Source organism: Streptomyces sp. A2-16, from assembly GCF_018128905.1.
Classification (GTDB): Bacteria; Actinomycetota; Actinomycetes; order Streptomycetales; family Streptomycetaceae; genus Streptomyces.
Genome location: NZ_CP063808.1, coordinates 5,583,511 through 5,638,290, shown reverse-complemented (window position 1 = coordinate 5,638,290; position 54,780 = coordinate 5,583,511). Strand labels below are relative to the sequence as shown.

57 protein-coding genes and 1 pseudogene (1 of these 58 only partly in view) are annotated in these 54,780 nt (G+C 72.1%); 34 read left to right on the top strand and 24 right to left on the bottom strand.

Annotated elements, in window-relative coordinates; translation table 11 throughout:
• Positions 1-501 precede the first annotated feature (501 nt).
• Complete coding sequence (locus tag IOD14_RS25300) at positions 502-765, bottom strand: GlsB/YeaQ/YmgE family stress response membrane protein (protein ID WP_123987107.1); 264 nt, start codon at positions 763-765, stop codon at positions 502-504.
• A gap of 245 nt (positions 766-1,010) precedes the next feature.
• Between IOD14_RS25300 and IOD14_RS25295 the strand changes: the two genes are divergently transcribed.
• Positions 1,011-2,462: a hydrolase gene (locus tag IOD14_RS25295; protein ID WP_212671606.1), complete on the top strand. Its 1,452-nt coding sequence runs from the start codon at positions 1,011-1,013 to the stop codon at positions 2,460-2,462.
• Here IOD14_RS25295 and IOD14_RS25290 read toward each other — a convergent pair.
• Both IOD14_RS25290 and IOD14_RS25285 read right to left on the bottom strand, forming a co-directional pair.
• The gene (locus IOD14_RS25290; RefSeq protein ID WP_212671605.1) at positions 2,455-3,000 is read right to left on the bottom strand and encodes a hypothetical protein; all 546 of its coding nucleotides are present in this window, start codon (positions 2,998-3,000) and stop codon (positions 2,455-2,457) included. The genes IOD14_RS25295 and IOD14_RS25290 overlap by 8 nt on opposite strands.
• A 43-nt stretch (positions 3,001-3,043) precedes the next feature.
• Positions 3,044-3,595 carry a GNAT family N-acetyltransferase gene (locus IOD14_RS25285; protein WP_212671604.1) on the bottom strand — a complete coding sequence of 184 codons (552 nt, stop codon included), beginning with the start codon at positions 3,593-3,595 and terminating at the stop codon, positions 3,044-3,046.
• Between the two features lie 30 nt (positions 3,596-3,625).
• On the opposite strand from IOD14_RS25285, the gene IOD14_RS25280 reads away from it, so the two are divergent.
• A complete protein-coding gene (locus IOD14_RS25280; protein WP_212671603.1) occupies positions 3,626-4,351 on the top strand; it encodes a phosphotransferase in 726 nt (241 codons plus the stop codon).
• Positions 4,352-4,448: 97 nt separating this feature from the next.
• Here the strand turns inward: IOD14_RS25280 and IOD14_RS25275 are convergent, their stop codons facing one another.
• Entirely contained in the window at positions 4,449-4,889 is a 441-nt protein-coding gene (locus IOD14_RS25275) for an SPW repeat protein (RefSeq protein ID WP_123987102.1), read from the bottom strand.
• Between the two features lie 279 nt (positions 4,890-5,168).
• A complete protein-coding gene (locus tag IOD14_RS25270; RefSeq protein ID WP_212671602.1) occupies positions 5,169-5,798 on the bottom strand; it encodes a sigma-70 family RNA polymerase sigma factor in 630 nt (209 codons plus the stop codon).
• A gap of 153 nt (positions 5,799-5,951) precedes the next feature.
• On the opposite strand from IOD14_RS25270, the gene IOD14_RS25265 reads away from it, so the two are divergent.
• Positions 5,952-6,989: a MerR family transcriptional regulator gene (locus IOD14_RS25265; RefSeq protein WP_212671601.1), complete on the top strand. Its 1,038-nt coding sequence runs from the start codon at positions 5,952-5,954 to the stop codon at positions 6,987-6,989.
• Between the two features lie 241 nt (positions 6,990-7,230).
• Here IOD14_RS25265 and IOD14_RS25260 read toward each other — a convergent pair whose 3' ends face one another.
• On the bottom strand, positions 7,231-8,604 hold the full coding sequence (locus tag IOD14_RS25260) for a deoxyribodipyrimidine photo-lyase (RefSeq protein WP_212671600.1): 1,374 nt from the start codon (positions 8,602-8,604) through the stop codon (positions 7,231-7,233).
• A gap of 69 nt (positions 8,605-8,673) precedes the next feature.
• On the bottom strand, positions 8,674-10,200 hold the full coding sequence (locus IOD14_RS25255; RefSeq protein ID WP_212673392.1) for an SDR family oxidoreductase: 1,527 nt from the start codon (positions 10,198-10,200) through the stop codon (positions 8,674-8,676).
• 106 nt (positions 10,201-10,306) lie between these two features.
• On the opposite strand from IOD14_RS25255, the gene IOD14_RS25250 reads away from it, so the two are divergent.
• The 3 genes from IOD14_RS25250 to IOD14_RS25240 all read left to right on the top strand — a co-directional run bounded on the left by IOD14_RS25250 (position 10,307) and on the right by IOD14_RS25240 (position 13,211).
• Positions 10,307-10,810 carry a MarR family winged helix-turn-helix transcriptional regulator gene (locus IOD14_RS25250; RefSeq protein ID WP_212671599.1) on the top strand — a complete coding sequence of 168 codons (504 nt, stop codon included), beginning with the start codon at positions 10,307-10,309 and terminating at the stop codon, positions 10,808-10,810.
• Between the two features lie 91 nt (positions 10,811-10,901).
• A complete protein-coding gene (locus IOD14_RS25245) occupies positions 10,902-12,968 on the top strand; it encodes an MMPL family transporter (protein ID WP_212671598.1) in 2,067 nt (688 codons plus the stop codon).
• A 54-nt stretch (positions 12,969-13,022) separates the two neighbouring features.
• Positions 13,023-13,211, top strand: a complete 189-nt coding sequence (locus IOD14_RS25240) for a hypothetical protein (protein WP_030325729.1) — start codon at positions 13,023-13,025, stop codon at positions 13,209-13,211.
• A 9-nt stretch (positions 13,212-13,220) separates the two neighbouring features.
• Here IOD14_RS25240 and IOD14_RS25235 read toward each other — a convergent pair whose 3' ends face one another.
• The gene (locus IOD14_RS25235; RefSeq protein WP_174269043.1) at positions 13,221-14,141 is read right to left on the bottom strand and encodes a LysR family transcriptional regulator; all 921 of its coding nucleotides are present in this window, start codon (positions 14,139-14,141) and stop codon (positions 13,221-13,223) included.
• Positions 14,142-14,464: 323 nt separating this feature from the next.
• Between IOD14_RS25235 and sfnG the strand changes: the two genes are divergently transcribed.
• From sfnG to IOD14_RS25205, 6 genes are all read left to right on the top strand, one after another.
• On the top strand, positions 14,465-15,574 hold the full coding sequence (gene sfnG / locus IOD14_RS25230) for a dimethylsulfone monooxygenase SfnG (protein WP_123987094.1): 1,110 nt from the start codon (positions 14,465-14,467) through the stop codon (positions 15,572-15,574).
• 13 nt (positions 15,575-15,587) lie between these two features.
• Entirely contained in the window at positions 15,588-16,805 is a 1,218-nt protein-coding gene (locus IOD14_RS25225) for an acyl-CoA dehydrogenase family protein (protein WP_212671597.1), read from the top strand.
• A gap of 70 nt (positions 16,806-16,875) precedes the next feature.
• On the top strand, positions 16,876-17,430 hold the full coding sequence (ssuE, locus tag IOD14_RS25220) for an NADPH-dependent FMN reductase (protein WP_212671596.1): 555 nt from the start codon (positions 16,876-16,878) through the stop codon (positions 17,428-17,430).
• A gap of 4 nt (positions 17,431-17,434) precedes the next feature.
• Positions 17,435-18,619 carry an SfnB family sulfur acquisition oxidoreductase gene (locus IOD14_RS25215; RefSeq protein WP_212671595.1) on the top strand — a complete coding sequence of 395 codons (1,185 nt, stop codon included), beginning with the start codon at positions 17,435-17,437 and terminating at the stop codon, positions 18,617-18,619.
• Between the two features lie 33 nt (positions 18,620-18,652).
• On the top strand, positions 18,653-19,798 hold the full coding sequence (locus tag IOD14_RS25210) for an LLM class flavin-dependent oxidoreductase (protein WP_123987090.1): 1,146 nt from the start codon (positions 18,653-18,655) through the stop codon (positions 19,796-19,798).
• 58 nt (positions 19,799-19,856) lie between these two features.
• Complete coding sequence (locus IOD14_RS25205) at positions 19,857-20,681, top strand: alpha/beta hydrolase (RefSeq protein WP_212671594.1); 825 nt, start codon at positions 19,857-19,859, stop codon at positions 20,679-20,681.
• A gap of 35 nt (positions 20,682-20,716) precedes the next feature.
• On the opposite strand, the gene IOD14_RS25200 is transcribed toward IOD14_RS25205, so the two are convergent.
• On the bottom strand, positions 20,717-21,763 hold the full coding sequence (locus tag IOD14_RS25200; protein ID WP_123987089.1) for an acyl-CoA dehydrogenase family protein: 1,047 nt from the start codon (positions 21,761-21,763) through the stop codon (positions 20,717-20,719).
• Between the two features lie 94 nt (positions 21,764-21,857).
• Between IOD14_RS25200 and IOD14_RS25195 the strand changes: the two genes are divergently transcribed.
• The 3 genes from IOD14_RS25195 to IOD14_RS25185 all read left to right on the top strand — a co-directional run bounded on the left by IOD14_RS25195 (position 21,858) and on the right by IOD14_RS25185 (position 24,848).
• Positions 21,858-22,214: a YciI family protein gene (locus IOD14_RS25195; RefSeq protein WP_123987088.1), complete on the top strand. Its 357-nt coding sequence runs from the start codon at positions 21,858-21,860 to the stop codon at positions 22,212-22,214.
• A complete protein-coding gene (locus tag IOD14_RS25190) occupies positions 22,214-23,383 on the top strand; it encodes a sigma-70 family RNA polymerase sigma factor (RefSeq protein ID WP_123987087.1) in 1,170 nt (389 codons plus the stop codon). Before IOD14_RS25195 ends, IOD14_RS25190 begins: the two co-directional genes overlap by 1 nt.
• Before the next feature lie 142 nt (positions 23,384-23,525).
• Positions 23,526-24,848 carry an aldehyde dehydrogenase family protein gene (locus IOD14_RS25185; protein WP_212671593.1) on the top strand — a complete coding sequence of 441 codons (1,323 nt, stop codon included), beginning with the start codon at positions 23,526-23,528 and terminating at the stop codon, positions 24,846-24,848.
• Between the two features lie 108 nt (positions 24,849-24,956).
• Here the strand turns inward: IOD14_RS25185 and IOD14_RS25180 are convergent, their stop codons facing one another.
• Positions 24,957-25,535 (bottom strand): TetR/AcrR family transcriptional regulator, encoded by a 579-nt coding sequence (locus IOD14_RS25180; protein WP_212671592.1) that lies wholly within the window; start codon positions 25,533-25,535, stop codon positions 24,957-24,959.
• Between the two features lie 91 nt (positions 25,536-25,626).
• On the opposite strand from IOD14_RS25180, the gene IOD14_RS25175 reads away from it, so the two are divergent.
• The 5 genes and pseudogenes from IOD14_RS25175 to IOD14_RS25160 all read left to right on the top strand — a co-directional run bounded on the left by IOD14_RS25175 (position 25,627) and on the right by IOD14_RS25160 (position 28,187).
• Entirely contained in the window at positions 25,627-26,073 is a 447-nt protein-coding gene (locus IOD14_RS25175) for a DUF1772 domain-containing protein (protein WP_123987084.1), read from the top strand.
• Between the two features lie 7 nt (positions 26,074-26,080).
• Positions 26,081-26,316: pseudogene (locus IOD14_RS44925) on the top strand (DUF4267 domain-containing protein); the annotation flags it as partial.
• 276 nt (positions 26,317-26,592) lie between these two features.
• Positions 26,593-26,799, top strand: coding sequence for a hypothetical protein (locus IOD14_RS25170; protein ID WP_249126056.1), 207 nt, complete (start codon positions 26,593-26,595; stop codon positions 26,797-26,799).
• A gap of 34 nt (positions 26,800-26,833) precedes the next feature.
• Positions 26,834-27,718 carry an NAD(P)-dependent oxidoreductase gene (locus IOD14_RS25165; protein ID WP_123987083.1) on the top strand — a complete coding sequence of 295 codons (885 nt, stop codon included), beginning with the start codon at positions 26,834-26,836 and terminating at the stop codon, positions 27,716-27,718.
• Positions 27,719-27,764: 46 nt separating this feature from the next.
• Positions 27,765-28,187 (top strand): PPOX class F420-dependent oxidoreductase, encoded by a 423-nt coding sequence (locus IOD14_RS25160; RefSeq protein WP_123987082.1) that lies wholly within the window; start codon positions 27,765-27,767, stop codon positions 28,185-28,187.
• A 100-nt stretch (positions 28,188-28,287) separates the two neighbouring features.
• On the opposite strand, the gene IOD14_RS25155 is transcribed toward IOD14_RS25160, so the two are convergent.
• Positions 28,288-29,082: an IclR family transcriptional regulator gene (locus IOD14_RS25155; RefSeq protein ID WP_212671591.1), complete on the bottom strand. Its 795-nt coding sequence runs from the start codon at positions 29,080-29,082 to the stop codon at positions 28,288-28,290.
• A gap of 367 nt (positions 29,083-29,449) precedes the next feature.
• On the opposite strand from IOD14_RS25155, the gene shiA reads away from it, so the two are divergent.
• The 4 genes from shiA to IOD14_RS25135 all read left to right on the top strand — a co-directional run bounded on the left by shiA (position 29,450) and on the right by IOD14_RS25135 (position 34,663).
• Entirely contained in the window at positions 29,450-30,805 is a 1,356-nt protein-coding gene (gene shiA, locus IOD14_RS25150; RefSeq protein WP_212671590.1) for a shikimate transporter, read from the top strand.
• A 142-nt stretch (positions 30,806-30,947) separates the two neighbouring features.
• A complete protein-coding gene (locus tag IOD14_RS25145; protein WP_212671589.1) occupies positions 30,948-31,925 on the top strand; it encodes an alcohol dehydrogenase catalytic domain-containing protein in 978 nt (325 codons plus the stop codon).
• Positions 31,918-33,729 (top strand): sugar phosphate isomerase/epimerase and 4-hydroxyphenylpyruvate domain-containing protein, encoded by a 1,812-nt coding sequence (locus IOD14_RS25140; protein WP_212671588.1) that lies wholly within the window; start codon positions 31,918-31,920, stop codon positions 33,727-33,729. Before IOD14_RS25145 ends, IOD14_RS25140 begins: the two co-directional genes overlap by 8 nt.
• A 28-nt stretch (positions 33,730-33,757) precedes the next feature.
• Entirely contained in the window at positions 33,758-34,663 is a 906-nt protein-coding gene (locus tag IOD14_RS25135) for an aldo/keto reductase (protein ID WP_212671587.1), read from the top strand.
• A 4-nt stretch (positions 34,664-34,667) separates the two neighbouring features.
• On the opposite strand, the gene IOD14_RS25130 is transcribed toward IOD14_RS25135, so the two are convergent.
• The gene (locus IOD14_RS25130) at positions 34,668-35,123 is read right to left on the bottom strand and encodes a pyridoxamine 5'-phosphate oxidase family protein (protein ID WP_123987076.1); all 456 of its coding nucleotides are present in this window, start codon (positions 35,121-35,123) and stop codon (positions 34,668-34,670) included.
• Positions 35,124-35,391: 268 nt separating this feature from the next.
• On the opposite strand from IOD14_RS25130, the gene IOD14_RS25125 reads away from it, so the two are divergent.
• Positions 35,392-35,784 (top strand): VOC family protein, encoded by a 393-nt coding sequence (locus IOD14_RS25125; RefSeq protein ID WP_123987075.1) that lies wholly within the window; start codon positions 35,392-35,394, stop codon positions 35,782-35,784.
• Between the two features lie 36 nt (positions 35,785-35,820).
• Entirely contained in the window at positions 35,821-36,900 is a 1,080-nt protein-coding gene (locus IOD14_RS25120) for an adenosine deaminase (protein WP_212671586.1), read from the top strand.
• On the opposite strand, the gene IOD14_RS25115 is transcribed toward IOD14_RS25120, so the two are convergent.
• The 3 genes from IOD14_RS25115 to IOD14_RS25105 form a co-directional block, all read right to left on the bottom strand.
• Positions 36,882-37,397: a DinB family protein gene (locus IOD14_RS25115; RefSeq protein WP_212671585.1), complete on the bottom strand. Its 516-nt coding sequence runs from the start codon at positions 37,395-37,397 to the stop codon at positions 36,882-36,884. The two genes, IOD14_RS25120 and IOD14_RS25115, sit on opposite strands and share 19 nt — an antisense overlap.
• A gap of 27 nt (positions 37,398-37,424) precedes the next feature.
• Positions 37,425-38,924 (bottom strand): carotenoid oxygenase family protein, encoded by a 1,500-nt coding sequence (locus IOD14_RS25110; protein WP_212671584.1) that lies wholly within the window; start codon positions 38,922-38,924, stop codon positions 37,425-37,427.
• 76 nt (positions 38,925-39,000) lie between these two features.
• Positions 39,001-39,918, bottom strand: a complete 918-nt coding sequence (locus IOD14_RS25105) for a LysR substrate-binding domain-containing protein (protein ID WP_212671583.1) — start codon at positions 39,916-39,918, stop codon at positions 39,001-39,003.
• A gap of 124 nt (positions 39,919-40,042) precedes the next feature.
• Here IOD14_RS25105 and mgrA point away from each other — a divergent pair, with 124 nt between their 5' ends.
• The gene (gene mgrA, locus IOD14_RS25100; RefSeq protein WP_212671582.1) at positions 40,043-41,038 is read left to right on the top strand and encodes an L-glyceraldehyde 3-phosphate reductase; all 996 of its coding nucleotides are present in this window, start codon (positions 40,043-40,045) and stop codon (positions 41,036-41,038) included.
• A 541-nt stretch (positions 41,039-41,579) separates the two neighbouring features.
• Here mgrA and IOD14_RS25095 read toward each other — a convergent pair.
• Together IOD14_RS25095 and IOD14_RS25090 are read right to left on the bottom strand one after the other, a co-directional pair.
• Complete coding sequence (locus IOD14_RS25095; RefSeq protein ID WP_212671581.1) at positions 41,580-41,864, bottom strand: DUF1905 domain-containing protein; 285 nt, start codon at positions 41,862-41,864, stop codon at positions 41,580-41,582.
• A gap of 73 nt (positions 41,865-41,937) precedes the next feature.
• Positions 41,938-42,321, bottom strand: a complete 384-nt coding sequence (locus IOD14_RS25090; protein WP_123987068.1) for a nuclear transport factor 2 family protein — start codon at positions 42,319-42,321, stop codon at positions 41,938-41,940.
• A 327-nt stretch (positions 42,322-42,648) separates the two neighbouring features.
• On the opposite strand from IOD14_RS25090, the gene IOD14_RS25085 reads away from it, so the two are divergent.
• The 4 genes from IOD14_RS25085 to IOD14_RS25070 all read left to right on the top strand — a co-directional run bounded on the left by IOD14_RS25085 (position 42,649) and on the right by IOD14_RS25070 (position 47,023).
• Positions 42,649-43,059: a hypothetical protein gene (locus tag IOD14_RS25085; RefSeq protein WP_123987067.1), complete on the top strand. Its 411-nt coding sequence runs from the start codon at positions 42,649-42,651 to the stop codon at positions 43,057-43,059.
• Positions 43,060-43,147: 88 nt separating this feature from the next.
• A complete protein-coding gene (locus IOD14_RS25080) occupies positions 43,148-45,481 on the top strand; it encodes an FHA domain-containing protein (RefSeq protein WP_212671580.1) in 2,334 nt (777 codons plus the stop codon).
• An 8-nt stretch (positions 45,482-45,489) separates the two neighbouring features.
• Positions 45,490-46,056, top strand: a complete 567-nt coding sequence (locus IOD14_RS25075) for a hypothetical protein (protein WP_123987065.1) — start codon at positions 45,490-45,492, stop codon at positions 46,054-46,056.
• Entirely contained in the window at positions 46,046-47,023 is a 978-nt protein-coding gene (locus IOD14_RS25070; protein WP_212671579.1) for a serine/threonine-protein kinase, read from the top strand. Before IOD14_RS25075 ends, IOD14_RS25070 begins: the two co-directional genes overlap by 11 nt.
• Here IOD14_RS25070 and IOD14_RS25065 read toward each other — a convergent pair whose 3' ends face one another.
• Positions 47,024-47,437, bottom strand: coding sequence for a nuclear transport factor 2 family protein (locus tag IOD14_RS25065; RefSeq protein ID WP_123987063.1), 414 nt, complete (start codon positions 47,435-47,437; stop codon positions 47,024-47,026). It abuts the gene before it with no gap.
• Positions 47,438-47,481: 44 nt separating this feature from the next.
• Positions 47,482-48,759: a streptophobe family protein gene (locus IOD14_RS25060; protein ID WP_212671578.1), complete on the bottom strand. Its 1,278-nt coding sequence runs from the start codon at positions 48,757-48,759 to the stop codon at positions 47,482-47,484.
• A gap of 171 nt (positions 48,760-48,930) precedes the next feature.
• Between IOD14_RS25060 and IOD14_RS25055 the strand changes: the two genes are divergently transcribed.
• Positions 48,931-50,181, top strand: coding sequence for a DUF6777 domain-containing protein (locus IOD14_RS25055; protein ID WP_123987061.1), 1,251 nt, complete (start codon positions 48,931-48,933; stop codon positions 50,179-50,181).
• Between the two features lie 96 nt (positions 50,182-50,277).
• Positions 50,278-50,736 carry an ATP-binding protein gene (locus IOD14_RS25050; protein ID WP_123987060.1) on the top strand — a complete coding sequence of 153 codons (459 nt, stop codon included), beginning with the start codon at positions 50,278-50,280 and terminating at the stop codon, positions 50,734-50,736.
• Positions 50,737-50,878: 142 nt separating this feature from the next.
• Here IOD14_RS25050 and IOD14_RS25045 read toward each other — a convergent pair whose 3' ends face one another.
• Together IOD14_RS25045 and IOD14_RS25040 are read right to left on the bottom strand one after the other, a co-directional pair.
• Positions 50,879-51,775, bottom strand: a complete 897-nt coding sequence (locus IOD14_RS25045; RefSeq protein ID WP_123987059.1) for an RNA polymerase sigma factor SigF — start codon at positions 51,773-51,775, stop codon at positions 50,879-50,881.
• A 220-nt stretch (positions 51,776-51,995) separates the two neighbouring features.
• Positions 51,996-52,775, bottom strand: a complete 780-nt coding sequence (locus tag IOD14_RS25040; protein WP_123987058.1) for a class I SAM-dependent methyltransferase — start codon at positions 52,773-52,775, stop codon at positions 51,996-51,998.
• 89 nt (positions 52,776-52,864) lie between these two features.
• On the opposite strand from IOD14_RS25040, the gene IOD14_RS25035 reads away from it, so the two are divergent.
• A complete protein-coding gene (locus tag IOD14_RS25035; protein WP_123987057.1) occupies positions 52,865-53,290 on the top strand; it encodes a helix-turn-helix transcriptional regulator in 426 nt (141 codons plus the stop codon).
• Positions 53,291-53,305: 15 nt separating this feature from the next.
• Here IOD14_RS25035 and IOD14_RS25030 read toward each other — a convergent pair whose 3' ends face one another.
• The 3 genes from IOD14_RS25030 to IOD14_RS25020 form a co-directional block, all read right to left on the bottom strand.
• Positions 53,306-53,908: an ATP-dependent Clp protease proteolytic subunit gene (locus IOD14_RS25030; protein WP_123987056.1), complete on the bottom strand. Its 603-nt coding sequence runs from the start codon at positions 53,906-53,908 to the stop codon at positions 53,306-53,308.
• Position 53,909: 1 nt separating this feature from the next.
• Positions 53,910-54,533, bottom strand: a complete 624-nt coding sequence (locus IOD14_RS25025; protein WP_123987055.1) for an ATP-dependent Clp protease proteolytic subunit — start codon at positions 54,531-54,533, stop codon at positions 53,910-53,912.
• Positions 54,534-54,656: 123 nt separating this feature from the next.
• On the bottom strand, positions 54,657-54,780 hold the 3' portion of the coding sequence (locus IOD14_RS25020; RefSeq protein ID WP_212671577.1) for an epoxide hydrolase family protein. 1,088 nt of this gene lie beyond the right edge of the window; only the last 124 of its 1,212 coding nucleotides appear in the window; its start codon lies beyond the right edge, outside the window; its stop codon occupies positions 54,657-54,659.

Below are 54,780 nucleotides of genomic sequence, written 5' to 3'. Positions count from 1 at the left end.
AGGCGCGGCAGCGGGCGCTTGCAGCCTGCCTTCGCGCTCCGCCGTTCGCAACGGATTTGTCGTGGTGACGCGTGCGTGGTCCAGGGCACCTGTACGGGCGCCACAGTTACGAGGGTCGTGGCACTTGGGTGGTTCGCGACGCGTGCGTGGGCTGCCGCCGGTGCGCGGTTCGCGGCCTCTGTGTGGGCTTCGGCATCTGTGTGCCGCCGCACCTGCGTGGGCCGCCCGTGCGGGGATCGCTGCACCTGCGCGGGCCGCCGCCCCTACGCAAATCGCGGCACCCGCACGCGCCGCGGCACCCGCACGCGCCGCGGCACCCGCACGTGCCGCGCCGTACGTCCACGCACCGCCACCCCTGCACAGTCCGTCGCCCCTGCATGGTCCGCGGCACCTGCACGCCGGCCGTGCCCACGCAAACAGGAGCGCGGTGCGCTGCAGTCTCCGGCGCACCGCGTCCCGGCCCGAGTGCGAACGGTCCCGCCTCGGTCCGTGCAACCGCCGTCAGCGGCGTGCCTTCGCTCGGTCCAGTGCCGCCACGCCGACGGCGGCGAGGCCGATCTGGATGAGCCACTCGATCCAGTCGATGCCCTTGGTGTCGGCCACGTCGAAGGCCCCGGCGATCGCGGAGCCGATCAGCGCGGCCGCGATGCCGACGAGGATCGTCCACAGGATCCCCACGCGCTGACGGCCCGGAACCACGAGCCGGCCCAGCACACCGATGACGATGCCGATCACGATGGCACTGATGATGCCGTCGACTTCCATGTCCGCCCCTTTTCCGATGAGCCCGATGGACTCCGGATGCCCGGAGCGGGCGGCGTCAGTCCGGCTCCTTCCCAACCGTCGGTCAACACCCGGTCAATCCTCGTCCGGTGAGCCGGATCGGCGCTGTTCAGCCATCTGGCTGTCATGTACCGTCCAATATCACCGTGTATCTATGCGCGTAGCTTTCCGCTTTCGCCCACCCCCTTCCCCACCCCTTCCCCCCACTCCTCACGGAGGTATGACGGATGCTCGGGCTCACCGGACACCGCCGCAGGCTCGGCGCGGTCCTCGCCGGATTCACCCTGGTCACCGCGGGAGCGGCGCTCCAGGTCACCACCACCCCCGCCGCCGCTGCCACCCCGCACCGGATCCTCTTCGACGACGGCCACGCCGAGGAGGCGGGCAACGCGGACTGGATCATCTCCACCAGCAAGCCCGACCCGCTCTCCCAGGACTCCTCCCCCTCCTCGGAGACGGACTGGACCGGTGCGCTGTCCTCCTGGGGCGTCGCGCTCCAGAAGACCGGCGACTACAGCCTCAAGACCGCCACGAGCGCCCTCACCTACGGCGGCTCCTCGGCCACCGACCTGTCGAACTTCGACACCCTGGTCCTGCCCGAGCCCAACACGCTCTTCACCGCCGCCGAGAAGACGGCGATCATGACCTTCGTGAAGAACGGCGGCGGCCTCTTCATGATCTCCGACCACACCGGCGCCGACCGCAACAACGACGGCGAGGACGCGCTCGAGATCCTCAACGACCTGATGACCAACAACAGCGTCGACTCCACCGACCCGTTCGGCTTCTCCATCGACTCGCTGAGCATCAGCTCCGACTACCCCTCGGCCATCAGCGACAGCAGCGACCCCGTCCTGCACGGCTCCTTCGGCACCGTCACCAAGAGCCTCATCGCCAGCGGCACCACCGCCACCCTCAAGCCCGCCGACAACTCCTCCGTCAAGGGCCTGCTCTACCGCACCGGTTACTCGGGCAACACCGGCGCCTTCTTCGCGACCAGCACCTTCGGCAGCGGCCGGGTCGCCTTCTGGGGCGACAGCTCACCCATCGACGACGGCACCGGCCAGTCCGGCAACACCCTCTACGACGGCTGGAACGACACCGGCGCCACCAACGCCGCCCTGGCGCTCAACGCCACCGAGTGGCTCTCCGGCGCGAGCGGCAGCAGCAGCGGCGGGGGCGACGACGGAGGCGGCTCGGGCACCTGCACAGCCGCCCAGTTGCTCGGCAACAACGGCTTCGAATCGGGCAGCACCACCTGGAGCGGCAGCAGCGGTGTCATCACCAACTCCACCAGCAAGTCCGCCCGTTCGGGCTCGTACTACGCCTGGCTCGACGGTTACGGCACCGCCACCACCGACACGCTCTCGCAGGCGGTGACCATCCCGTCCGGCTGCACCACCGCCGCGCTCAGCTTCTACCTGCACGTCGACACCGCGGAGACCACGACCAGCACGGCCTACGACACGCTCAAGGTCCAGGTCCTCAACAGCTCCGGCACCGTGCTGGGCACCCTGGCGACGTACTCCAACCTCAACGCCGCCAGTGGCTACACCCAGCGCAGCTTCAGCCTGGCGAGCTACGCGGGCCAGACCGTCACCCTCAAGTTCACCGGTACGGAGGGCTCCACCCTCCAGACGTCGTTCGTCATCGACGACACGGCACTGAACGTCAGCTGACCTGCGCCGGGACCCACCCGGTGGCGGCCGTCACCTCGGCCGCGATGTCGATCACCGAGCGCCCGTCGGTCACCACGCGCAGCGTGCCGGCGGGCGCCCGCTCGTCCAGCATCCGTGCCTTGCGGACGCCACCGCGCAGTTCCCGCTCCAGCTCGGATCCCAACTCCCGTCCGGTCAGCCGCCGTTCGGCCGTCTCGTCGGTCGCGGTGAGCAGCACCCGCACGATCCGGACGCCGTCGCCCATCGCCCGCCGGAACATGCCGGTCGACTCCTCCAGCACGCTGACGGTGTTCACGTACACCAGACGCCGGTAGCCGAGTTCGGCGTAGTTCCCCCACACCGCGGTCAGATTGCGCTCGCCGATGGCGGCCCGGTGCGGATCGCCCTCGGGTGCGGGATGCACCTGTCCCATGAAGTCCCCGTCGATCACGGCGTGGGCGACCCGGGCGGCCCGCAGCCGCGCCGAGACCTCCCAGCCCACGGTGGTCTTGCCGACTCCGGCGCGTCCACCGACGAGCAGTACCTCCGCATGAGCCATACGGCGAGACTGGCATGCCGGGTCCCCGCTGGGCCAAGGAGTTTCAGGTGCGCAGCCGCCAGGTGCGCAGCACCGCCTCCCGGCCCCGCGACACCCTCGTGACCGGAGGCTCGTCCGTGAGCTCGAACGCGCACGAGCGGGCGACCGCCTCGCTGGCCGCGTTGGCGGCGGCGATGCGCAGGACCACGCGGCGGGGCCGGATCTCCCGGACGGCGTACTCGGCGGCCAGCCGCACCGCCCGTCCGGCGAGTCCCTGGCCCCGGTGGGCCGCACCGACGCCGTAGGCGAGCTCCAGGTCCCGCTCGTCCGCTCCGCTGCGGAACAGCAGGACCTCGCCCCGCGGCAGCGCCCCGTCCGTGGTGACGGCCAACTGGACCCTCCGCCCCTCGGCCAGCCCCTCCCGCGCACCGGCGAGATAGGCGCGCGCCGCGTCCAGGTCGAAGGGCGAGGCCACCGGGGTCCACCGGGCCATCTCGGGGTCGTCGTAGAGCGCGACCAGGTCGGCGAGGTCGGCGTCCGTCCATGCGCGCAGCCGGACGCCGTAGCCTTCGAGACGCGTCGGCGCGACGAGGGTGAGGGTTCGGTTCGTGTCCATGGCACGATCCTGCACTGGAGAGGCGGTCGCATGGAGGAGTCGGTGCTCGGTGGCGGCGCGGTCAACGAGGTCGTGCGGGCAGGAGACACCGTGCGGCGCCCGCCGTCCGAACGGTCGCCCTACGTAAGGGAGTTGCTCGCGCTGTTCGAGAACGCGGGCTGGCGGGGCGCGCCCCGTTTCCTCGGCGTCGACTCGCGCGGCCGGGAGATGTTCGGCTACCTCGAGGGACGGGCCGCCGTGACCCCGAGCGAGCGCGCCGCGGCCCGCACCGACGAGGCCCTCGCGGAGGTCGCCCAACTCGTCCGCGTCTTCCACGACCTGACCCACGGGACGGCGCTCGCCGGAGACCGGGACGTCGTCTGCCACAACGACCTCGCGCCGAAGAACACCGTGTACGCGGCGTGGCGGCCGCGCGCGTTCATCGACTGGGACCTGGCCGCTCCGGGCGAGCGGATGCACGACATCGCCCATGTGTGCTGGCAGTACCTCGATCTGGGGCCAGGTGTCGTGGACGTACGGGCGACCGCTCGCCGCATCCGGCTGATCTGCGATGCCTACGGCCTCGACGGACGGGACGGTCTGCTGGACGCGGTGCTGTGGTGGCAGGACCGGTGCCGGAGGGGGATCGAGGCGGGCGCGCTGCGGGGCGAGCCGGCCATGATCGGACTGAGGGAGCAGGGGGCCGTGGACGAGGTGCGGGCCGCGAGGGAGTGGGTCGCCGGCCACCGGCGCGAACTCGAGGTCTTCCTGGTGTGATGCGACCCTCTTGGACGCGCGGAGAGGGTCCGCGACATCGCAGGGCCGGTCCATGCCTCGGTGGACCGGCTCTGCCGTCTGACGTGTCGGGGATCCTCTACGGCTTGGGGGCGCTCTTCGCCGCCGTGACGGTGCACATCAGCCCCAGGATCACAGCGAGGGCGCCGATGATGATGTTGTTGACCACCACACCGGCGTCGGGGCTGTCGCCGACGATCCAGGGAGCGATGATCATCCAGACGCCGACCGCGCAGAAGGCCCAGCTGAGGCCGTACATGCGCTCAGGGGTCTGGGTGAATCCGAGGGCCAGCAGGCCGATCGCTATGCCCACGATGAGGTTGTGGGTCACCAGGGCGGGCTGGCTCGTCGTGTAGTGGAGTATCCAGGGGGACACGGCGCAGTACAGACCGAGCAGGAACACCGGTCCGTCCACGAGCGCCACGTCACGACCGCCGAGCATGCGGGCGTAGCGTTCCCGCATCTCCGGAGCGTCAGGGTGGCTGGTGATGTCACCTCTGGTGTGCGAGACGTTGGCCATGACTCGTCTCCTTTGACTTACTGGCCTGACCGCGACTGGTGCGGTGTGCGGTAAGCGCCGACTGCGTACATTCTGCGCTTATTTTTCCTTTATGTGTAGAGGTGACAGGGCCCGTCCCCCGGAGAGCGCCGACTCCCTCCGAGGGGCGGGCAGGGAGCTGGGGGCTCCCACGCGGCGCGAGGGGGAGGCGCCGCGAGCCTTGCTTCCTTCAGTTGCGCCGCTACGGATGCACTTCGGGCCCGACTGCCGGGGCGTTCGGTGCCCGGATTCCGATGGCGATCAACGCACCGGCTCCGCGTCGAACGCGACTTCGAGTCCGCGGCGCAGCCGGTACAGTCCGCGCCGGGCATGGCTCTTGACCGTGCCCAGCGGCCACCCCGTGCGCTCCGCGATCTGGATCTGGCTCAGGTCCTCGTAGAAGGTGAGGCGGAGCACCCGCTGCTGGGCCGAGGGGAGTTTGGCGAGTTCGGCGCGCACCACCACCCGGTCCACGGTCGTCTGCGTCGGGTCCCCGCAGTGCGCGGTGAGAGCGAGGCGGGAGCCCGCCGAGGCGACCAGTTCGGTACGGCGACCGCGCGCGAGCAGTGCGTCGGCGACCTTGCGTCGGGTGATGCCCACGATCCATCCGGCGAGCGTGCCGCGGTCGGGCCGGTACCCCTGGCACCCTCGCCAGACGCCGATGAACACCTGCTGGGCGATGTCCTCGGCCTCTTTCGGGTCGCCCAGGGAGCGCCCGGCCAGGGTGAGCACGAGGGGCCGGAACCGCCGGTACGCCGCCTCCAGGCACGCGTCGTCCCCGGCCGCCAGGCCCTGCGCCAACTCCTCGTCGGCCGGCGCCTCTTCGGGCGTGGTCCAGGGGGCCACCGTCCCCGGCGGCACGCCCCCGGGGACGCTCGACTGTGCGTGCATGACGGCGGCTCCTCGCGGTGCGCGGCCCGGCGGCGGGCGGGCGGTCCGGCAGGGCCCCGGACCGCTTGGGCCGGAGCCTGCGACTGCCGTCATCGTCCGGTTCCGAGAGCAAGGTCATCCACTTGCATCGGTTCTGCGTCGTATAGTCGTTCCATGAGCGCGATCACGGCGGACGAGGAACCGGGGGCCCGGCCGGCAGCGGCCTCCCCGGACACCGCGACGGGTCTCACCACCGGTGCCCTGGCCCGCCGTCTGGGGGTGTCGCCCACCACGCTGCGCTCCTGGGACCGCCGCTACGGCATCGGCCCCGCCGTCCGCGCCGACGGCCGGCACCGCCGGTGGACTCCCGGCGACGTCGCCGTGCTGGAGGCGATGTGCCGGCTCACCTCCGCGGGTCTGCCGCCCGCCGAGGCGGCACGCGCGGCGAAGGAGTCCGGGTTCCCGGGACCGGGCGGTGGCGCGGTCGCGACGCCGGAGCCCGCCACCCATCCACGGTCCAGGGCGGCCGGCACGCTCCCCCTGGGCGATGTGCGGCAGGAATGCCGGGGCCTCGCCCGCGCCGCCGTACGCCTCGACGCGCCCGCCGTGGAGGAGCAGCTGACCACGGCGGTCGAGACCCACGGCCTCGCCGTCGCCTGGCAGGAGGTGATGGTGCCCACGCTGCACGCGGTGGGCCGCAAGTGGGCCTCGTCCGGGGACCGTTACATCGAGGTCGAGCACCTGCTGTCCTGGCACATGTCCACCGCGCTGCGCCGCTGCACCCGCCCGCCGGTCCGACAGGGCGACGCGCTGGGCCCCGGGCCGGTGGTGCTGGCCTGCGTCCCCGGTGAGCAGCACACACTGGCGCTCGAGGCGCTCAACGCCGGCCTCGGCGCACTGGGTCTGCCCACCCGGATGTTCGGGGCCGCCGTACCCGTGGAGGCGCTGACCGCCGCGGTGGACCGGCTCGGCCCGGCCGCGGTCGTCCTGTGGGCCCAGGCCCGCTCCACGGCGAGCCTGCCGCTGGCCCGGCACATCGCCGGGGCCCAGTGGGGCGTGAAGGGCGCCCGCAGGAGGCCCGTGGTGATGCTCGGCGGACCCGGCTGGCTCGGCCATCCCGGCCACGGAATGCTGCGCCCGACCCTCCTCCAGGACGCCCTGGACACGCTCTCCGCCCTCTGCACGACCGCCCCGCCCCCACCACCCGCCTGACATCTCACGCGCGGAGCGGCCTGCTCGCCACCGGTCGGATGTCTGTCACGCGCCGAGCGGGCCTGCCCGGCACCCGCCTGACCTCGACCACGCGCCGACTCGCCCCCGGCACCCGCCCGATCCCGGCCGCACGCCGAGCAGCCCGCCCGGCACCCGCCTCACCCCGACCAGGCGCCCAGCCGCCGCCCCCCGGCATCCCCTGATGTCCGTAACATGCCGAGCCGGCCGCCCCAGACCGACCTCACTCCCGCCCCCGACCCCGCCTGAAGCGCGCGAGTCCCTCCGGCAGCTCCACGATCGGGTCCGGATAGTCCAGCGCGGCGCGGTCCAGGCCCTGCAGCTTCCACGGCTCGTGCACCTCGGGTCCCGCCAGCGCGGCCAGTTCGGGAACCCAGCGGCGGACGTACGTGCCGTCGGGGTCGTACCGCTTGGCCTGGGTGACGGGGTTGAGGACCCGGTTGGGCCGGGTGTCGGTGCCGGTGCCCGCCATCCACTGCCAGTTGAGCTGGTTGTTGGCCACGTCGCCGTCGACCAGCAGATCCAGGAAGTGCCGGGCCCCGACCCGCCAGTCCACGTACAGCGTCTTGGCGAGGAAGCTCGCGGTCAGCAGGCGGCCCCGGTTGTGCATCCACCCTTCGTGCCGCAGCTGGCGCATGGCCGCGTCCACGATCGGATAGCCGGTGCGGCCCTCCTTCCACGCCGCGATGTCGTCGCCGGCGGTCCGCTCGGAGCGCCAACGGTCACGCTGCGTGCGGTAGTCGGCGGTGGCCGCGGCGGGCCGGGCCGCGAGCACCTGCCGGTGGAAGTCGCGCCAGGCCAGCTGCCGTACGAAGGCCTCGGCACCCGGACCGCCCGCCCGGCGCGCCCGGTGGACGAGCTCGACGGGGGAGAGGGTGCCGAAGTGGAGGTGCGGGGAGAGCCGCGAGGTCGCGTCGCCGGCCAGGTCGTCGTGCCGGTCCTCGTACGCGTCGACTCCGGCCCGCAGCCAGGCGGCGAGCCGCTTGCGGCCTTCCGTCTCACCGCCCGGAGCGAGTCCTTCCGAGAGTCCGGACAGGTCGTCCCGGGACGGCAGCGGCTCGGAGCCGACACCGTCCGGGACCCGCACGGCCCGCGGTGCCCCGAGCGGGTCCCGCAGCCGCTCCTGGGACCAGCGCCGGAAGTAGGGCGTGAAGACGGCGAAGTGGTCCGAGGCGGCCGGGACCACCACGCCGGGCGCGACAGCCGTGGTCACCGTGTCGTGGACGTGCAGCCGTACGCCCTCCGCCTCCAGGACCCGGCGCAGCCGCTCCTCCCGACGGTGGGCGTGCGCGCTGACGTCGGACGCCATGTGCACCTCGTCGGCGTCCGCCTCGGCGGCGACCTTGCGCACCTGGTCGACGAGGGAGCCGGAGCGCAGGACCAGCCGTCCGCCCCGCTCGCGCAGACCGGCGTCCAGGTCGCGCAGGCAGTCGGCGAGGAACGCCAGCCGGTTGGGGGCGGCGAATCCGGCGGCGTCCACGGCCCGGTCCCGTACGAACAGCGGGACGACCTGCTCGGTGCCGTCGAGGGCCGCGGCGAGCGGTTGGTGGTCGTGCAGGCGCAGGTCGCAGGTGAACAGGACGACCGAGATGCTCATGGTGCGTACTCCGGGGGTGCGGAAGGGAGCCGGGGGCGGGGGTGGCCGAAGGTCGGGGCGGCCGGGAGATCAGGGGACGGCGGCGTGCTTCGGCTCGCGGCCGGCCGAACCCGCCGCGGCCCGGGCGATGTTGCGGGCCATGCCGCCGAAGACGATCGAGTGGAAGGGCGAGACGCACCACCAGTAGGCGTGGCCGAGCAGGCCGTGCGGATGGAACAGGGCGCGCTGCCGGTAGCGGACGCGGCCGTCCTCGTCGGCCGCCACTCCCATCTCCAGCCAGGCCAGGCCCGGCAGCCGCATCTCGGCCCGCAGCCGCAGCAGCCGGCCGGGCTCGATCGCCTCGACCCGCCAGAAGTCCAGGGAGTCGCCGACCCGCAGCCTGGCCGCGTCCCGGCGCCCCCGGCGCAGCCCGACCCCGCCCACCAGCCGGTCCAGCCATCCCCGCACCGCCCACGCGAGGGGGAAGGAGTACCAGCCGTTCTCGCCGCCGATGCCCTCGACGACCCGCCACAGGGCCTCGGGCGAGGCGTCGACCGGGAGTTCGCGGTGGTCGCTGTAGAGACTGCCGCCGGCCCAGTCGGGGTCGGTGGGCAGCGGATCGCTCGGGGCGCCCGGCACCGACGCCGACGACCACCGGGTGGTGACCCGCGCTTCCCGCACCCGCTGCAGAGCCAGTCGTACGGCGTCGTCGAAGCCGAGCAATGGAGCGGGCGGCCCGGCGAGATGGCGGGCGATGTCGTTCTCGTGGCAGACCACCTCGTGCCGCAGCGACTCGGTGAGCGGCCGGGCGATCGAGGCGGGCACCGGCGTCACCAGGCCCACCCAGTGGCTGGAGAGGCCGGGGGTGAGCATGGGCACCGCGAGGATGATCCGGTGCGGCAGCCCGGCGATCGCCGCGTACCGGAGCATCATCTGCCGGTACGTCAGCACGTCGGGGCCGCCGAGGTCGAAGGCCCGGCTGACGTCCGCGGGCATGCCGGCGCTCCCGACCATGGCCCGGAGCACATCGCGGACCGCGACCGGCTGGATGCGGGTGTGCACCCAGCTCGGGGTGACCATCACGGGCAGGCGCTCGGTCAGGTACCGCAGCATCTCGAAGGAGGCCGAGCCCGAGCCGATGACCACGGCCGCCCGCAGGACCGCGGTCGGCACCCCGGAGTCGAGCAGGATGCGGGCCACCTCGGCGCGGGAACGCAGATGCGGGGAGAGCTCGCGAGCGGGCACGTCCGCCGGGACGAGTCCGCTGAGATGCACGATCCGCCGTACGCCCGCCGCCCTGGCCCGCTCGGCGAAGATCCGCGCGGCCCTGCGGTCGATCTCCTCGAAGTCGTCGCCGGAGCTCATCGCGTGCACCAGGTAGTACGCCACGTCCACCCCGTCCAGGGCCCGGGCGACGGACTCGGCGTCGGTCACGTCACCGGCGACCACCTCGGCCTCGCCGGCCCAGGGATGGTCGCGCAGCCGGTCGGGGGAGCGGGCGAGACACCGTACGCGGTAGCCCGCGTCGAGCAGCTCGGGAACCAGCCGGCCTCCGATGTATCCCGTCGCACCGGTCACCAGGCAGAGCGGCCCCGCGCGCGTGCCGTCGTGGTCCATCGCTTCCCTGCCCTCCTGTCGCTGTCCTGTGATCACTTCCGCCTCCGGGCCCGGTTCGGATGCGGCTGCGGCCCGGGAGAGGAGGGCACTTCTATACGCTGATCACGTGGCCACAGCGAACCAGCGGGAACAGGGCGAACCACCGGAGTCCGGTGCGGGCCGGGCGCCGACCGACCTGTACGCGTTCGCCGTACGGCTGCGCCGGATGAACGGCGAGATCAACCGGCTGGTCCAGGGTTTCGCGGGGGACCACGGTCTGCACGCCACCGACATCCAGGCGCTTGCGGCGATCATGGACGCGGACGAGCCGATGACACCCGGCGGACTGCGCCGCCACCTCGGACTCACCTCGGGCGCGGTGACCGCCTGTGTGGACCGGCTGGAGCGGGCGGGCCACATCCGCCGTGTCCGGGAGAGCGCGGACCGCAGGGTCGTCCATCTCCACTACGAACAGGACGCCCGGACGGCCGCGCGCTCCTACTTCCGTCCGCTCGCCGAGGCGACCGAGTCGGCCCGCTCCCGGTTCGGCGAGCAGGAGCTGACCGTGGTGGTGCGCTTCCTGGAGGCGTTGAACGAGGAACTCGCCGCCGTGAGGCCGAAGGGCGGCTGATTCGGGCACCCGGTTATGATCACCGGCGTTAAATGCTCAATGATTGAGATTGTTTATCGTTGAGGTACCCGTCGTCGACCCCTGGAGACCCATGTCCCCCGCCGCCCGACGGACCCGTGTGCTCGTCCCGCTGCTCCTGCTGGCCGTCTGGCTCGTCGCCGGCGGCGTCCTCGGCCCCTACGCCGGGCGCCTCGGTGAGGTCGCGACCAACGACCAGGCCGCGTTCCTGCCGCGCAGCGCGGAGTCCACCGCGGTCATCGCCGAGCAGAAGAAGTTCCGGCAGAGCGAGACCCTGCCCGTGATCGTCGTCTGGACCGGGGCCGCGGTGGCCGACCGGAAGGCGGACGCCACCGAGGTCCTGCGCTCCCTCGCCGACGCCCCGGGAGTCGCCGGCGAGGTGTCCCCCGCGATCCCCTCCGAGGACCGGCAGGCCCTCCAGGGCGTGGTCCCGCTGCGCCCCGACCTCGGTGACGGCCTCCCCGGCACCCTCGAACGGATCCGGTCCGCCGCCGAGCGCGTCCCCGGCACGACCGTGCGGCTCGCCGGTCCCGCCGCCACCCAGGCCGACCTGTCCGACGCCTTCGCCGGCATCGACGGACTGCTCCTCGCCGTCGCGCTGGCCGTCGTCCTGGTCATCCTGCTGCTGGTGTACCGCAGCATGCTCCTGCCACTGGTGATCATCCTCGGCTCGGTGTTCGCCCTGGGGGTGGCCTGCGCGGTGGTGTACGCCCTGGCCGACCACGACGTCGTCCGCGTGGACGGGCAGGTGCAGGGCATCCTGTCCATCCTCGTGATCGGCGCGGCCACCGACTACGCCCTGCTCCTCACCGCCCGCTACCGCGAGGAACTCGCCCGCGGCGCCGACCGGTTCACCGCCGCCGGGGCAGCGCTGCGGCGGTCCTGGGCGGCGATCGTCGCCAGCGCGGCCACCGTGGCGCTCGGACTGCTCGCCCTGCTGCTGAGCGACCTCACCAACAATCGCGCGCTCGGCCCGGTCGGCGCCATCGGCATCGCCTGCGCCGTCCTGACCTCCCTGACCTTCCTGCCCGCGGCTCTCGCCCTCCTGGGCCGCGCAGCCTACTGGCCCGCCCGCCCCCGCCCCACGGACGAGAGCAACGAAGGCGTCTGGCACCGGATCGCCGCCCTCGTCGACCGGGCGCCGCGCAAGGTCTGGGCGCTCACCCTCGTCGTTCTGCTGGCCGGGGCTGCCTTCGCCCCCGCCCTCACCGCCAAGGGTGTTCCCCTCGACGAGACCTTCGTCGACGACGCCCCCTCGGTCACGGCCCAGCAGACCCTGAGCCGGCACTTCCCGGCAGGCTCGGGCAACCCCGCCGTGGTCGTCGCGGACGCCGACCGGCTGACCGAGGTCGTCCGGGCCGCCCGGGACACCGAGGGTGTCGCCTCGGCCGCACCGGCGAGCGCCTCCGGCCGACCCGGAGCCGCCCCGCTCGTCGTCGACGGCAGGGTCCGCGTCGACGTCACCCTCACCGCCGCACCCGACAGCGACTCCGCCAAGAAGACCGTCGCGAGGCTGCGTGCCGCCCTGCACGAGGTGCCTGACGCGGACGCCCTCGTCGGCGGCTACACCGCCCAGCAGTACGACACCCTGCGCACCGCCGAGCACGACCGCACTCTCATCGTCCCCGTGGTCCTCGCGATCATCCTGGTGATCCTGGTCGTCCTGCTGCGCTCGCTGCTGCTGCCCGTGCTGCTGGTGGCCACGGTGGCCCTCAACTTCCTGACCACGCTCGGCGTCTCGGCCCTGGTCTTCCGCCATGTGTTCGGCTTCACCGGCACCGATCCCTCCGTGCCGCTGTACGGGTTCGTGTTCCTGGTCGCCCTCGGCGTCGACTACAACATCTTCCTGATGTCCCGGGTCCGCGAGGAGTCGCTGCGCCACGGCGTGCGCCAGGGAACGGCGCGCGGACTGGTCACCACCGGCGGGGTCATCACCTCCGCGGGCGTGGTGCTGGCCGCCACCTTCGCCGCCCTCGGGGTGATCCCGCTGGCGTTCCTCGCCCAGATCGCGTTCATCGTCGCCTTCGGTGTCCTGCTCGACACGCTGGTCGTCCGGTCCCTGCTCGTGCCCGCGCTGGTCCGCGACATCGGGGCCCGCGTCTGGTGGCCGACAGCCGTCGCCGACAACACGAAGTCGTGAGCATGTACACGTGAATCCCGGGCAAGCGGACTGGTACGAGACGGTTCGTCAGCGATGTTGGAGGTGTCCGCCGCTATGAGCGCGAAGGTGTTGGAGCGGTTTCCAGCGGGAGCTCCGCGCGGATCGTGGCCGGCCGAGGAGTACGCGGCGCAGCGGCGGGCGCAGGGTGAGCCTGCCACAGTGGTGATGGACATCCAGTCCGACGCGTTCCTCGTGGTGGTCCCGGGGCGCGACGAGGACTGATCCGCGCCCTCAGGGGGAGCCCGTCAGCGTGCCGCCCAACTGCCGGGCCCGGCGCACGAACACCTCGTGCAGATCCCGGGCGGCCCGCGGCACGGACTCGGCCCTGCGGCGCTGGAGCATCAGCAGCACCCGGGTGGAGTCCCCCTCGATCGGCCGGTGGGTGATCGTGCCCTGCCGCTCCAGCGGATCCCCGACCACGCTGAAGTCCGGCAGCACGGTCACCCCCAGCCCTTCGGCCACCATCAGCTTGCCCATCTCGGCACCGTCGGTGGAACAGGCGAAGGACGGGTCCCGGCCGGCCAGCAGCCGGTGGACGAAACGGTTCATGACATAGCCGGTCCGCATCGCGATCAACGGCTGGGCCAGCAGTTCGTCCACCGGCACACACGTCCGCGCGGCCAGCGGGCTGTCCGGGCGCAGACACACCACCGGCCGGCCGTGCAGCAGTTGGACGGACTCGAATCCGGCGGGCGTGTCGTCACCGTCGAGGTGGTTGACCAGACCGAGGTCGAACCCGCCCTCCGACAGCGCCCGGTGGATGTCCGTCTGCTGCGCGCCGACCACCTCGACCTGGGTGACCGGGTGAGCGGCCCGGAAATCCTCGACCGCCGGAATCAGCAGCGGCACGGTCGCCGCGTTCACCGTCCCGACCCGGACCATGCGGCTGATGCGGTGCTGCTCGCCCGCCGCCGACCGCAGCCGGTCCACCGCCTCCAGCACCCCGACGATGTGCGGCAGCAGCTCCCGGCCCTCCGCGCTCATCGTCGCCCCCGACCGTTTGCGCTCCAGCAGGTCGACCCCGAGCTCGCGTTCCAGGTTCCGCACGGTCTCGCTCAACGCGGGCTGTGAAAGCCGCAGTTCCTCCGCCGCCCGGCGCAGCGAGCCGAGCCGGGTCACCGCGGCGATGTATTCGAGCTGTTCCGTTCGCATGCCCCGCAGAATGCGGGCCATTTCCCGCGCGGTTCAAGGGTTTCCCTGTCACACGTTCGTGAAATTCAATGGTCCGCGATACGAGACCGGTCGGGTTTTCCTTGACGCCTCTTGCGGGCTGCTGTCACGATCGACTGCATGAAGATGCGACTGGACCTCACGCGGCGACGCCATGTCGACCTCGCGCGCGTCTCCAGCGCCTCCTGTTGCGCCGCGGCCTGATCACCCTTCTCTGATCCGCCGCGCTCTCTCCCTTTCCCACCCGAATTCACCCATGCCCTGAATTCGGCGTGCCCGAGAACATTCCGCAACAGGAGTCACGCATGCCTGCCGCGCCCGTGAAATTCGCCTACTGGGTCCCCAATGTCAGCGGGGGACTCGTCACCAGCAGGATCGAGCAGCGCACCGACTGGGGTTACGACTACAACCGCGAACTCGCCGTCCTCGCCGAGAACAACGGCTTCGAGTACGCGCTCAGTCAGGTCCGCTACATGGCCAGCTACGGCGCCGAGTACCAGCACGAGTCGACCAGCTTCAGCCTCGCTCTGCTGCTCGCCACCCAGCGCCTGAAGGTCATCGCCGCAGTCCACCCCGGCCTGTGGCACCCCGGCGTCCTCGCCAAGCTCGGCGCCACCGCCGACCACCTCTCCAAGGGCCGCTTCGCGGTGAACGTCGTATCGGGCTGGTTCAAGGGCGAGTTCACCGCCCTCGGCGAGCCCTGGCTGGAGCACGACGAGCGCTACCGCCGCTCCGAGGAGTTCATCACCGCCCTGCGGAAGATCTGGACGGAGGACCACGCCGAACTCGCCGGGGACTTCTACCGGTTGCGCGACTTCTCCCTCAAGCCCAAGCCCCTCAACACCGACGAGCGGCCGCATCCGGAGATCTTCCAGGGCGGGAACTCCACCGCCGCGCGTGCCATGGCCGGCCGGGTCTCCGACTGGTACTTCTCCAACGGCAAGGACTTCGACGGGGTGGTCGAACAGCTCACCGACGTCCGCAAGGCGGCCGCCGAAGTCGGGCGCCGCGCACCGAAGTTCGGCCTCAACGGCTTCCTGATCGCCCGGGACACCGAGGCCGAGGCCCGCGAGACCCTCCGGGAGATCGTCGCCAAGGCCGACAGCGAGGCCGTCGAAGGATTCGGCGCGGCCGTGAAGCAGGCGGGCCAGTCCACCGCAGACAAGAAGGGCATGTGGCAGGACTCCTCCTTCGAGGACCTCGTCCAGTACAACGACGGCTTCCGCACCGGGCTCATCGGCACCCCGGAGCAGATCGCCGAGCGGATCGTCGCCTACAAGAAGCTCGGGGTGGACCTCCTCCTGCTCGGCTTCCTGCACTACCACGAGGAGGTCGAGTACTTCGGCAAGCGCGTGCTGCCACTGGTGCGCGAGCTGGAGGCCCAGCTCCCCGAGTCCGTCCCCGCCCAGGTCTGAGGAGGTCACCGACATGAGCACCGTCACGCACACCGACTGGCAGACCCGTCCCGCGCCCGAGACCGCCGAGGACTGGATCGCCCGCGCCGCCGAGGTCGCCGCCGTCCTCGCCTCCGACGCGGCCGCCCGCGACCGGGCGGGCGCCACCCCGTACGCCGAGGTCCAGCTGCTCAAGGACGCAGGACTCGTCACCCTCCTCGGCCCCACCGAACACGGCGGCGCGGGCCAGGACTGGCCCACCGCCTACCGGGTCGTCCGCGAGGTCGCCAAGGCCGACGGCTCCATCGGCCAGCTCCTCGGCTACCACTACCTGTGGTTCTGGGCCGCCCGCCTGGTCGGCACCCGAGAGCATTGGGAGCACGTCGAGGCCGAGGCCTCCCGCAACCGCTGGTTCTTCGGCGGCGCGGTCAACCCGCGCGACAAGGACGTCGTCGTGACCGAGGACGGCGACGACCTCGTCTACACCGGCCGCAAGTCGTTCTCCACCGGCAGCAAGGTCTCCGACGTCACCGTCCTCGAGGGCGTCCTCGAAGGCACCGACCAGCACGTCTTCGCCATCGTCCCCTCCGACTCCGCGGGCCTGACCTTCCACGACGACTGGGACAACATCGGCCAGCGCCTCACCGAGAGCGGCGGCGTCACCCTCGACGGCGTCCGCACCCCGTGGTCCAGCGCGGCAGGATACGTCGACAAGGTGTTCCGGCCGCGCGTCTACAACACCCTCAACGTCCCCACCATCCAGCTGGTCTTCGTCAACTTCTACCTGGGCATCGCGGGCGGCGCGCTGGAGACGGCCGCCACCTACACCCGCGAGAAGTCCCGCTCCTGGCTGCACGGCGGCTTCGAGCGCGCGGTCGACGAGCCGTACGTCATCGACACCTACGGCGACCTCACCGCCAAGCTCTGGGCGGCCGAGGCCCTCGCCGACGCCGTCGCCGCCGAGGGACAGAAACTCCACGACGACCCCGACGCGGTCACCGAGCAGACGCGCGGCGAATTCGAGGTCCGGGTGGCCGCGGTCAAGGCCCGCGCCACCGACGTCGCCCTGGAGATCGCCGGCCGCATCTTCGAGGTGACCGGCGCCCGCTCCACGGCCACCGCCGAGGGCCTGGACCGGTTCTGGCGCAACGTCCGCACCCACACCCTCCACGACCCCGTCGCCTACAAGCGCCGCGAGGTCGGCCGCTGGGTCCTCGAAGGCGAACTGCCCGAACCCACCTGGTACTCCTGACCGCTTCCCCCGGGGCGCCCCCTCCTGAGAACCGGGGGCGCCCCGTCTCCTCCCTCCGAAAGAGGACCGCATGGCCACCGTCCTGTCCGTCTCCGGCAGCCCCTCCGCCTCCTCCCGCACCAACCGGCTGCTGCGCCACCTCGACCGGCGCCTCGCCGCCCAGGGCCACGAGGTGATCCCGCTCGACGTCCGGACCGTCCCCGCCCAGGCCCTGCTCGGCGCCGACTTCAAGCACCCGGCGATCGTCGAGGCCACCGAGCTGTTCGCACGCGCCGACGGGGTCGTCGTCGGCACCCCCGTCTACAAGGCGTCGTACTCCGGAGTCCTCAAGGCCCTCCTGGACCTGCTCCCGCAGTACGCCCTGGCCGGCAAGACCGTGCTGCCGCTGGCCACCGGCGGCTCCACCGCCCATGTCCTGGCCATCGACTACGCGCTCCGCCCGGTCCTCAGCTCCATGGGCGCGGCGCACATCGTGCAGGGCTGGTTCACCCTCGACAAGGACATCAGCGTGCAGGAGGACGGCTCGCTGACCGTCGCGCCCGGTGCGACCGAGGCGCTCACCCAGGTCGTCGACCAGTTCTCGACCGCGCTGGGACGGCGGCCGGTCCTGGCGGCGGCGGTCTGAGGACATGACCGCCCATGTGATCGCCGACGACGCGGAGGCCCTCGCGGTCGCCGCGTCGCTCGCCGAGGAGTTCCGCGCGGGCGCCTCCGCCAGGGATGCCGAACGCAGGCTGCCGCGCGCCGAGTTGGACCGTCTCTCCGCCTCCGGGCTGCTCGCGGTCACCGTCCCCGCCGAGCACGGGGGAGCGGACGTGAGCGCCGGCACCCTCGCCGAGATCTTCCGGCTGCTCGCCTCCGCCGACGCGAGCCTCGCCCAGATCCCGCAGAGCCACTTCGTCTACGCCAATGTGATCCACCGTCAGGGCACCGACGAGCAGCGGAAGTTCTTCTTCGCCGAGCTGCTCGCCGGGCGCCGCTTCGGGAACGCGCAGTCCGAGGCCGGCACCAGGCACGTCCAGGACATCCGCACCCGGCTGCATCCGCGGGCCGACGGTTCGTACCGGCTCGACGGAGTCAAGCACTACTCCACCGGCGCCCTGTTCGCCGACTGGATCCCGGTGCTGGCCCGTGCCCAGGACGACAACCTGCATGTCGCCTACGTGCCCAGGGACGCGCCGGGCCTCACGGTCATCGACGACTGGGACGGGCTCGGCCAGCGCACGACCGCCAGCGGCACCGTCCGCCTCGAGGGCGTCGAGGTCCCGGCCGACCGGGTCCTGCCCCACCACCTCACCTTCGGGGGACCGCAACTCCACGGCGCGGTAGCCCAGTTGCTGCACGCGGCCATCGACACCGGGATCGCCGGGGGAGCGCTCACGGAGGCGGCGGAGTTCGTCCGTACGAAGAGCCGCCCCTGGTTCGAGAGCGGCGTCGAGACGGCCGCCGAGGACCCCCTGCTGATCCAGCGCTTCGGTGAACTCGCGCTCCAGGCACGGGCGTCCGAGGCCCTGCTGCGGGAAGCCGCCCGTGCCGTGGATGCGGCCCGGGCCGACCTCACCGACGACTCCGCGGCCGAGGCGTCCATCGCCGTGGCCGCGGCCAAGGTGCAGGCGGCGCAGGCCGCCGTCGAGGTGTCGAGCGCCCTGTTCGAGGTGTCCGGCACCCGCTCGGCCCTCAACTCGCTCAACCTGCACCGCCATTGGCGTGACGCCCGGACCCACACCCTGCACGACCCGACCCGCTGGAAGATCCAGCACATCGGCAGGTACGTGCTCAACGGCACCCGGCCGCCCCGGCACGGCCTCCTCTAGCGAACAGCGGACCTTCCCGATCGGAGACCCCAGATGTCCCTCACCTTCCACTGGTTCCTGCCCACCAACGGAGACAGCCGCGATGTCGTGGGCGGCGGTCACGGCACCCCCGCCACCGTCACGGGACGGGACCGGCCGCCGACGGTCGCCTACCTGAGCCAGATCGCCCGCGCGGCCGAGGACCTGGGCTTCGTGGGGGCGCTCACGCCCACCGGGGCCTGGTGCGAGGACGCGTGGCTGACCACCGCGATGGTGAGCCAGAACAGCGAGCGCCTGAAGTTCCTGGTCGCCTTCCGGCCCGGCTTCGTCTCCCCGACGCTCGCCGCCCAGATGGCGTCCACCTTCCAGCGCCAGAGCGGCGGACGGCTGCTGCTCAACGTGGTCACCGGCGGGGAGAGCCACGAGCAGCGGGCCTACGGGGACTTCCTCGACAAGGACGCCCGCTACCGGCGTACCGGAGAATTCCTGGAGGTCGTACGGGGGTTGTGGGAGGGCAAGACCGTCGACCTGCACGGCGAGCACCTCCAGGTCGAGGACGCGAAACTGGCGCGTGTGCCAGACCCGGTGCCCGAGGTGTACTTCGGCGGGTCCTCGCCGGTCGCCGGGGAGGTCGCCGCCCAGTACGCCGACGTGTACCTCACCTGGGGTGAGCCGCCCGCGCAGGTCGCCGAGAAGATCGCCTGGATCCGGGGGCTCGCGGCCGAGCGGGGCCGCACCCTGCGCTTCGGGATCCGCCTGCACGTCATCACCCGGGACACCTCCGAACAGGCCTGGGCCGAGGCCGACCGCCTCCTCGCGGGCTTCGATCCCGAGACCGTCAGGTCGGTGCAGGCCGGGCTCGCCCGCAGTGAGTCGGAGGGGCAGCAGCGGATGCTCGCCCTGCACGGCGGCGGCGACCGGGGCGGCCTGGAGATCCACCCCAACCTGTGGGCCGGCATCGGCCTGGTGCGCGGCGGCGCGGGCACCGCGCTGGTCGGCAGTCACGACGAGGTCGCCGAGCGGATCGAGGAGTACCACGCCCTCGGCATCGACGAGTTCGTGCTCTCCGGCTACCCGCACCTGGAGGAGGCCTACTGGTTCGGCGAGGGGGTCCTGCCCCGGCTGGCCCGACAGGGCCTGTGGCAGCACCCGTCCGGCGCGCGGACCGCGCCCTCGGCGCAGGTGCCGTTCGCGAGCTAGGGCGCGCGCCGCGTACGCTCACGGGCTCGACCCGCGTCACCGTCGAGAGGAACAGCCCGTGAGCGACTGGCCGTTGACCAGGACCTTCCGCAGCGGCTCCGGTGAGGTCCGCTGGGACAGCCTCGGAGACCCGGGCCGCGACCCGGTCGTCCTCCTCCACGGCACGCCCTTCTCCTCCTACGTCTGGCGTGCCGTCGCCCCCGCCCTCGCCCGCCGCCACCAGGTGTTCGTGTGGGACATGCCCGGCTACGGGACCTCGGAGAAGTTCCCCGGTCAGGACGTGTCCCTGGCGGCCCAGGGCAGGGTCTTCACCGAGCTCCTGGCGCACTGGGAACTGGACCGGCCCCGGGTCGTGGCCCACGACTTCGGCGGTGCCGTGTCCCTGCGGGCCCACCTGCTGCACGGCGCCCGCTACCGCTCCCTTGCCCTGGTCGACCCGGTCGCGCTGGCCCCCTGGGGATCACCGTTCTTCCGGCTCGTCGGCAAGCACTCCGACGTCTTCGACCAACTGCCGCCCGCCCTGCACCGGGCCCTGGTCCGCGAGTACATCGGCTCTGCCAGCAGCCCCGGCCTGCACCCCGCCGTCCTCGACCGGCTCGTCGAACCCTGGCTCGGCGACACCGGCCAGGCGGCCTTCTACCGCCAGATCGCCCAGGCCGACCAGCGCTACACCGACGAAGTGCAGGGACGCTACGGCGAGATCGCGTTCGCCACCCTGGTGTGCTGGGGCGAGGACGACACCTGGATCCCCCTCGAAAAGGGGCACGAACTCGTCGCGCGGATCCCGGGCGCACGCCTCGAACCCCTGCCGGGCGCCGGCCACCTCGTCCAGGAGGACGCTCCCGCACATCTCACGGCCGCCCTCGTCGATTTCCTCGCCTAGGGCCCGCCCGCACGGCTGCGGCCCTGGATTCGCCCCTAGAGCCGCGCCAAGGCGTCCAGATGCGCGCGCCGCACCTCCACCGTCTGTCCCTGCACCAGCAGGAACATCCCCTCCCGGAACAGCCGTTGGGCCGTACGGTCGAGTCCCACGGCCCGGCCGCCCCCGGCCACGACGGCCGCGGTCGTGGCAGCCCGCATCAGGTCGTACGAGCGCGTCTTCAGCGCCAGCCGTTCGGCGATGCGCTCGTCAGGGACGGGATGGTCGGCCAGGGCGTACGCCTGCCCGCGCACCTCGTCGAGAGGTCCGCGGAGGGCGGCCGCGGTCCCCGCCTCCCCGCCTTCCTCCAGCACGCGGAGCGCCGCGTACGCCACACCGAAGACGGCGGGGGAGGCGTTGGTGTTGCGGGGACGGTCCACCAGGGCGAACTGCTCCCTCGGCGTGCGCAGCACCACGGCCTCCTCGGGCAGCCACAGCCCGTCCAGTTCCAGGGAGACCGTCCGGGCCGCGGTGAGCGCCGCCAGCCGCATCGGTTCCGAGGCCCGCAGTCCCGGCTGCTCGCGGGCCTCCGTGAACGCGAACACCACCTCGTCCTGCTCGCTCACCCCGGCCAGCAGCATCACGTCGTTCAGACCCCAGCCCGTGTACCAGGGCACCCTCCCGTCGAACCGCCGGCCGCCCCGCTCGGCCGTCACCCGCACCGGCACCCGCGGAAAGGACCGCACATGCGCGAACGCGATCCCCGCGAGCAGTTCGCCGGTCGCCAACGGACCGAGCAGCCGCTCCCGCATCGGCAGGGCGGACCGCGCGAGCATCCGCACCGGCGAGTGGTGCTGGGTCTGCACGAACCAGGTCGAGCAGCAGGCCCCGGCGAGGATCTCCTGGACCTCCCGAGCCACTGCGTCGGGGGCGCCCGCGCCGCCGTACTCCACCGGTGCGCTCACCCCGAGGAGCCCCGAGCTCCTGATCGCGGCGAGATGGCTCGCGGGCACGACCTCCCGATCGACGCGCGCCGCGTGCGGGGCGAGGAGGTCGTCCGCGAGGGCGCGGGCGGTGGCGAGGAGCGGGTGCGGTGCGGTGGTCATGCACAGGATTCTCCCGATCTCCTCGCGCGCGGTGTCGATCCGGGGGTGTGGCGTTCGTGTAGGAGGTGAGACAAGCTCACAGGAGGAGACCGACATGCAGTACTACCTGCTCAACGTCATGCAGCCCGGCTGGGACGAGCTGCCCGCCCCCGAGGTGCTGGCCGAGATCGGCGAGCGGCTCGACGCCTTCCACCGGGAGCTGCGCGAGGCCGGCGCCTGGGTCTTCGCCGGAGGACTGCACAGCCCCGACGCCTCGACCGTGCTGCGGCCCCGCGACGGCGACGTACTGATCACCGACGGACCGTACGCCGAGGGCAAGGAACAGCTCGGCGGCCTGTGCATCGTGAAGGCGCCCGACCTGGACGCGGCCCTGGAATGGGGGCGCAAGGCGGCCCTGGCCACCACCCTGCCCATCGAGGTGCGCCCCTTCCAGCACCAGTCCGAGGACTGATGACCCTCGACGTCGAGGGCGTCTTCCGCGAGGAGTACGGCCGCGCGGTCGCCGTCCTGGTCCGCTTCCTCGGCGACATCGACCTCGCCGAGGAAGCGGTCCAGGACGCCTTCACCACGGCCGTGCGGCGGTGGCCCGAGACCGGTGTGCCGCCCAGTCCGGCGGGTTGGATCATCACCACCGCCCGCAACCGCGCGATCGACCGGCTGCGCCGCGAGTCCACCCGGCGGGCCCGCCACGCCGAGGCCGCCCTGCTGCACGCCCCCGACGCACCGCCCGAGGAGGGCCCCGTGCGCGACGAACGGCTCCGACTCGTCTTCACCTGCTGCCATCCCGCGCTCGCCCCGCAGGCCAGGGTCGCCCTCACCCTGCGCCTGCTCGGCGGCCTCACCACCGCACAGATCGCCCGTGCCTTCCTGGTCCCCGAGCCGACCATGGCCCAGCGCCTCGTCCGCGCCAAGGCCAAGATCCGCGACGCCCGCATCCCCTACCGCGTGCCCCGCGACGCCGACCTCCCCGACCGGCTGAACGGGGTGCTGGCCGTCGTCTACCTGATCTTCAACGAGGGCTACGGCGGCACCCCCGAACTGTGCGCCGAGGCCGTACGCCTGGGCCGGCTGCTGGTCGAACTGATGCCGGACGAGCCCGAGGCCCTCGGTCTCCTCGCGCTGATGCTGCTCGTCGAGTCCCGCCGGGCTGCTCGCACCGACGGCGACGGCGAGCTCGTGCCGCTGCCGGAACAGGACCCCGGCGCCTGGGACCGCGCGCTCGTCGCCGAGGGGCAGGCACTCGTACGGCGGTGTCTGCGCCGCAATCAGCCGGGGCCGTACCAGATCCAGGCCGCCATCCAGGCGGTGCACAGCGACGCGCCCACCGACTGGGGGCAGGTCCACCGGCTGTACGACCAGCTCATGGCCCTGGCTCCCAGCCCGGTCGTGGCCCTGAACCGCGCGGTCGCCGTGGCCGAGACCGAGGGGCCCGCACGGGCCCTTGCCCTGGTGGACGCGCTGGACCTCGACGGCTACCACGTCCTGCACGCCGTCCGGGCCGACCTGCTGCGCCGGCTCGGACGCGCCGCGGAAGCCGCGGACGCCTACGCGAAGGCCGCCGAGCTCACCGGGAACCCGGCCGAGCGCACCTATCTCGAACACCGCCGCCGAACGCTGTGACCGGGGCACGGAGGACGTGGAGCGGTCCGGTCGCGAAAGTACCGACGGCGGGCCGGAATGTACTCGGCCACGAAAAGGTTGCAATATACATCTGACCGTCGAGACCCCGGCCGCAAGGCCCGCCCACCCCAGCGAGGCACCCGTGAACCACCCCGCCCCCGAGCAGCCCGCCGACGTCGTGGCCCGACTGCGCGCCACCTTCCGCAGCGGCCGCACCAAGCCCGTCGAGTGGCGTACGACCCAGCTGCGCCGCCTGCGCGAGCTGCTCACCGAGCACGGCACCGAGCTGGCCGCCGCCCTCCATGCCGACCTGGGCAAGAGCTCCACCGAGGCGTTCCGCACCGAGATCGACTTCACGATCCGCGAGATCGACCACACCCTGGACCACCTCACCGACTGGCTGCGCCCCGAGCCCGCCCCCGTCCCGGCGCACCTCGGCACCGACGCGAGCGCCTGGACGCAGTACGACCCGCTCGGCGTGGTCCTCGTCATCGCCCCCTGGAACTACCCGGCCCAGCTGCTGCTCGCCCCGGTGGTCGGCGCCCTCGCCGCGGGCAACGCGGTGGTCGCCAAGCCGAGCGAACTGGCCCCCGCCACCTCCGCGGCCGTCGCCCGGCTGCTGCCCGCCTACCTGGACACCGACGCGGTGGCCGTCGTCGAGGGCGGCATCCCGGAGACCACGGCCCTGCTGGCCGAGCGCTTCGACCACATCTTCTACACCGGCAACGGCACGGTCGGCCGGGTCGTCCTGCGGGCCGCCGCCGAGCACCTCACCCCGGTCACCCTCGAACTGGGCGGCAAGTCCCCGGCGTTCGTGGACCGCGACGCCGACCTCACCGTCGTCGCCGACCGCCTGGCCCGCGGCAAGTTCCTCAACGCCGGGCAGACCTGCGTCGCCCCCGACTACGTCCTGACCGACCCGGAGACGGCGGCCGCCCTGGAGCCGCTGCTGAAGAACGCCGTCGAGACGCTGTACGGCAACGACCCCGCCCGGTCCGGCGAGTACGGGCGCATCATCAACGAACGGCACTTCGACCGTCTCGCCGGCCTGCTCGACTCGGGGCGCACGGTCGTCGGTGGCGCGAGCGACCGTACGAGCAAGTACATCGCGCCCACCGTCCTCGCCGACGTGGACCCCAAGTCCCCGGTGATGCAGGAGGAGATCTTCGGCCCGATCCTGCCGATCGTCACCGTCCCCGGCCTCGACGAGGCCATCGACTTCATCACCGACCGGGACAAGCCGCTCGCGCTGTACGTCTTCACCGACTCCGACACGACCCGCCGCCGTCTCGCCGACGAGACCTCCTCCGGCGGCCTCGGCTACGGCCTGCCCCTCGCCCATCTCACCGTCTCCGACCTGCCGTTCGGCGGAGTGGGGGAGAGCGGCATGGGCAATTACCACGGCCGCTACTCCATCGAGACCTTCAGCCACCGCAAGGCGATCCTGGAGAAGCCGCTCGGCTAGGGCGCGTATCGGGTCGTGACCGATGAGCTCGCGGCCTCCGGCGGGGGTACCCCGTCCGGGGTGCGGGGCCCGACCGCCCCGGCTGCGTGCCCCGCCGGGAGCGGTGAGTCAGACGACGGCGAGCCGGTCCACCAGTAGCTCCACCCTCGGCTCGGCGTCCTCGGGCAGCAGGCGGCCCGCGCGGGTCAGGGTCGCAAGGCCGTGCAGGGCCGCCCAGAACACCTCGGTGAACAGCCCCGGGGGGACGCCGTCGCCGGTGACCTCACCGAGCGTCTCCAGCAGGGCGGCGAAGACGTCCTTCAGCGGCTCCGGGGTGTCCTCCTGTGCGTACGCCAGGCCGCCGTCGAGCTGGAACAGGGCGTCGTAGACCGCCGGGTTGCGTACGGCGAAGTTGAGGTAGGCGCGGGCCAGGGCGACCACCCGGGCGCGGGGGCGGTCCGCGGCGGAGGTCGCGGCCCGCACCGCCGTGGCCAGTTCGGCGGCCCCCTGAAGGGCGACGGCGCCGATGATCTCGCGCTTGCCCCGGAAGTGGCTGTAGAGGACGGGCTGACTGTATTCGATGCGCTCGGCGAGCCGACGGGTGGTGACTGCGTCCCAGCCCTGCTGCTCGGCGAGCTCGCGGGCCGTCGCCACGATGAGGCGCTCGCGCTCCGCCCGTTCGCGCTTCTTGCGTTCCTGTACCGACATGAGCAGATCCTAGCACCGCTAGACAATCGAGCGGCAGCAGTACTAGCGTTGCCCCATCTTCTAGCAACGCTAGCTCAACGGAGGGATCGTCATGCTCAACGCACTCGGGGTCGTCACCACCGTCGTCGTCGGCCTGATGGTGGGGGTGGAGTTCTCCGTCGCCTTCATCATGAACCGGATCCTGGACGCGCTTCCCGAGGACAGCAGCCAGCTCGGCCACGCCCACGGAGGCCGGATGCTCGGCGCCCTGATGCCGTTCTGGTACATCGGGTCGCTCGTCCTCAGCGCGATCTGGGCCGTCGCCGGATGGGACCACCACGGCGCCCGACTCGTCGTCACCGCCGCCGGACTGCTGATCGTCAGCGTGGTCATGTCGCTGCTGCTGCTCGTCCCGATCAACAACCGGAACAAGACCTGGACCCCCGAGAACCGGCCCGCCGACTGGAAGCAGCAGCTGCACCGCTGGGAGCGCTACCACTACGCCCGCGTCGCCGTCATCATCGCCGCCTTCGCCCTGCTCGCCTGCGCCCTCGTCTGACGAAGTCTCCACCCTGCTGGCGACGGGCCACCGCCGGGCGCTGGGCCGGGTGCTGCCGGTGGAGGCCCTCGCCGCATACGGCGACATGACCACGGTGCTTGCCCATCACGGCTCCGTGGCCACCGCGTTCGGCGTCCACGGGCTGACCGCGACACTGATGGTGGGGTCAACGGCCAGCTGATCATGCGCGAGACCCGCAAGGTCGTGGCCGCTCCGGTCGCACTCGCCACGCAGCCCGCCTGAGGCGCTGCCCTTCCTCCTCGACACCCCGGCCGTCGTCGGCGTACCGGCGTCCGTCCTCGCCTGCCGCGCGACACCGGCCCGGCGTTCTCGCGAGGGCATCCGGCGGGCCGGTGATCGCACCCGCCGGTTCACGGGGCAGGGGAGTGGGCTCCGCAGGATTGCGATCGGCCGCCGCGGCCGGAAGGTGCCCAGGAGGTCGAGGTCCGCCGCCGACCGCGCACGTCGTAGAGTTCCAGGTGTCGGCCACCGAGACGGCCTGGACCGCCAGGCGGGACGGTGAGTCAGGGGAGCGGTTCGATGTGGCTGCCCGCCCGGCCGGTGGAGGATCTCCCCGGTGGCGGGGCCCCCGTCCCGACACAGGAGGCGCGGATCGGCAAGCCCGCCGCCGCGCCGGCCCAGGAGCGTCCCAGCCCGATGCTCAATCGCCACCAGGCGTGGCTGGACGGCCTGGTCCGCGCCGCTTCCGGCAAGCTCGACGCCTGACCGTACATCCGCACCCCCGCAGGGAGTTGACCTCATGACCGACAAGCTCACCGTGAGCGTCCTGGGCACCGGCATCATGGGCGCCGCGATGGCCCGCAACCTCGCCCGCGCCGGACACACCGTCCGCGCCTGGAACCGCAGTGCGGACAAGGCACAGCCGCTGGCCGAGGACGGCGTCGAGATCGCCGGGAGCCCCGCCGACGCCGTGCGCGACGCCGATGTCGTGCTGACCATGCTGTACGACGGCTCCACGACCCTGGACGTCATGCGCCGGGCCGCCGAAGGTCTCCGCCCGGGCACCGCGTGGGTCCAGTCGACCACCGCCGGCATCGAGGGCGTCGCCGACCTGGCCGCCTTCGCCCGCGAGCACCGGCTGGTCTTCTTCGACGCCCCCGTGCTGGGCACCCGCCAGCCCGCCGAGGCCGGTCGACTGCTGGTCCTCGCTGCCGGTCCGGTCGACGGCCGCGACGCCGTGACCCCCGTCCTCGACGCGGTCGGCGCCCGCACGGTGTGGACCGGCGAGGACGGCGCCGAGGGCAGCGCGACCCGGCTGAAGCTGGTCGCCAACAGCTGGGTGCTCGCGGTGACCAACGCCGCCGGGGAGGTGCTCGCCCTCGCGAAGGCCCTCGGTGTGGACCCGCAGGACTTCTTCGGCGCCATCGACGGCGGACCCCTCGACATGGGCTACCTGCGGGCCAAGACGGACCTGGTCCTCAACGACCGCTTGTCGCCCGCACAGTTCGCCGTCTCCACCGCAGCCAAGGACGCCCGCCTGATCGTCGAGGCCGGTGAGCGGGCCGGAGTCCGCCTGGACGTGGCCGCCGCGAGCGCCGAGCGCTTCGAGCGCGCCGCCGCCCAGGGCCACGGCGACCAGGACATGGCCGCCGCCTACTATGCGAGCTTCGACGAGAACGCCTGAACCCGAGGAACCCGAGGAACCCGAGATATCCGAGGAGGACCCCTTCGTGTCCAAGCCCCCGCTGCCGCCCGAGGCCGTCGAACTGCTGAGCCGCCCCAACCCCTGCGTGATGGCCACCCTGCGCTCCGACGGAACGCCGGTGTCGACCCCCACCTGGTACCTCTGGGAGGACGGCCGTGTCCTGATCAACCTGGACGAGGGCCGGGTCCGGCTGAAGCATCTGCGCCGCGACCCGCGCGTCACCCTCACCGTCCTGGACGGCGACAACTGGTACACGCACGTCACGCTCATCGGCCGCGTGATCGAGACGTACGAGGACAGCGACCTCGTCGACATCGACCGCCTCTCCACCCACTACGGCGGCCGGCCCTACCCGAACCGGGTCCGGGCCCGTGTGAGCGCCTGGATCGAGATCGAGCGCTGGCACGGCTGGGGCGAGATGAAGGACAACGACCAGGCCTCGGGGTGACGACACACCCGGAGGCGAGAACAGGCCGGTGAAGGGGGCGAGGGCCCGGTCCTCGCCCGCTCCCGGAGCCGCCGTCCGGGCGCACCCCGCGTCCCGTGGGTCAGGTGTCGCTGCTCAGCGGGTGGCTGAAGCCCTGGTCGGAGATGAGACGGGCCCCTTCGGCGAGCTCCGTGGCGAAGCGCTCGACGGCCTCGTAGGGGAAGCGGTGGCTCGGGCCGCTCAGCGAGAGCGAGGCGACCACCTTGCCGGCGCGGCCGGTGACGGGCACCGCCACGGCGGTGAGCCCCTCGTCCCACTCGCTGCTGCTGACGGCGTAGCCCCGCCCGGCGGCCTCCGAGATCCAGGCACGCAGCCGCTCGACGTGCGCCTCGCCCTGCGGTGAGGCGGCGGCGACCCGGCGCAGGAAGGCCTCGGAGGCGTCCCGCAGCAGGATCTTCGAGGAGGCGCCGGCCCACAGCGGCTGCTCGTCGCCGACGTCGACGACATGGCGCAGCGGGTGCGGGCTCTCCTCGTGGGCGACGCAGATGCGGTGGACGCCCCGGGCGACGAACAGATTGACGGTCTCGCCGAGCCGGTCCGCGAGCTCCCGCATGACCTTCCGGGTCTCCTGCGGGACCTCCCACTGGCTGCGCGCGAGATGGGCCCAGCGCCACAGGGCGGGGCCGGCGGTGTAGCCGGAGGGGTGCGAGCCCAGCAGACCGGTCTCCTCCAGGGTCTGCACCAGACGCAGCGCGGTCGTCTTGGCGAGCCCGGTGGCCTCGGTGATCTCCCGCAGGGTGATCACGGGCCGGTCCTCGGTGAGCAGGGTGAGGATGTCGAAGGCCCGCCGCACACTGCGCACCCCGCCGGCCTGCTGGTCGGCGTCGCTCCCCGCCCGCGTCTGTCCGTCGCTCACCCGCTGCCTCCCCGTCTTCCCCGCGGCCCTCGGCCGATGTTGCTTCCGACCGTAGTCCGCTGTGCGGACCAGGGAAACCGCAACACCGAGGAATTCTTGACACACCTCTTGATACCGGTCGAAGCACCGCCCTATCGTGCCGCTGATCGGTCCTGGAGTTCCGCACAGTGGACTTCCGGGATGAGGGGTCGCCGCCCGAACCGCCGTGGCGATGGCCCGGTTCGTACGCGACGGCGCGCTCGCACCCAGGCTGCGTCCCGGCGTCACGACCGTCCCCACCGCAGCCATCCCCGCAGTGGTCCCGTGCCGTGCACCGCTCGCACGGCACGGGAGACCACTGCCCAGTGCATCCGACGGAGTGTGTGAGATGAGCAGTGCACAGCGGCCGAGCCGGGCCGACGGCGCCAACGGTTCCGGCCTCGCCAGAAGGGCGGCGATCGCGAGCTTCATGGGAGCGGTCGTCGACTGGTACGACTTCTTCCTCTACGGCATCGTCGCGGGCCTTCTCTTCGGCGACCTGTTCTTCCCCGACGCCTCCCCGGCCGTGGGCACCCTCGCCGCCTGGGCCACCTTCGGTGTCGGCTTCCTCTTCCGGCCGCTGGGCGGCATCGTCTTCGGCCACTTCGGGGACCGCCTCGGCCGCAAGCGCATGCTCGTGCTGACCATGCTCGTCATGGGCCTGGCCAGCACCCTGATCGGCGTCCTGCCCACCTACGCCCAGGCCGGCATCTGGGCCCCCGTCCTGCTGGTCCTGCTGCGCGCCACCCAGGGCTTCGCGGTCGGCGGCGAATGGGGCGGTGCCGCCCTGATGGCGGTGGAGAACGCGCCCCGCAAGTGGCGCTCGCTCTACAGCAGCGGTGTCCAGGTCGGCGCCTCCGTGGGTCTGCTGCTGGCCACGCTGATCACCAAGGTCATGTCGGGCACGACCTCCGAGGCCGCCTTCCGCGCCTGGGGCTGGCGCATCCCCTTCCTGGTGAGCGCGGCCCTGGTGATCGTCGGCCTGGTCATCCGGGCCAGGGTCGAGGAGTCGCCGGTCTTCACCGAGAAGGTCGCCGCGATGTCGGAGACCGCCCGGCCCCGTGTCCCGCTGGTTGCCGCCGTCCACTCCAACCCGGCCGGCTTCTTCGCCATCATCGGCCTGCGCTTCGTCGAACTGTTCACCTTCTACGGCGTCACCACGTTCGGCCTGTCCTACGGCACCGACGAACTCGGCATGAACCGCGACACCCTCCTCGACGTCAACCTCGCGGTCGGCGCTCTGGCCGTCGTCACCATCCCCGCCTTCGCCTACCTCGCCGACCGCCACGGCCGCCGTCGCCTGTACTGCTGGGGCGCGCTGATCGGGGCGGTGAGCGCGGTGCCGTACTTCTGGGCGATGGAGTCCGGTTCGCTGCTGCTGATCGTGGTGTGCGCGGTGCTGCTGGTGAACGTGGCCCACGACATGGCCGTCTCGGTCCAGCAGTCGCTGTTCACCGACATGTTCGGGCCCGAGTACCGCTACAGCGGCGCGGGCGTCGGCTACCAGCTCGCCAGTGCCGTGGGCGGCGGTTTCACCCCGCTCATCGCCGGTTCGCTGGTCATCTGGGCGGGCGGCGGCTGGTCGCTGGTGGCCGCGTACGTCGCCCTGGGCTGTCTGGTCTCCTTCCTCGTCGCGCTGCGCCTGCCCGGCGTGGACAGGGCGAAGGAGCCGGCCGCCGTACCCGAGGAGGCCGCGGCGCTCTGACCGTCCGACGGAAAGGGGCCGTCCTTGCGGCCGGCCCCTTTGCCATGTCCGCTCGCCGTGCCCTTGTCCGCGGGGCTCGGGCCACTTAGGCTGACCGCACAGCGGATCGATTGGACCATCTAGCGGTCACTTGGGAGTCTCGGTGAAAGCAGCTGTCCTCACGGCACCCGAACGGATCGAGACGGTCGACGACTGGCCGGAACCGTTCTGCGGACCGGGCGACGTGCTCGTGGCGGTGCACGGAGTCGGCCTGTGCGGCAGCGATCTGGCGGTGTTCCACGGCAAGCGGGTCCCGCCGTCCACGCCCTGGGTCATGGGCCATGAGGGGTTCGGACGAGTCGTGGCCGCCGGAGCGGACGTACCGGACCACCTGGTGGGCCGACGGGTGGTCATCGAGCCGAACTACGCCTGCCTCAAGTGCGCCGACTGCCTCACCGGCCTGACCTCCGCCTGCCCCCACCGCGCCATCGTCGGTCTGGACGCCCCAGGCGTCCTCGCCGAACGCGTCGCCGTCCCCGCGGCCTTCGTCCACGCCGTGCCCGACGGCCCCGCCGCCGAAGACCTCGCCTGTACGGAGCCCTACACCGTGGCCCGCGCCGCGGTCCGCCGCAGCGGCGTCACCGACCGGGACCGCTGCCTGGTCGTCGGCGCCGGCGCCCAGGGCCTGCTGCTGTGCCTCGTCCTGTCCCGCCTCGGCATCACGCCCGTCGTCACCGAACCGCACCCCCTCCGCCTCGAACGGGCCGTACGGCTCGGCGCGGTCGCCGACGACGGCCGTACCGGATTCACCTGTGTCTTCGAGAGCTCCGGGTACGCACCCGCCCTGCGCCCCGCCGTGGACCGGGCCGCCCCCGGAGCCACGGTCGTGCTCGTCGGCCTCAACGCCGAGCGGCTGCCACTGACCACCGACGACGTGGTGCGGCGCCAGCTCGTGCTGCGCGGCTCGATGATCTACGACCACCCCGGCGACTTCGCCGCCGCCCTGACCGAACTGCCCGCCGCCCGCCCCGGTGCCGTGATCGAGGCCCGCTTCCCGCTCGCGCGGGCGCAGGAGGCCTTCGCCGGGGCCGCCGGACGTGCCGGCAAGACCTGGATCGACCTCGGGAGCGACCATGCGTAAGTCCATCGCCACCGTGTGCCTCAGCGGCACCCTCACCGAGAAGCTGACGGCCGCCGCACGGGCCGGCTTCGACGGGGTCGAGATCTTCGAGAACGACCTCCTCGCCAGCCCCCTCACCCCCGAGGAGATCGCCGCCCGCACGGCCGACCTGGGCCTGCGCATCGACCTCTACCAGCCGATGCGGGACATCGAGGCCGTCCCCGAGGAGATCTTCGCCCGCAATCTGAGGCGCGCCCGGCACAAGTTCGAGCTGATGCGCAGGCTCGGCGCCGACACCGTCCTCGTCTGCTCCAGCGTCGCCGCGCAGGCCGTGGACGACGACGCCCTCGCGGCGGAGCAGCTGAGCCGACTCGCGGACCAGGCCGGGGAGTTCGGCATCCGGGTGGCCTACGAGGCCCTGGCGTGGGGGCGGCACGTCAGCACGTACGACCACGCCTGGCGGATCGTCGAGGCCGCGGACCATCCCGCACTCGGCACCTGCCTGGACAGTTTCCACATCCTGTCCCGGGGCTCCGCACCCGAGGACCTCGAAGGCATCGCGGACATCCCCGGCGACAAGATCTTCTTCCTCCAGCTGGCCGACGCCCCGCTGATGGCCATGGACGTCCTCCAGTGGAGCCGCCACTACCGCTGCTTCCCCGGCCAGGGCGGCTTCGACGTCGCCGGACTCCTGCGCCACGTCCTGAGCACCGGATACGACGGCCCCCTGTCCCTGGAGGTCTTCAACGACGTGTTCCGCCAGGCGGACGCCGGCCGCACCGCCCTCGACGGACTGCGCTCCCTGCTCGCCCTGGAGGAGAACGCCGGCGTCTCCCCGCTGCCGGCCCCCGTGATCCCCTCCGGCGTCGCCTTCGCCGAACTCGCCACCAGCGACCCCGAACCCGTCGGCGAGCTCCTCACGGCGCTCGGTTTCACCCGCACCGCCCGCCATCACGGCAAGCCGGTCGACCTGTGGGAGCAGGGCGAGGCGCGCGTCCTCGTCAACGCGGGCACCGCCGGCCGCCGCACCGACACCGCCCTGGCCGCCGTAGGCCTGGAGACGGCCGATCCGGCGGCCTCCGCACGGCGGGCGGAGGCCCTGCTCGCGCCCGCCCTGCCCAGGCGCCGCACCGCACGGGACGTTCCGCTGGAGTCGATCGCCGCCCCGGACGGCACCGAAGTCCTGTTCTGCGCGACCGGCCGCCCCGAACTCCCCAGCTGGACCGACGACTTCGCCCGCACGGCCGAGAACCCGACCGCCGCCGCCGTCGCCATCGACCACCTCGCGCTGACCCAGCCCTGGGACCACTTCGACGAATCGGTGCTCTTCCACCGCACCGTGCTGGGCCTGAACCCCCACGACACGGTCGAACTCGCCGATCCCTACGGCCTGTTCCGCAGCCGCGCCCTGTCCGCCACCTCCGACGGGCCCCGGCTGGTCCTCAACCTCGCCCCCACTGCGGAGCAGGACGGTGAGACCCTGGCCCGGCACGTGGCGTTCGCCGTCGAGGACATCGTCGCCACGGTGCGCCGCGTCCAGGAGGCCGGGGCGCGGCTGCTGCGCGTCCCGGCGAACTACCACGACGACCTGGAGGCCCGGTTCGAGTTCGCCGACGGGGAGTTGGAGACCTATCGCGAGCTCGGCATCCTCTACGACCGCGACGAGCGGGGCGGGGAGTTCCGCCACTGCTACACCGAGACGGTCGGCCATGTCTTCTTCGAGTTCGTGCAGCGCTCCGGCGGCTACACCGGGTTCGGCGCGGCCAATGCGCCCATCCGGCTGGCCGCACAGCGACGGCAGGAGTTCGTAAAGCCCCGACGCTGAGCAGCCGCAGGTGTGTCATCATCCGCCGATGACCTCCGAAACGATCACCGCGGACGCGGCCGGCACCTGGACATTCGGCGATCTCACCGTGCGGCGCATCGGCTTCGGCGCGATGCGGCTGACCGGGAGCGCGGCCTTCCATCTCGGCACCCCGAGCGACCGTGAGCGCTCGATCGCCGTGCTGCGCAGGGCGATCGAGCTCGGCGTGAACCACATCGACACCGCCGCCTTCTACTTCTCCTCCCTGCGCTCCGCCAACGAGATCATCAACAGCGCGCTGTCGCCGTACCGCGACGACCTCGTCATCGCCGCGAAGGTGGGCCCCTTCCGCGACTACGCGGGGGAGTGGGCCACGTCGGCACGCCCGGAGGACCTGCGCGGCCACGTGGAGGAGAACCTGCGCCAGCTCGGCCGCGACCACCTCGACCTGGTGTACCTGCGCCGGATGGGCCAGGACTCGGTCGCCGAGCACTTCGGTGCCCTCGCCGAACTGCGCGACAAGGGCCTCGTCCGGCACCTCGGCATCTCCGACGTCGAACCCAGGCACCTGGCCGAGGCGCAGGCCATCGCGCCGGTGGTGTCCGTGCAGAACCGTTTCGGGCTCGGCTCCCGCAACCGGGTCACCGACGAGATGCTGCGGATCTGCGGTGCACAGGGCATCGCCTTCGTGCCGTTCTACGCGATCGCCGGGGAGGCCGGACCCGAGGGCGCCACCGACGCCCACGACGAGGCGGTGCTGGCCGTCGCTCGGGCGCACGACGCGTCCCCCGCCCAGGTCAGGCTGGCCTGGACCCTCGCACAGGGCCCGCACGTCCTGGCGATCCCCGGCACCGGGAACCCCGACCACCTCGCCGAGAACATCGCGGCGGGCGCCCTGCGGCTCACCCGGGACGAGCTCGACACCCTGAACTCGCTGCACCGGCAAGCTGGTTGACGGATCAGGCGATCCAGACGCCGTCCTCCATGACATGCCGCCCGCGCATCTCGTGCACGCCGTTGAGGGCCTGCACGGTGCGCGGGCGCACCTGGAAGAAGGCGTAGGAGGCGCTGTCCTCGCGCGGATCCCAGCCCGTCTTCGCCCGGAAGGCGTCGATCGCCGCGGACGGCACGTCCGTCCCGGCGTACGTCCGCACGTCCCCGTCGATGAGCACGACGTCCTGGGTGTCCCCCAGGGCCAGCCGGGTGCGGCGGCCGTCGCGCAGATTGCGGCCCGTGGGATTGGTGATCCGGGTGGACAGCCAGACGCACTCGCCGTCCCAGACGAACCACAGCGCGACCAGACACGGCAGCCCCTCGGCGTCCGCCGAGGCCACCCAGATGTCCATCTCCCGCTCCAGGCGGGCCAGTACGTCACGCTTGCGCTGTTCGGGGGCACGGCCCTCGGTGATCGTCATGACCGCGACGCTACCGCCCGCCCCCTCCCACCGCCTCGGTCCACGGCCCTACGACCGTCGACCGAGACACGTCCCCCCCGAGAACTCCGGAAGAGTCCCGGGAGCTCCGAGAGAGCCTCCGGAGCTTCGAAAGAGCCTCTGGAGCTTCTAAAGAGGAGCTTCGGAAGAGGCTTCGGCGGGCTTCCGGGGAGCCGCCGGCGACCGGACTGGCGCCCCCGAGGTTTTACGTATAACCTCTCCCGTCAACCACCTGTCCCGAGAGGCTCCGATGAGACGCGTCGCCCTGGTCACCCTCGTCGTCGACGACTACGACGAGGCGCTCCGCTTCTACACCGAGGCCCTCGGTTTCCGCCTCGTCGAGGACACGCCCCGCCCCGACGGCTCCCGCTGGGTCGTCGTACGGCCGGACGACCGCGAGAGCGGCACCGATCTGCTGCTCGCCCGCGCCAAGGGCGGCGCCCAGCAGGACCGGGTGGGCAACCAGACCGGCGGTCGCGTCGGCTTCTTCCTGCACACCGACGACTTCGCCCGGGACCACGCCCGGATGCTCGCCGCGGGCGTGACCTTCCTGGAGGAGCCCCGCCACGAGTCCTACGGCTCGGTCGCCGTCTTCCAGGACCTGTACGGAAACCGCTGGGACCTGCTCCAGCCCGCCGCCTGACCGCTCCCGTCCCCCTGTTCGAGGAAAGACCCCGCCATGACCGCTACGCGCGTAGACGCCGACCTGATCCGCCGCCTCCCCAAGGCCGTCCTGCACGACCACCTCGACGGCGGCCTGCGCCCCGCCACCGTGGTGGAGCTCGCGGCGGAGGTCGGCCACACCCTGCCCACCACCGACCCGGACGCCCTCGCCGCCTGGTACTTCGAGGCCGCCAACTCCGGTGACCTGGTGCGCTACATAGCCACCTTCGAGCACACCCTCGCCGTCCTGCAGACCCGCGAGGGCCTGCTGCGCGCGGCCGAGGAGTACGTCCTCGACCTGGCCGCCGACGGGGTCGTGTACGGCGAGGTGCGCTACGCCCCCGAGCTGAACACCAACGGCGAGCTGACCATGGCCGAGGTCGTCGAGACCGTCCAGGAGGGCCTGGCCGCCGGCATGGCGAAGGCCGCCGCCGTCGGCACCCCCGTGCGGGTCGGCACGCTGCTGTGCGGGATGCGGATGTTCGACCGGGTGCGCGAGGCCGCCGACCTGGCCGTCGCCTTCCGGGACGCCGGTGTCGTCGGCTTCGACATCGCCGGTGCCGAGGACGGCTTCCCGGCCGCCGACCACCTGGACGCCTTCGAGCACCTGCGCCGCGAGAACGTGCCGTTCACCATCCACGCCGGCGAGGCCCACGGCCTGCCCAGCATCCACCAGGCCGTCCAGGTGTGCGGCGCCCAGCGCCTCGGCCACGGCGTGCGGATCACCGAGGACATCCCCGACCTCGCGGGCGGCAAGCTCGGCCGGCTCGCGGGCTGGGTCCGGGACCGCCGTATCGCCCTGGAGATGTGCCCGACCTCCAACCTGCAGACCGGCGCCGCCACCTCCATCGCCGAGCACCCGATCACGGCCCTGAAGGACCTGGGCTTCCGCGTCACCCTCAACACCGACAACCGGCTGGTGTCGGGGACGACGATGACCCGGGAGATGTCGCTGCTGGTCGAGGAGGCCGGCTGGAGCGTCGAGGACCTGCGCACGGTCACGGTGAACGCACTGAAGAGCGCCTTCATCCCGTTCGACGAGCGCAAGGCCCTCATCGAGGACGTCGTCCTGCCCGGCTACGAAGCCGCGCTCTGAAGCATTCCCCGCAGATAGGCTGCCTGTCCGACGTGCTGGAGATCGTCGGACAGGACGCTGACCAGCCGGACCCCCAGGGTGACCGGCGGATCCCAGTTCTCGTCCACGACCCGTTCCAGGTCCCCCGCGGTCAGCCCGCGCAGGGCTTCGAGGCTCTGGGCGTGGACGGCGTCGTAGTAGCCGGCCAGCAGGTCGGGCGAGTCGACCCGCACTTTGTCCACCTGCGCGGAGGTGTGGCCGTAGCCGATGTCTCGGGGCTTGAGGTCCAGGCCGAAGCGCTTCTCCCAGTCCTGCGTCAGCCAGACCTGGTCGAGGCCGAAGGCGCCGGCCACATGGTCGTCCTGGACGCGGGTGAGATGCCAGACGAGCCAGGCGACGGAGTTGGCGTCGGGGCCGGGGCGATGGTGGAGGTCGTCGGGGCTCAGGCCCTCGACGACGGCGTGGACTTCTTCCTGGATGCGGGTGAACCCGTCGATGAGGATGTCCTTGGCATGCATGTCTCCACCATCGCGCATCACCCCTCGTCACGCGTCGGGAATCCAGCTCCCGTGGAAGCCCAGCGGCACCCGCCCCGGCAGATGGATCCGGGCCACCGGCTCGGCCGTGAAGTCCTGGGCCGCGAGAATCACCAGGTCCGAGGCCCCGCGATCGGGGTTGTGCACATACGCGATCGCGTAGCCGTCGTCCTCCGCGGCCCGCTCGGCGCAGGGGTCGGCCGGCACGAAGACGGCCTCGCTCGCGGCCGCACCTCGAGGCAGCCGGTGCACCTGTGAGGTGCCCCTCAGCAGATCGTGCTTGATGACCGCGTTGCTGAAGGCCCGGTCGGGAGGCGGGTTGCCGTCGATCGCCTGATAGGCCACGGCCATCTCCGCGGACGCCGCCGAGTAGCCGTAGCGGTGCCGGCGCGACACCAGAGCCTCGTTGACCCGAGGGAACTCCTGCGGACGGTCGTCGAGGGTCCGCACCCGCACCCGCCCCTGCCGCAGGTCCACCGTCCAGCGGTCCAGCCGCGGGGTGCCCGTCCCGTAAGGGCCTCCCGAGCCGTTGCCCGCCACGAGGAAGGGCGCGTCGAAGTTCGTCGTGTCGATGACGAGGTTCGGCCCCTCCTCGTACGCGTTGAGGGTGTGCGAGTAGTACACCGGGTCGACCTCGAACCAGCGGACCGCACCGCCCTTGCGCGGCAGCACACCGATCCGGGCCGGATGCCGGTCGTTCCAGACATAGGGCACGATGTCGCCGCGCTCGGCGCCCGCCGGGTCGAAGGTCACCGGCATGTCGAGGATCACCACGTGGTTCTCGGTGAGCGCGAAGTCGTGGATCATCGGCGCGTCCGCCACCGGGATCCTGGTGCTGCGCGAGACGCGGCCGCCCGGGTCCACCACCAGGTGCCGCACATGGTCCCAGGTCGGGTAGTAGGCGATCGCGTGCAGCTCGCCCGCGTGGGCGTCGAACTTGGTGTGCGCGGTGAACGCGCCCTCCAGGGTGCCCCGGAAGTCGTACGTGCCCACGGTGTTCAGCTCGTCGTCGAGCTCGTAGGGCAGCGGCCCGCTCTCCTGGAGCGCCAGGATCCGTCCCCGGTACGGGATCACATGGGTGTTGCACGGGAAGTCGTCCGGCGGCACCGGGCCCGGGTAGGGCTCGCCGAGCTTCTTCGCGACCTGGGAGGAGCGCACCCAGCGGTTGCGGTACCACTCCGCGCGTCCCTCGCGCAGCCGGACCCCGTGCACCATGCCGTCGCCGAGCATCCAGTGGTGGGCGCGCGGGTCCTCCAGGCCCAGCACGTTGGGGCCGTTGCGCAGATAGCGGCCGTTCAGCTCGCGGGGGATGCGGCCGGTGACCGGCAGGTCGAAGGCCGTCAGCTCCTCGGTGACCGGCTCGAAGGCGCCTTCCAGGAAGGGTAAGCGGCGTGTGGTCCGGGGCGCCGCCGCGGCGGGCGGTGCGCCCGCCCCGGTGCCCACGAGGGCGCCGGCCGCCGCGACCGCCGCCGCTCCGCGCAGTACGTTCCGTCGTGTGGGGTCCGTCATCTTCCCTGCTCCTGACCGTGGTTGTCCGCGTTGTCCTCGGGAACGGTCATGAGTCTGGTGCGCGGGAGGGATCAGGTCACGAGGGGTGGGCCCCGTCCGGGGGTGTACCCAAACCCCCTGTTTCCAGCAGGGCCATCAGCGCCCGGGCCGCCGGGCTGGTGGCCTGTGAGGGCGGCAGCAGGGCGACCGTCTCGTACACGGTCTCGCCGGTGCCCTTGACCGGGAGAGCGGTCAGCGACTCCCGCTTGTGCCGGAAGTGCCGCGGTACGACGGCCACGCCGAGGTTCTCGTCCACCAGGTCGAGGAGGCTGTGCACGTCGTTGACCTCCAGGGCGACGTTGCGGCGCGTTCCCGCGGCGGCGAAGGCCGCGTCGGTGGTGCGGCGCGGCCCCCAGTCCGGATGGAAGTCGACGAACACCTCACCGTCCAGGTCCTCGGGCGTCACGGCCGCGCCGACGGCCGCGAGCCGGTGGCTGGGGTGGCACAGCACGGTCATGGGCTCGCTCGACAGCGGTACGACACGCAACTGGTCGGTGTCCTCCTGCGCCGCCCGCACGGCGAAGGCCAGATCGAGGCGCCCGGCCGCCACCTCCTCCGCCAGCGCGGCCGACCCCGCCTGGCGCAGACAGATCTCGACATCCGGATGCTGCCGCCGGAACGCGGCGAGCAGCCCCGCCACATGCAGCCCGGCGATGCACTGCTCGGATCCGATCGCGAGCATCCCGCGCAGCACACCCTGCACGGCGGCCACCGCCTCGTGCGCGGACCGCACCTGAGCCAGGATCCGCTCGGCCTCGCCCAGCAGCGCCCGGCCGGCCGGGGTGAGGGTCACCCGGCGGGTGGTCCGGACGAACAGCGGGGTCTGCAGCTCCCTCTCCAGCGCCCGGATGGACGCGGACAGGCCCGACTGGGACACGAGCAGCCGCTCGGCGGCCCGGGTGAAGTGCTGGTCCTCGGCGACCGCCACGAAGTGCTGGAGATGGCGCAGTTCCATGATTGAGAAGCCTAGCCGCTCAATTCCATCGGATTCTTCTGTTGGACCAATGCCCCCAGGTCGCGAAAGAGTGGACACAGGTTCATGACCCTGGTTCCACCGTGCCAACCCCTCTGGAGTCGCGTTGTACACCGCACACCCCGACCGCTACGCGGAGATGCCGTACCGGCGCACCGGACGCAGTGGCCTGAAGCTCCCCGCGATCTCGCTCGGCCTGTGGCACAACTTCGGCCCGGCGGACCGCACCGTCGAGACCCAGCGGGCCATCCTGCGCCGCGCCTTCGACCTCGGCGTCACCCACTTCGACCTCGCCAACAACTACGGTCCGCCCCCCGGCGCCGCCGAGTCCGCCTTCGGCGAGGCCCTCAAGGCCGACCTCGCGCCCTACCGCGACGAGCTGATCATCTCGACCAAGGCCGGCTACCTGATGTGGCCCGGCCCGTACGGTGAGTGGGGTTCCCGCAAGTACCTGCTCTCCTCGCTGGACCAGAGCCTGACCCGGATGGGCCTGGACTACGTCGACATCTTCTACTCGCACCGCCCCGACCCGGAGACTCCGCTGGAGGAGACGATGGGCGCCCTGCACACCGCGGTGCAGCAGGGCAAGGCGCTGTACGCCGGCATCTCCAACTACTCGGCCGAGCAGACCCGTGAGGCCGCCCGCATCCTCGGCGAACTCGGCACCCCGCTCCTCATCCACCAGCCGCGCTACTCGATGCTGGACCGCCGCCCCGAGGACGGCGGCCTCCTCGACGCGCTGGACGAGCTCCAGGTCGGCTCCATCGTCTTCTCCCCGCTGGAGCAGGGCCTGCTCACCGGCCGCTACCTCGACGGCATCCCCGAGGACTCCCGGGCCGCGAGCGACAGCCCCTTCCTCAACTCGGACGCGCTGACCGAGGACCTGGTCGCCCGGCTCCGCGAGCTCAACACCATCGCCGAGGGCCGCGGCCAGACCCTCGCCCAGCTGGCCCTGGCCTGGGTCCTGCGCGGCGGCCGGGTCACCTCGGCCCTGGTGGGCGCGAGCAGCCCGAAGCAGATCGAGGACAGCGTGGGCACGATCGCCAACCTGGACTTCGACGCGGAGGAACTGGCAAGGATCGACGCGATCGTCAAGGCGTGACCTGAGCGGCGGCGCCGGCGCCGAGCAGCTGAACGAGCAGCACCGTCACCCGCTGGGGGAGAGGCGTCGTACGCCAACGGGGCGAGGCAGCCGGACCGCCTCGCCCCGTTGGGGCTCCCGGACTCCGGGCCGGCGAACGGTGCGCGAGCTGTTCGCCACCGGCTCCACCGAACCGGTCGGCTGCGTTCGCCCCGTGCACATGGGTGAGGCGTGCATCGCCGGTCCCGGACCGAACCCGCCGGGCCGGGTCGGCACGGTCTCCTGCGAGGGGCGAGGGCGGTCACGGGCAGCGAAGTGCCGCAGGGGCTGGGCGTCTTGTCCCGACCGACCGTGGCGCGGAGTTCCGTCCGGAGTCACGCCGGCGCGGGCGGACATCCGCGGCCCTGTCGTGCTGCGGGCCGCAGAGGACACCGCATGGGCCCCGCCGACTGGCCTGCCGGGCAGTCGGGCGCCGGACCGGGCCGTCGGTCGTCTGTCCCGCGGTTGTCCGAGCGCGGGGCGGGCTCCGGCTCCGGCCCGTCGGCCGCCTGGCCGGCTCCGGTCAGCCGGTGCGTTCCTCGATGTGGACGGTCACCGTGTCGCCCGACTCCTTGCCGATGGCCTTTCGTACGTCGGCCTTCACGGGCAGCATGTGGGTGCCGTCGCCGAGGGCCATGAAGGAGCTCTGGAAGGGGTGCCCGTCGATCGTCCCGCGGACCTTCACCAGCCCCCGGGTGCCGAAGAACTCCACGGAGGCGGGCCAGTGGACACAGGTCCAGCTGCCCTTCTGCGGGTTCCTGCTGAGGACCGCGGTGAACTCCGCGTCCACTCTTCCGGTCGTGGCCATGATGTTCTCCCTCGTCGACGGCTACCTCTTCAAGAGACCACCGGCGAGGGCAGAACTCATCGCGACCGCCCCTTCACGCCCCTGCCGGCAGCCGGTCCAGGAAGCCGTACACGCTCCTGATCCGGCCGTCCCCGGCCAGGGCGACCACATCGGATCCGGCGACGGGCGCCGACCCGTCGGCGTCGCTCACCAGCTCCCAGGAGAACCGCGCGGTCTCGTGATGCCCCTCGACGGGGCCGGTGAGCCGGAACGCGAAACCGGGGAACTGCTCGTGGGCCGCCGCGATCACCGCGGCGATCCGGTCGTGGCCGACCGCGTCGGCGAGAGGGTCGGTGTAACCGCCGCCCACCGCCCAGGCGGCGGCCACGGCCTTGGCGCGTGCCTCCGGCTCCCGGGCGTTCCAGGCTTCGAAGTAGCGGGCGACGGCGTTCTCGTAACGGTCCGTGTTCGCGGACATGGGAAATCAGCCTCCATGGTCGTCTGTGCTGGTGGGACCTGGTGAGACAACCCTGCCCGCGCGGCTCGTGACCGTCGATTACTTCCCGGGTCATGAGGTTTGAGCGTGTACCCGTCAGAATTCGGCCAGGAGGGCCGGTGAATATGCCAGGAGACTGGCCAAAAAGATGTGGTGACAGTGTTTCAGTAGTGAACATACTCGACTGCAGGGCCTTCACATCCAGCGAGGTGCCCGTCACGCACAGCAGCACGAGCCGCGCAACGCACACGAGCCGCACGGAAGCGAGGTCCTGCCGACAACCGGACGGAGCAAGCGGGGGAGTGGATCGTGCACGACGAATTCCTGTGCCATGTCACGGGGTACGGCATCTGCGACGGGCGGCGCATCGGTGTACCCCTCGGAACCTATCGCGCGCCCACGCTGGCCCTCGCCCTGTGGTGGTTACGGGACCGGGCCTCCTGGATGGCGGACCGGTTGGATCCCCAGCCGGAGGCCGGGTACTTCCCGGCGGGCGCCCTCGCCCCCGTTGCCGACACCGTGCTCGACGTGCCCACCGTCATGCGGCTCTGGTGTGCCGACCCGGTCCAACAGGAGCTGGCCGCCGACGAGTTGGCGGCCGGTCGGCTGATCCGGATCGCCGCGAGCGACGACACCACCGAGTACGAACTGCTCGCCGAGTCCGTGGATGCCGCGAGAATGCACCGGATGGCCTCGGCACTCTTCACTCCGGTGGCCTGACCCGAGCCGCCGGGCCGCCGCTCCGGCCGCTCCGTGGTCCGATCCGCGCCGCCGGGCGGCCAAAGGGGTGAATCGGTAGAATTCAGGCATGGCGGAGCGGCCGGTCGCACCGACGGCGCCCGAGCTCGTCCTGGAGACCGACACCGGCTCCACGGTGATGAGCCCGGGCCACGACTACCACGTCGGACGCGACCCGTTGAGCGACATCGTCATCGACGATGCCCGGGTCTCGTGGCACCACGCGGTGCTGCGACCCGAGGCCGGCCATTGGACTCTCGAGGACGAGAACAGCACCAACGGCACCTACGCCGACGGCCGCCGCGTCCACGAGTGGGACGTCGGCCCCGGCAGCGTGATCCGCTTCGGCAGCCCGGCCGACGGCCCCTGCGCGGTCGTGCTGGGCCTCCCCACCCCTGAGCGCCCCTCCGCCGTCTCGATGCCCGGCCTGACCGGCACCTTCCGCCAGCCCACCGCCGTGCGTCCGCTGCCCACCCGCACCGTCCGTATCGGCCGTGCCGAGGACAACGACCTCGTCATCGACGACCTGGTCGTCTCCCGCCGCCACGCCGAGCTGCGCGCCCGGCCCGACGGCACGTACGAGATCGTCGACCTGGGCAGCCACAACGGCACCTACCTCAACGGCCGGCCCGTCACCAGCGCCCCCCTGGGACCCGGTGACATCCTCGGCATCGGCCACTCGGCGTTCTGCCTGGTCGGCGACACGCTCCAGGAGTACGTCGACACCGGCGAGGTCTCCCTCGACGTCCAGGACCTCACGGTCGCCGTCGACCACGGCCGCAAGACGCTGCTGGACCACGTGTCCTTCCCGGTGGGGGAGAAGTGCCTGCTCGCCGTCGTGGGCCCGAGCGGCGCCGGCAAGTCCACCCTCCTCAATGCCCTCACCGGCCAGCGCCCCGCCGACCACGGCACCGTCCTCTACGACGGCCGCGACCTCTACCGCGACTACGCCGAACTGCGCCAGCGCATCGGCCTGGTCCCGCAGGACGACATCCTGCACGCCCAGCTGACCGTCCGCAGCGCCCTGTCCTACGCCGCCGAACTGCGCTTCCCGCAGGACACCGCGAAGGCCGAGCGCCGCGAACGCGTCGACGAGGTCATCCGCGAACTCGGTCTGGAGCAGCGCGCCGGGCAGCCCGTGCACAGCCTCTCCGGCGGACAGCGCAAGAGGGTCAGCGTCGCCCTGGAACTGCTCACCAAACCGTCCCTGCTCTTCCTGGACGAACCGACCTCCGGTCTCGACCCCGGCATGGACCGCTCGGTGATGCACATGCTGCGCGGCCTCGCCGACGACGGCCGCACGGTCATCGTCGTCACCCACAGCGTCCTGAGCCTCGACGTCTGCGACCGCCTGCTCGTCCTCGCACCCGGCGGGAAGATCGCCTACTACGGGCCGCCCGAGGACGCCCTCGCCTACTTCGGCTTCACCCAGTGGCCCGAGGCGTTCGAAGCCTTCGAGCGCGACCAGGACCGCGACTGGGCGGGCGACTTCCACCGCTCGCCCTTCCGGCACCAGTACGTCGCCGAGGCCACCGCGCAGCCCCGGATGCCCCGCTCCGAGCCGGTGATCATCGCGCCCCCGCCCCGGCCCCGCAGCCGCGGCGCCCAGCTCGGCACCCTGATCCGCCGCTACTCGGCTGCCCTCGGCGCCGACCGCACCTTCCTGGTCATCATGATCGCCCTGCCCTTTGTGATGGGTGCCATGGCCCGGGCCCTCGCGGGCAGCCAGCTCACCCGGGACACCGCGATGAACGCCCTGCTCATCCTGTGTGTCGGCGGTGTGCTCACCGGTGCCGCCAACGCCGTGCGCGAGCTGGTGAAGGAGCGGGTCATCTACCAGCGCGAGCGGGCCGTCGGCCTGTCCAGATCGGCGTACCTGATGTCCAAGGTCGTCGTGCTGGGCGCGATCACCGTCGTCCAGGCGGTGGTCCTGACCCTGGTCGCCCTGCTCGGGGTCGACCTCAACGCGCCCGGCGGCGAAGGCGTGTTGATGCCGCCCCTTGCCGAGATCACGATCGCCGTCGCCCTGCTGGCGTTCACGGCGATGATGCTCGGCCTGCTCGTCTCCGCGCTGGTGCGCAAGGAGGAGGTGACGATGCCGCTGCTCGTGCTGCTCGCGATCGTCCAGGTCGTCTTCTGCGGGGCCCTGCTGAAACTCGACGGCGTGCCGGGTCTCGAACAGCTGTCCTGGCTGGTGCCCTCGCGCTGGGCGCTCGGCGCGATGGCCGGCACCATCGGCCTCGCCCGCATCGTGCCCGGCGACCTCACCGGCGACCCGCTGTTCAAGCACTCGGCGGGCGTATGGCTGCTGAACATCGGCATGCTGATCGTCCTGTCGGTGCTCTTCGGATACGTCGTCTCCCGGCTGCTGCGCCGCCACGAACCCGCGGTCATGCGGAAGTAGGCGGCACGATGACGACGCCGAGCCCCGGCTTCCGGCCCACCCACGTGGTTCCCGGATTCGGCATGCCCGCCTGGGAGGCCCCCGACCCGGCCCGCCCCACCGTGCCCCTCGACCCGCTGCTGCCCGTCCAGCTCCTCGAGCGGCGCGGCGACTGGGCGTACGTCGCGTGCGCCAACGGCTGGTCTGCCTGGGTCGACGGCCGCCACCTGGTCGCCGTACCCCAGGACCCGCCCGCCCCCGAAAGCCCGCTCACCCGCGCCGCCGACCCTCGCCCCCTGCTGGCCCGCGCCGACGAGACCCTCACCCGCTACCGGGCCGCCGTCGAGGAGCTGGGCCGCGGTGGCCTCGACGGGGAGGCCTTCCGCGGCCGCACCCGGGGACTGCGGATCGGGGTGGTCGTCGACGGGGAGCACGTGTGGCTGTACGACGCCCAGCACGCGCGCTGGGTCTACGCCGACGGGACCCGGCTGAGCACCTACGCCACCGACGAGGGCCCGCAGGCGAGCGGACACCCCCCGACGCAACAGGCGGGCGGACACGCCCCGACGCAGGTCGTGACCCACGATGGCCCGTGAGACCAGCCTCTTCTCCGGCCGCCCCTCCGAACTGGTCGGCCGGCAGGTCGCGAACTACCGCATCGAGCAGGAGATCGGCCGCGGTGGCATGGCCGTCGTCTACCGGGCCCGGGACCTGCGCCTGGACCGCACGGTGGCGCTGAAGCTGCTGGCCCCCGAGCTCGCCCGCAACGACACCTTCCGCAAGCGCTTCAGCCACGAGTCCCGGGTGGCCGCCGCGATCGACCATCCGCACATCATCCCCGTCTTCGAGGCAGGCGAGACGGACGGTGTGCTGTACATCGCCATGCGGTACGTCGCCGGCAGCGACCTGCGCCATCTGCTGGACCGCCAGGGGCCGTTGCCGCTGCCGACCGCGCTGCGGATCGCCGCCCAGGTCGCCTCCGCGCTGGACGCGGCCCACGAGCACGGACTGGTCCACCGGGACGTGAAGCCCGGCAACATCCTGGTCTCCCGGGGCACCGACAGCGACCACCCCGAGCACACCTACCTCACCGACTTCGGTCTCACGAAGAAGTCGCTGTCGCTGACCGGGTTCACGACGGTCGGCCAGTTCGTCGGCACCCTCGACTACGTGGCCCCCGAGCAGATCTCGGGCCGCCCCGTCGACGGCCGCTGCGACGTCTACGGCTTCGCCTGCGTGGTCCACGAGACCCTGACGGGCCATCCGCCCTTCCGCCGCGACGACGACATGGCCCTGCTGTGGGCCCACCAGTACGACGCCCCGCCCGCCCTGTCCGAGTCCCGGCCCGGCCTGCCGGTCTCCCTGGACGCGGTGTTCGCCAAGGCCCTCGCCAAGACCCCCGACGCCCGGCACGACTCCTGCCTCGACTTCGTCGCCGCCCTCCGCTCGGCGGCGACGGGCGGCCACCCGCCGACCGAGGTCGCCCTGAAGGCCGTGGAACCCCCGGAGACCCGACCGAAGCCCCCGCCCCACTGGGCGCAACCGGTGGTCCGCGCCAGGTAGTCAGCCCTGGCCCAGGCCGTTCAGCGGCACCCGGCGGGCCAGCACCCGACGGTGGCTGATCCGCCACCCCGCGCCCACCCGGACCACGGTGTCCTCGTACGTGACCGAGCCGCACGAGCCGTCCGCCATGACGCCGAGGCCCTTGGAACGGGCGTGGACCCGGCCGTCGGTGATCTCCTCGACGAACACGTTCGTGACGTGGTGCGCCACGGGGTTCCCGGCGCCCAGTGCCAGGGCCGCCTCCTCGATCGCGTCGAGTCCGGTGAGTTCACCCTGGCCGAAGTCGGACAGGTCGTAGCAGACGTCCGGGGTGAAGACCTCGTGCAACCGGTCCAGCGCCCCGGCGTCCACCAGGTGCCCGTGCAGCGCGATCAGCTCGGTCACGGCGAGGCGGTCCTCGAGAGCCAGTGTCATGCGGTGCCCTTTCGTCGGCTGAGCGCACCCTGCCACGACCCGCGTCACGCGTCAGCCGGTTCGATCTCCCCTTTGCGCCGCACCGGCCGCGCCAGCAGGGCGCCCAGGAAACCGGTGACCAGGCCCCACAGGGCGCCGAGGCCGACCGCGGACCACAGTTCCGGCTCCAGGAACAGCTTTCCGCCCAGGCCGCCGCCGAGGTCGCCGATGCCGAGCACCGACAGACCGTAGTGGGCGGAGATCCGGCCCATGAGGCAGATCATCAGAACCGTCAGGGCGAGGGCGATCGCCAGGCGCACCGCGTGCTGCCAGGCGCGGACGCGGGCGGGGGAGCGGGCCGCCATCAGGAACGCGGCCGCGAGCAGCAGGACGGCGTCGACGACCACCAGCCACCAGATCCGGCCGTCGTGCTCGGCGAGCGTGCTCAGATCGAGCGTGGCGGTGTCCTTGGAGCGCAGCACCTCGTCCAGGACGTGCGGCATGGGCAGTCCGAAGGGGCCCTCCACCCGGCCGTTCCAGGTGGCGCCCAGGCCGATGGTCAGGGCGAGCCACACCAGGTTGGGCAGGCCCAGCAGGATCACCGCGAGTGTCTCGGAGGCATGGCCCCGGGTCGCCGCGACGACCAGGGCGACGAGGGTGCCGAGAACGACGTAGGCGAGGAGGACCACGACCATGGCGTGCGCCGCGGGCCGCACCGACTCCTGGAGGCGCAGCAATTGCCCCGGCAGGGGCGCCCGGCGCGAGACCAGCAGGGCCAGCAGCAGGACGCCCGCCAGCCACAGCAGGCCGGACAGCAGGGTCCGCGGAATGTCCGTGGTGAAGCCGACCTCGGGGGAGACACCGAACAGATCGCCCAGGTCGCTCAGCGTGTCGTCGCCGACGGAGAGCTTGAACGTCTGGCGGGCCGCGTAGCCGAGGGCGACCAGGGCGAGCAGCCACAGGACGGCGATCCGGGCGGCCCATCCGGCGAGTTCCCGGCCGCCGGTGACGGCCCGGTGCCGCAGTGGCCGCAGGAAGCCCGCGCCGAGCACCAGCGCCCCGGTCAGGGTCACGGACAGGGGGATCACGGTGAGCCCGGCCGTGCCGTCGGCGAGCCCGCCCGCACCGCCCGACAGCTTGATCGTGCCGCCGACGGCCGTGACGACCGTCGCCGCGACGACCCGGGGGAACGCGTTGTCCGGGAGGTCGGACGCACCCGCCGCCCACAGTCCCAGCGCGGCCACCACCCCCATGGCGATCAGCGCGGCCAGCACCGTGGCCAGGGCCCGCGCCCAGCCGTGCTGGGCGACGACTGCCTGGTCGGAGGGGGGTCGCGGGCTCACCCTGCCACGCTAAGCAGCGCGGGGACGGCTCGCCTGCCGGGAGGTCCGTCCGCGTCCGCTTGCGGGCGACACCGGACCGGAGCAAACAATAGGTATGTCGCGGAAAAATGCGGCCGAATCGGGGTAATCGGATCGCACGCCGCAGGAGTCCCGCGTCGGGAAGAAGAACCAGTGAGCGTCGAACCGCCTTCGTCGGGCCGCCCCACCGGGCCCCCCTCCGGCCCTCTGTCGGGCCCCTCGCAGCCGCCTTCGGGCCCGCCCTCGCAACCCCCGGGCAGCAGCGGCGGAGCACCCACGCCCGAACCCGACCGCCCCTGGTGGAGGTCGGCGCCCCGGGTCGCGATGATCGCCGCCGCGCTGGTGGCCGCCGTGGTCCTCGCGGTCGTCTTCACTCGCTCCGAGGGCGGCGGCGGCTCCACCTCGGCCGGCGGCGACGGGGAGGTCTTCCTCCAGGCGGCCGCCAAGACGGGCCCCGACCCCTTCACCGAGTCCACCGCGAAGGACAGCTCCGTGCCGCCGGTCTCCGCCACCCCGACCGGCTCCTCCGAACCCGCGAACGCCGTACGCGGCGTCGACGGCGCCGCACCCGGCCTGTACGGCGGTACCCGCAACGTCTCTAGCTGCGACGTCGAGAAGCAGGTCAAGGCCCTCGGGGCGGACCCCGCGAAGAACAAGGCGTTCGCCTCGGTCGCCGGCGTCCAACCGTCCGGGGTCCCCGCCTACCTGCGCTCGCTCACGCCCGTCCAGCTGCGCATGGACACCCGCGTCACCAACCACGGCTACCGCGACGGCGCCGCCACCAGCTACCAGGCCGTCCTCCAGGCCGGGACCGCCGTCCTCGTCGACGACCACGGAGTGCCCCGCACCCGCTGCGCCTGCGGCAACCCGCTGACCCCGCCGGTCGCCCAGCAGTCCACGCCGAAGCGCACCGGCGACACCTGGGCGGCGTACCGGCCCTCGAACGTGGTCGTGGTCGCGCCCTCGACGACCGTCATCAACATCTTCGTGATCTACGACCCCGACCACCACGACTGGATCGGCCGGCACCGCGGCGACACCGGGGGCAAGGACCACAAGACCGACCCGCCGGTCAAGCCGTCCCCGTCGGTGAGCGTGTCCACGCCGACGACACCGAGCGCGCCGACGTCCCCGAGCTCTCCGTCGCCCTGCGTCTCCGTGTCGGCCGGAGCCACCGGAACACCGACCGGAACCCCCTCCGGATCGCCGAGCCCGTGCCCGCCGACCTCCACCGCCCCGTCCTCACCGGCCCCGAGCACGCCCTCCTCGCAGCCGCCCACCAGTGAATCCTCGGGCGACGAGCCCGTCGCCCCCGACTCCTCGGCACCGCAGCCGCCCCTCGCCTCCGACACCACCACAGGGACGGCACAGTCGGCCTCGCAGGACAGCGGTCAGGTGTCCTGATCAGTGTGACGCGTCACCTGGACTGCGGCGCGCCGCTCGGGGTACGAGGACTGGTGCAGCAGCGTCCGGCCAGTCCGGCTTCCGAGAGAGAAACGCATGATCGATCACCTGGACGGGGCAGTGATACCGACTGGTTTCGACGTGCCCGTGGAACCACTGCGGCGGGCGGCGCACTACACCGGGGAGCCGGGATGCATCGCCGAGGCGCGCTCCTTCGCCGCGGAGTTCCTGGGCAGGCTCAGAACCGAGTGGTGTGCCGCCGTCGGTGACCGCGCCGAGGAGGAAGTGCTCCTCGTGGTGAGCGAGCTCGTCACCAACGCCGACCGGCACAGCAACGGGCCGTACATCCTGGAGCTGGAGGGCACCGACGAGGCGGTCGTCGTCACGGTCTACGACAGCAGCGCCGCCCTGCCGCGCAGGTTCCCCCGGGACCCCGAGCGCATCGGTCGGCACGGTCTGGAGATCGTGCATGTCCTGGCCCGGGAGGTCGCGGCGGAACGCGTACCGGTGGGCAAGCGCGTCAGGGCCGTGCTGGGGCTGAGCGGCAAGCAGTGAGACGTCGGCGGCGGCGCGGAGCGAGCGCGGCCGCTGAGGCTTTCGACCACTGACGACCACTGAGCTCGCGGTGTCATGCCCGTGATCGTGGAGCGGGTGCCGTCCGAGGACGACACCCGCCTATTCGCTGTCTCCTGTGTGCTCAGGCGCAACCCAGCTCGCCCAGCATGCCCTCGCGCAGCCGCATGATGATCCGCTTGATCAGCCGGGACACATGCATCTGCGAGCAGCCGAGCCGCTCACCGATCTCCGACTGGGTGGCCTCCTCCACGAACCGCATGTGGATGATCTCCCGGTCCCGGTCGCTGAGCTGGGCCATCAGCGGGGCGAGCGACTGGAAGTCCTCGACGAGCCGCAGCCCGTCCTCCTCGACACCGATGAAGTCGGCGAGCACCGCTTCGCCGCCCTCGGGACCGTCGCCGGTCAGGGCGGCGTCCAGGGACGAGGAGTTGTAGCCGTTCGAGGCAATCTGGCCCTCGATGACCTCGCTCTCGGAGATGTTCATCAGGGTGGCGAGTTCGGCGACCGTCGGATCGCGGTCCAGCCGGCTGGCGAGTTCCTCACGCGCCTTGGCCAGCTCGACGCGGAGCTCCTGCAGGCGCCGCGGCACGTGCACAGCCCAGGTGGTGTCACGGAAGAAACGCTTGATCTCGCCGACGATGTAGGGCAGCGCGAACGAGGTGAACTCGACCTCGCGGGACACCTCGAACCGGTCGATCGCCTTGATCAGGCCGATCATGCCGGTCTGGACGATGTCCTCCATGTCGTCGCCGCGGCCCCGGAACCTGCCGGCCGCGAAGCGTACGAGCGACATGTTCATCTCGATGAGGGTGTTGCGCGCGTACTGGAACTCGTGCGTCCCCTCCTCGAGCTCGGTCAGGCGCTGGAAGAACTGACGGGACAGCTCCCGTGCGTCCCGCGGGGCGACGGACCGCGGTTCCTCGACTCCCGGCAGGGGTGTCCCACCCGTCCTGGTCCCGCTGGCGTGCTCGGTGACCTGTGCCTCCGAACGGTTCACGGCGGTGACGACGGTATGCATTACCTCTCCCACGAAAGTCACGGCTCGACGTCTGCCTCTTCGGCCTGGTTGTCAGGGTCCTGCGGATGGTACGAGGCCTGCCGTGTACCCGGAACGCGACGACATATGCGTCCCCGGACCACGGCCGACCGAATGACCCGCAGCTCCCTCAGGCTGCGCGTACCCGAAGAGTGACGACGCATGCCCGGTGAGTGGTCCGGTGGCGGGAAATCGGCGGCCTTCAGCGGGCGACCCGGGTCGTGACGATCAGTTCGTGGAGGTACCGCTTGGTGACACGGCCGCCGTGGCGCGTCTCGATCAGATCCCGGACACAGGCCAGGAGGCCCTCGCGGCGGGTGCTGTCGAGGGCCCGGTGGCCCGAGTAGGTCAGGAGCACGTCGATGTACTGGTCGGTGGTGTAGGTGATGTCCTGTTCGAAACGGGTCACCGTGACGTCACCGAGTCGCGGACAGCTCTCGAACTCCTCCGTGTCCGAGGAGATCTCCGACGACGGCTGGAGCCGCAGCCCGGGCGGTGTGGCCGGATCCCAGCGTTCGTAGCAGTCCTGGGCCCGGGCGAAGAAGTCGACGGTGCCGCCGGCCACGTGCTCGGTGACGACCACGGCGAGGTGCCCTCCCGGGCGTAGCGCGTCCGCGGACTTCTCCACGCGGACGGCCGGGTCGAGCCAGTGCCAGGCGGTGGCACAGGCGACCAGGTCGAAGGGCTCGTCCGGCAGGGGCCAGCTTTCGAAGTCCGCGTGGCACACCTCGACACGAGGGAATCCGTCCAGTTGCCGCCGGGCCACAGCCGCCATCGCGTCGCCCAGTTCCACCGCGGTGATGTGGCAGCCGAACCCGGCCAGGGAGCGGGTGAGTTGGCCTGTCCCGGGGGCCGCCTCCAGGACACGGCTGTGCGGGCCGAGGCCGGCCACCCGGTCCAACTCCCGGACCAGAGCGGGCGGATAGCCCGGACGCGCCCGGTCGTAAAGCTCCGCCGCCTCGTTGAACGTGTCGCGCAACACCGGTCACCAGCCCCTTGCCCGTCGCCGATTCCACCCAGGGCAGAATGCCGACCCCTTGCCCTGGCGGCCACGGAATTTAGGCTGATCCGGTGAGCAGCCAAGCGCCGAACCAAGCCCGCGTGATCCCCCTGCGCCCGCAGTCCGCGCGCCCGGGGACCGCCCGCCCAGTGTCCGCACGCCCCGCCACGACACCACCGCGGGAGCCCACCAGGGAGACCAGGGAGCCCCTGTGGCGTGACCTCGTCGGGGACGTCCTGCGCCGCGAGCGCCTCGCCCAGGAGCGCACGCTCAAGGACGTGGCCGACGCGGCCCGGATCTCCATGCCCTACCTCTCCGAAGTGGAGCGCGGCCGCAAGGAGGCCTCCTCCGAGGTCCTCGCGGCCGCCGCCCACGCCCTGGGCCTCGGCCTCGGCGATCTGCTCTCCCTGGCCCAGGGCGAGCTCACCCGGCACCCCGCGCACGGCCGCAACGCGGTACCGGGATCGCCGTACGACGGGATGTGCCTGGCGGCCTGATGCGGGACCGGCGCCTCAGACCGTCACGAGGCGCCGGCTCACCACCTCGTCGGCCAGGCCGTAGGCCACTGCCTCCTCGGCGGTGAACACCTTGTCGCGGTCCATGTCGGCGCGCAGGGTCGCGACGTCGTGGTGGGTGTGCCGGGCCAGCACCTCCTCCACCTGGGAGCGGATGCGGACCATCTCCTTGGCCTGCAGGGCGAGGTCGGAGATCGCGCCGCGGTTGCCGCCGGAGGCCGGCTGGCCGAGCAGCACACGCGCGTGCTCCAGCACGAGCCGTCGGCCGGGATCGCCCCCGGCCAGCAGAACGGCCGCCGTCGAGGCCGCCTGTCCCACGCACAGCGTGGAGATCGGCGCCTGCACATAGGTCATCGTGTCGTAGATGGCCATGAGCGAGGTGAACGATCCGCCGGGCGAGTTGATGTAGATCGAGATCTCGTTCTCCGGGGCCGCCGACTCCAGGTGCAGGAGCTGCGCGATCACGACGTTGGCGACCCCGTCGTCGATCTCCGTGCCGAGGAAGATGATCCGCTCCGAGAGCAGGCGGCTGAACACGTCGGAGGAGCGCTCGCCGTGCGCGGTCCGCTCGACGACGTACGGAATCGTGTAGTTCGCCATGTCAGAGCCCCATCCGTCGCCTGGAGGCGGCCGGGCGGACGTCCGCGAGGGACTCCAGGACCCGGTCCACCATGCCGTACTCCCTGGCCTCCTCGGCCGTGAACCAGCGGTCGCGGTCGCCGTCGTGGGCGATCGTCTCCGGTGTCTGGCCCGTGTTCTCGGCGAGGAGACGCTCCATGGTCCGCTTGCTGTGCTCCAGGTTCTCCGCCTGGATCTCGATGTCGGCGGTGGTGCCGCCGATGCCCGCGGAGCCCTGGTGCATCATGATCCGCGCGTTCGGCAGGGCGTACCGCTTGCCGGGTGCGCCGCCGCAGAGCAGGAACTGGCCCATGCTCGCCGCGAAGCCCATGGCGAGCGTCGAGACGTCGTTCGGGATCAGCCGCATCGTGTCGTAGATCGCGAGTCCCGCGTACACCGAGCCGCCCGGGCTGTTGATGCACAGGCTGATGTCGGTGCGGGGGTCCTCCGCGGACAGGACCAGCAGCTGCGAGCAGATCCGGTTGGCGGAGACCTCGTCGACCTGGGTGCCCAGCAGCACGATGCGCTGGGCGAGGAGCTGGGCGGCCAGTTGGTCGTCGAAGCGGGTGGGAGGGGTGTCGCCCTCCTCGGCCCGGATGGAAGTCATGGGCTGTCCTCACGGTCGCAGGGATGTCGTCGACTCCACTGTTGACCTCGGACGATGCCCCGATGCGACTTCTCTGCCGGTGGCAGATTCGCCACCGGCAGAGCGCGGGCCCCGGGGGTGTGTTCAGCCCGTCCCGCGCAGTTGCCGGAAGAACGCCCGCACGTCGTCCACCAGCAGGTCCGGCTCCTCCATCGCCGCGAAGTGGCCGCCCCGGTCGAACTCGGTCCAGCGCACGACGGTGTCGGTG

Excerpts from the sequence above, each read along its gene's own strand:
- IOD14_RS25025 (WP_123987055.1), bottom strand. The coding sequence starts at position 54,533 with ATGACTTCCATCCGGGCCGAGGAGGGCGACACCCCTCCCACCCGCTTC.
- IOD14_RS25080 (WP_212671580.1), top strand. The coding sequence starts at position 43,148 with ATGGCGGAGCGGCCGGTCGCACCGACGGCGCCCGAGCTCGTCCTGGAG.
- IOD14_RS25140 (WP_212671588.1), top strand. The coding sequence starts at position 31,918 with ATGCGTAAGTCCATCGCCACCGTGTGCCTCAGCGGCACCCTCACCGAG.
- IOD14_RS25090 (WP_123987068.1), bottom strand. The coding sequence starts at position 42,321 with ATGTCCGCGAACACGGACCGTTACGAGAACGCCGTCGCCCGCTACTTC.
- IOD14_RS25290 (WP_212671605.1), bottom strand. The coding sequence starts at position 3,000 with ATGGCTCATGCGGAGGTACTGCTCGTCGGTGGACGCGCCGGAGTCGGC.
- IOD14_RS25225 (WP_212671597.1), top strand. The coding sequence starts at position 15,588 with ATGAGCACCGTCACGCACACCGACTGGCAGACCCGTCCCGCGCCCGAG.
- IOD14_RS25165 (WP_123987083.1), top strand. The coding sequence starts at position 26,834 with ATGACCGACAAGCTCACCGTGAGCGTCCTGGGCACCGGCATCATGGGC.
- IOD14_RS25280 (WP_212671603.1), top strand. The coding sequence starts at position 3,626 with ATGGAGGAGTCGGTGCTCGGTGGCGGCGCGGTCAACGAGGTCGTGCGG.
- IOD14_RS25125 (WP_123987075.1), top strand. The coding sequence starts at position 35,392 with ATGAGACGCGTCGCCCTGGTCACCCTCGTCGTCGACGACTACGACGAG.
- IOD14_RS25245 (WP_212671598.1), top strand. The coding sequence starts at position 10,902 with ATGTCCCCCGCCGCCCGACGGACCCGTGTGCTCGTCCCGCTGCTCCTG.
- IOD14_RS25110 (WP_212671584.1), bottom strand. The coding sequence starts at position 38,924 with ATGACGGACCCCACACGACGGAACGTACTGCGCGGAGCGGCGGCGGTC.
- IOD14_RS25030 (WP_123987056.1), bottom strand. The coding sequence starts at position 53,908 with ATGGCGAACTACACGATTCCGTACGTCGTCGAGCGGACCGCGCACGGC.
- IOD14_RS25070 (WP_212671579.1), top strand. The coding sequence starts at position 46,046 with ATGGCCCGTGAGACCAGCCTCTTCTCCGGCCGCCCCTCCGAACTGGTC.
- IOD14_RS25130 (WP_123987076.1), bottom strand. The coding sequence starts at position 35,123 with ATGACGATCACCGAGGGCCGTGCCCCCGAACAGCGCAAGCGTGACGTA.
- ssuE (WP_212671596.1), top strand. The coding sequence starts at position 16,876 with ATGGCCACCGTCCTGTCCGTCTCCGGCAGCCCCTCCGCCTCCTCCCGC.
- IOD14_RS25255 (WP_212673392.1), bottom strand. The coding sequence starts at position 10,200 with ATGGACCACGACGGCACGCGCGCGGGGCCGCTCTGCCTGGTGACCGGT.
- IOD14_RS25175 (WP_123987084.1), top strand. The coding sequence starts at position 25,627 with ATGCTCAACGCACTCGGGGTCGTCACCACCGTCGTCGTCGGCCTGATG.
- IOD14_RS25045 (WP_123987059.1), bottom strand. The coding sequence starts at position 51,775 with ATGCATACCGTCGTCACCGCCGTGAACCGTTCGGAGGCACAGGTCACC.
- IOD14_RS25135 (WP_212671587.1), top strand. The coding sequence starts at position 33,758 with ATGACCTCCGAAACGATCACCGCGGACGCGGCCGGCACCTGGACATTC.
- IOD14_RS25200 (WP_123987089.1), bottom strand. The coding sequence starts at position 21,763 with ATGACCACCGCACCGCACCCGCTCCTCGCCACCGCCCGCGCCCTCGCG.
- IOD14_RS25195 (WP_123987088.1), top strand. The coding sequence starts at position 21,858 with ATGCAGTACTACCTGCTCAACGTCATGCAGCCCGGCTGGGACGAGCTG.
- sfnG (WP_123987094.1), top strand. The coding sequence starts at position 14,465 with ATGCCTGCCGCGCCCGTGAAATTCGCCTACTGGGTCCCCAATGTCAGC.
- IOD14_RS25285 (WP_212671604.1), bottom strand. The coding sequence starts at position 3,595 with ATGGACACGAACCGAACCCTCACCCTCGTCGCGCCGACGCGTCTCGAA.
- IOD14_RS25275 (WP_123987102.1), bottom strand. The coding sequence starts at position 4,889 with ATGGCCAACGTCTCGCACACCAGAGGTGACATCACCAGCCACCCTGAC.
- IOD14_RS25075 (WP_123987065.1), top strand. The coding sequence starts at position 45,490 with ATGACGACGCCGAGCCCCGGCTTCCGGCCCACCCACGTGGTTCCCGGA.
- IOD14_RS25120 (WP_212671586.1), top strand. The coding sequence starts at position 35,821 with ATGACCGCTACGCGCGTAGACGCCGACCTGATCCGCCGCCTCCCCAAG.
- IOD14_RS25180 (WP_212671592.1), bottom strand. The coding sequence starts at position 25,535 with ATGTCGGTACAGGAACGCAAGAAGCGCGAACGGGCGGAGCGCGAGCGC.
- IOD14_RS25095 (WP_212671581.1), bottom strand. The coding sequence starts at position 41,864 with ATGGCCACGACCGGAAGAGTGGACGCGGAGTTCACCGCGGTCCTCAGC.
- IOD14_RS25265 (WP_212671601.1), top strand. The coding sequence starts at position 5,952 with ATGAGCGCGATCACGGCGGACGAGGAACCGGGGGCCCGGCCGGCAGCG.
- IOD14_RS25295 (WP_212671606.1), top strand. The coding sequence starts at position 1,011 with ATGCTCGGGCTCACCGGACACCGCCGCAGGCTCGGCGCGGTCCTCGCC.
- IOD14_RS25210 (WP_123987090.1), top strand. The coding sequence starts at position 18,653 with ATGTCCCTCACCTTCCACTGGTTCCTGCCCACCAACGGAGACAGCCGC.
- IOD14_RS25240 (WP_030325729.1), top strand. The coding sequence starts at position 13,023 with ATGTTGGAGGTGTCCGCCGCTATGAGCGCGAAGGTGTTGGAGCGGTTT.
- IOD14_RS25050 (WP_123987060.1), top strand. The coding sequence starts at position 50,278 with ATGATCGATCACCTGGACGGGGCAGTGATACCGACTGGTTTCGACGTG.
- IOD14_RS25065 (WP_123987063.1), bottom strand. The coding sequence starts at position 47,437 with ATGACACTGGCTCTCGAGGACCGCCTCGCCGTGACCGAGCTGATCGCG.
- IOD14_RS25260 (WP_212671600.1), bottom strand. The coding sequence starts at position 8,604 with ATGAGCATCTCGGTCGTCCTGTTCACCTGCGACCTGCGCCTGCACGAC.
- IOD14_RS25300 (WP_123987107.1), bottom strand. The coding sequence starts at position 765 with ATGGAAGTCGACGGCATCATCAGTGCCATCGTGATCGGCATCGTCATC.
- IOD14_RS25235 (WP_174269043.1), bottom strand. The coding sequence starts at position 14,141 with ATGCGAACGGAACAGCTCGAATACATCGCCGCGGTGACCCGGCTCGGC.
- IOD14_RS25190 (WP_123987087.1), top strand. The coding sequence starts at position 22,214 with ATGACCCTCGACGTCGAGGGCGTCTTCCGCGAGGAGTACGGCCGCGCG.
- IOD14_RS25270 (WP_212671602.1), bottom strand. The coding sequence starts at position 5,798 with ATGCACGCACAGTCGAGCGTCCCCGGGGGCGTGCCGCCGGGGACGGTG.
- IOD14_RS25215 (WP_212671595.1), top strand. The coding sequence starts at position 17,435 with ATGACCGCCCATGTGATCGCCGACGACGCGGAGGCCCTCGCGGTCGCC.
- IOD14_RS25115 (WP_212671585.1), bottom strand. The coding sequence starts at position 37,397 with ATGCATGCCAAGGACATCCTCATCGACGGGTTCACCCGCATCCAGGAA.
- shiA (WP_212671590.1), top strand. The coding sequence starts at position 29,450 with ATGAGCAGTGCACAGCGGCCGAGCCGGGCCGACGGCGCCAACGGTTCC.
- IOD14_RS25105 (WP_212671583.1), bottom strand. The coding sequence starts at position 39,918 with ATGGAACTGCGCCATCTCCAGCACTTCGTGGCGGTCGCCGAGGACCAG.